Origin of the sequence: Sphingobium naphthae (assembly GCF_043589935.1) — a bacterium.
GTDB classification, from domain to species: domain Bacteria; phylum Pseudomonadota; class Alphaproteobacteria; order Sphingomonadales; family Sphingomonadaceae; genus Sphingobium; species Sphingobium naphthae_A.
In genome coordinates this window covers 2,562,768-2,617,314 of record NZ_CP171454.1, presented here as the reverse complement: position 1 = coordinate 2,617,314, position 54,547 = coordinate 2,562,768, and the positions used below count along the sequence as shown (strand labels likewise).

Sequence of the window (54,547 nt, the reverse complement as noted above, 5' to 3'; positions counted from 1 at the left end):
GGCCTGATGGGGCTGCGGCGGCCGTTCCTGCTGGTCGCCCTCTACGCCTATATCGACATCGTATCGCCCCAGCGCCTGTCCTATTTCCTGCTCAATTCCATCCCGATCTCCGCCATCGCCTTCGCCCTGATGGTGGGCGCATGGCTGCTGGTGGACGACAAGAAGGATTGCCGATTCTCGGCACGGCAGGGATTGATGCTGCTGCTGCTTGCCTGGTGCGGATATACGACCCTGACCGCCGACTTCCCGGCCGAAGCGCTGACCAAATGGAATTGGGTGTGGAAGGCGATCATCGCCGGCGTCTTCCTGCCGCTGGTGCTGCGCACCCGCTTGCGGATCGAGGCGCTGTCGCTGTTCATGGTGCTGTGCGCCAGCACAATCATCATCAATGGCGGCATGAAGACCGCCCTATCGGGCGGCGGCTATGGCGTGCTCAACCTGATGGTCGAGAATAATAGCGGCCTGTACGAAGGCAGCATCATTTCCTGCGTCGCCATCTCGCTGATCCCGATCATCCTGTGGCTATCGCGCCATGGGACCATCTTCCCGCCCGACTGGAAGGTGAAAAGCTTCTGCTATTGCCTCTGCCTGGCCTGCCTGCTGATGCCGGTCGGCACCGAAGCGCGCACCGGCCTCGTCTGCATCGTCGTGCTGGCGGGGCTGATGCTGATGCGATCGAAGCGCAAGTTCGTCTACGGCCCGCTGATGCTGTTCGCCGCTCTGGTGTCGATCCCCTTCCTGCCCGCCAGCTTCACCCAGCGGATGCAGACGATCGAGAACCATCAGGGCGACGAAAGCGCGTCGACTCGCGTCGCGGTGTGGATGTGGACGCTCGACTATGTGAAGGCGCATCCGGGCGGCGGCGGCTTCGACAATTATCTGCAGAACAGCTTCACCTATTTCGCCCAGAGCACCGTCACGGACAGTGGCGGCACGCGCGTGGAACGCCGTCTGGTGACCGACCGGGGCCGCGCCTATCACAGCGCCTATTTCGAACTGCTGGGCGAACAGGGCTATTTCGGCTTCGCGATCTGGGCCCTGCTGCACCTCGTCTGCTTCATCCGGACCGAGGCGATCCGACGCGCCTACCGCAACCGCGACGGCCCCGACGAGGCGTGGATCGCGCCCTTCGCATTGGCGCTGCAACAAGGCCATATCATCTATATGATCGGATCGCTGTTCGTGGGCATCGCCTATCAGCCCTTCATCTTCATGATGCTGGCGCTTCAGATCGGGCTCGACACCTATCTGACGCGCAAGCGCGAGGCGGCGGCCAAGCGACAACTGGATGCCGCGCTGGCGCAAGGCCATGGGGCGCCGGCATGAGGCAGGGCATGACCTTTGTGAACATGGCGATGGGCATCCTGCTGGGGCTGCTGCTTGCGTTTGCCGTGGCTGGGACTGGCGCATTGCGCTGGGGCGTCACCGCCTTGTGCGTGCTGAGCGGGTTCCAACTGCGTCTTGCGGATCGTCGCTGGGACAGGCGCGGTGGAGCGCTGGACTGGATCAGCCATGTTCGCATGGCGCCCGCGCGACTGCTCCCCTGGGGGGCGGCGGTGATCATCGCGATCATAGCGCGCAGCCCGCAGGATGCGCAGGCCCTCGCCTTTGCAGCGTTGCTGTGCGAACTGATGGTCTATCCTGCCAGCGCCGTCCTGCTGGGCCGGATGACGCGGGGAGCGGCGGTCATTTTGCTGATCGCGCTGATCGCGGTCCAGGGCATCACCACCCACGAGGGCCTCCGCTACAGCCTCGCCTTTCTGACGGGCGTCGCGACCTGCATCACATGGCTGCGGGGACCGGACGGCGATGGACGGACGAGCGGCATCGCGCTCGTCGGCTGCGCCCTGTCGATCTTCACGCCGGTCATGGTGCCCCCGTTGCTGATCCTTGCGGTGCCGGCGGCGAGCGCCTGCGCGATGCTGGCGCTCGCGACCATGTCGACGCTGCGCCGCCGCCCGGTGCCCTGGCGCACCGAAGGCGGCGACGGCCCGCGGCTCAGGCGGGGATGGCCGCCGCTTCCGTCACGGCCTGCTTGAACGCATCGACGAAGGCGGGAATATCCTCGGGCTTGCGGCTGGTGATCAGATTGCCGTCGACCACGACCGGTTCGTCCACCACCTGCGCTCCTGCGTTGGCGAGGTCGGTGCGCACCGACGGCCAGGAGGTGACGGTTTTGCCATCGACGCAGTCGGCTTCGACCAGCAGCCAGGGACCATGGCAGATCGCGGCCACCGGCTTGCCCGAGGCGACGAAGTCTCGCACGATCTTGACCGCCTGCTCGTTCATCCGCAGCGTGTCGGGGTTGGCGACGCCGCCGGGCAGCACCAGCCCGTCATAGTCGCCGATCTGGACGGCATCCAGCGTGATGTCGGGGGTGATCGTTTCGCCCTTCTTGTCATGCTCCATGCCCTGAATGGGATCGGTGGCGGGCGACGCCAGAGTGACGGTCGCGCCGGCGTCCATCAGCTTCTGGCGCGGTTCGAACAATTCGGACTGTTCGAACCCGTCGGTGGCGACGATCAGGATGCGGCTCTGCTCAATGGCGGGCATAAATCTCTCCTTCGCTTGGGGGAGCCCTGTGAACGGCCGACCCCCGGACGGAGTTGCGGAACGAAGCGATGAACGGCGGGTTTTGCGGCATGAGAAGGAAAACATGGCCCAATCCGCACTCGTTCACACGAACGACACCCATCCCGGCATCACGCGGCGCGCGCTCAAGCGGGGCTGGGCTTATTATGATGGCGATGGCGCGCGCATCACGGACCGGGACGAGATCGACCGGCTGAACGCCATCGCCCTGCCGCCCGCCTATCGCGACTGCTGGTTCTGCCCCTCGCCCTTCGGCTATATCCAGGCGACCGGTTATGACGATCGGGGGCGCAAGCAATATCGCTACCACCCCGATTTCCGCGCCGCGCGCGAGGCGGAGAAATATGCCGGCTGCCCCGATTTCGGCCGCGCCCTGCCCAAGCTGCGCGCGCGTCTCGACAGCGACCTGTCCAAGCGCGGCCTGCGCAAGGATCGCACCGTCGCCGCCGTCGTCCGCCTGCTCGACCTCGCCAAGCTGCGCGTGGGCAATGAACATTATGCCACCACCAACAAGAGTTTCGGCGCCACCACCCTGCGGCGGCGGCATCTGGATATCGCCGGCCGCAAGCTGATGCTGCGATACCGCGCCAAGTCGGGCAAGGAGCAGCAGCTGGCGGTCACCGACACGCGCCTGCTGCGCTTCGTGCGGCAGGTGCAGGACCTGCCCGGACAGCATCTGTTCCAGTATCTGGACGAAGATGGGGATGCCCGCCCGATCAGCTCGAGCGACGTCAACGCCTATATCGCACAGGCCATGGGCGCGCCCTTCACCGCCAAGCATTTCCGCACCTGGGGGGCGTCCGTCATCGCCTTCGAACAGCTGGCCGCCGGTCCGGTTTCGCTCAAGGCGATGATCGCCCCGGTGGCGGAGGCGCTGGGCAATACCCCTGCGATCAGCCGCAAATCCTACATCCATCCCGCCCTGATCGCCTTATGCAAGGAAGGGCAGGAGGAATGGCGCGCAGGGCTGAAGCTGCCACGCCGCACCCGCTATCTGTCCCGCATGGAGCGCGGGCTGATCGCTTTCCTGGACGATATCGCCGATTGCACACCGTTGGCCGCAGCGGCTTGAACCACCCCGCCCTGATGCTCTACCCCGCGGGCGGAGCCGGCGGGTCCGCGATCCGCTTCGTCATCGAACCAGCAAGACAGGACAGGCATGGCCGACGCAAAAGACCCCGCCCTTCCCACGACAACCGTTCGCGCGCCGGACCTGCAGGCCATGTGGACCGCGACCGCTGACTGGTTTTCCTTCCATTATCTGCAGATATTGATCGCGATCGGCGCCGCCATCGTCATCTATCTGCTGCTCGCCACGCTCAAGGGGCTGGGCCAGCGCTACAGGGGCAGGCGCGGGGACGCGATCGGCTATACCAATGTGCTGGGGCGGACCGTCGCCAAGACCACGCATTTCTTCATGGTCATGGTCGCGGCGCGGCTGGTCGCGGGCTATGCCGATGCGCCACCCATCATCTACCGCACCGTCGTATTCCTGTTCACCATCGCCACCGTGCTGCAAGGCGCGGTCTGGGCGCGCGAAGTGATTTTGGGCCTGATCGAGCGGCGCACGCTGGCCGAGGATGGCCAGGGCGAAACGCTGGCCAACGCCATGGGCCTGATCCGCGTGCTGGTGACGGTGGCGCTGTTCGCGATCGCCGCGGTGGTGGTGCTCGACAATCTGGGCGTGAACGTCACGGGCCTGGTCGCGGGCCTTGGCATCGGCGGCATCGCGATCGGCCTCGCGGCCCAGGGCATATTTTCCGACCTGTTCGCGGCGCTGTCGATCATCTTCGACAAGCCGTTCCGCCGCGGCGAATCCATTTCCTATGACACGACGACGGCAACGGTGGAAAGGATCGGGCTCAAGTCCACGCGGCTGCGCGCGCTCACCGGCGAGAAGAAGGTGATTTCCAACGCCAATCTGCTGCAGAAGGAGATTACCAGCTATCAGACGCTCGACCATCGCCGGCTGAAATTCGCGATCGGCGTCATCTATCAGACGCCCCCGCAGGTCGCCGAGCAGATCCCCGACATCCTGAAGACGATCGTGGAATCGCTGGACGCCGTCTTCATCCGGTCGGGCTTTGTCGGCTTCGGCGCGTCCAGCCTGGACTTCGAACTGGAGTTCGAAGTCTACAAGCCGGGCTGGGACGACATCTACCTGATCCGCCACAATATCGGCCTCGCTATCCTGCGCCAGTTCAACGAGCGCGGCATCGAATTCGCCTACCCCACGCAGACCACCTTCACGGCCGCGCCCGACGGGCGGATGATCATGCCCTATGCCGAAGTGCAGCCGGTCAAGCGCGTCGACCTCGAAGGATGACGGCAGGCCGGCGCGCAGGCGACTCGGCTCGTCGGCGCGCGCTTGCGGGCATGAGGACGCCTGCCTAGCGGGTCGGCCATGAAAATGCTTCGCCTCCTGATCGCCGCCGCCGCCTTCGCCGCGCCCCATGCCGCCTTTGCCGAGGGGCTGGGCGCCGAGATCAATTACGGCCGCGCCGATGGCCATTGGGGCACGGAGATCGGGGCGGGCTACGCGCTGGAAATGGCGGGTTTCAGCCTGACGCCCGGCGGCGGCGTCTATCTGCGCGATGGCGACACCCGCCTTTATGGCCGGGTCGAGGCAGCCTATACCATCCCGCTGTCCGCGACGATCGGGGCAGGCGCGCGCGTGAGTGGCGATGATGTCCGCCCCTATGCCACCGTCGCGATGCCGCTCATCCCCAAGCTGCGCGCCAAGGCCAATATCGGGCCGAAATATTATGCGCTGGGACTGACGCTCGGCTATTGAGTTCACGGATGGAAGATGAACCTTTTCGCCGTGATCGGCGACCGGACTGCCTTCCGCCCTATGCGCGGCGGGCGCGAGCGGGCATAGTCCCCTCCTTTCCGCGTCTAGGAGACGATTTTCTGTGACTTCCCGTGAGCTGACCGGTTTCCTGCCTCTGGATGATAGTCAATCTGTTGATGCCGACTGGCCACGGCGCCTGTCCGACATGGCGTGGCGCATAGGGTTCGGCGCGATCGGATGGCCCTGGCTGCTGGCCAGCCTATCGGGCGGGCGCAAAGCGGACAAGCGGGCGTTGCTCGATGAACTGGGGCTGGCGCATGACGCCCTGCCCCATCTTGGCAGCTGGAAGGCGGATGTTGGTTTCCTGCGGCACATCGTGCGCGAAATCGCCCGGCTGCGCCCCGCCCATGTCGTCGAACTGGGCGCCGGCGCATCCTCGCTGGTGGCGGCGCGCGCGCTGCGCCTGCATGGCGGGGGGCAGTTGCACAGCTTCGACCAGCATGGCGGCTTCGTCGACGCCACGCGCCACTGGTTGGCGGACAACGGCCTGTCGGTGGATATCCGCCATGCGCCGCTGACGCATGAAAGCGCGGATTGGCCGGGCCGCTGGTATGCGATCGACATGGTGCCCGAACAGATCGACCTGCTGATCATCGACGGCCCACCCTGGAGCGTCCATCCGCTGGTGCGCGGCGCGGCGGACAGCCTGTTCGCGCGCCTGTCGCCCGTGGGCGTGGTGCTGCTGGACGATGCCGCGCGGCCGGGCGAGCGGCTGGTGGCGCGGCGCTGGCGGCAGCGCTGGCCCCATATCGACTTCCGCCTTGTCAAGGACGGCACCAAGGGCACGCTGGTCGGGCGGCGGCGCGACGTGTCGGTCCCGGTCGCGAACGACAATGAGCGCGGACGGACCTGGCGCCATGTGCGCCGCGCCGCCGGCATCGCGGCATTGGTCGGCGCAGGATGGATCGCTCGCGGCGAAATGGGCGAATTTCCCCAGCCGGCGCAAGCCAGCAGCTTCCTGGACGAAGCGGCGGCATCGCGCCGCGCGGGCCTGCTGCGCCAGGCAATGGCGTCCCAGGTGGAAAGCGCCACGCTTAACCCGCAGGAGATCGAGACCGCCACCGGCATCGTCCTGCCCGATCTGCCGCAGGATTGGCGCGTCACCGATGTCCAGCTGTTCCCGACGCCCGACAGCCCGGCCATCGCCATGTCGCTGGAAACGCCGCAGGGCGAGCGCCTGTCCTTCTTTGCCGACCGCGCGGAAACGCCGGCCGAGGGCAAGCCGCTGATCGAGCGCCGCGCCGCCGACGTGATCGCCTATTGGGAAGCGGGCAACATGGCCTATGCGCTGACCGGCCAAGCAGCGCCCGCGCGGATCATGGAACTGGCCGGCGCCATCGCGCCGTCGGGTTGACGCGACCATTGAGACGGGCGGAGCCGCCTGCTAAGCGCCGCCCATGGAGGATGTCCCGGTAAAATCCCACGGCGCGCGGCCCGCGCTCGGCAGTCTGGCGATGCTGTGGCGCTTCGCGCGCCGCTACCCCGGCCGGATCGCCGGCGCGCTGCTGGCGCTCATCGTCTCCTCTGCCGCGACGCTGGCCATCCCCAACGGCTTTCGCCTGGTGATCGACAAGGGGTTCATGGGCGGCGGCGACATCAGCCGCTGGTTCGAATATCTGCTGCTGATCGTGCTGGTGCTGGCGATCGCCAGCGCGTTGCGCTTCTATTTCGTCTCCTGGCTCGGCGAACGCGTCGTCGCCGACATTCGCAGCGCGACGCAGGCCAATCTGCTGCGCCAGGCTCCGCGCTTCTTCGAGGAAAATCGCCCGTCCGAAATCGCGTCGCGCCTGACGGCCGACACCGCAATCGTCGAACAGGTGGTCGGCTCCACCGTGTCGGTGGCGCTGCGCAACATGGTGACGGCCATCGGCGGCCTCGTCTATCTGTTCGCGCTCGCGCCCAAGCTGGCCGGCCTGCTGTTGCTGGGCATTCCCGTCATCCTGCTGGTGCTGATCGGGCTGGGGCGGCGCGTGCGGACCTTGTCGCGCGCCAGCCAGGACCGACTGGCCGACATCGGCAGCACCGCGACCGAAGTGCTGGGCGCGATGAAGATCGTCCAGGCCTTCGGACAGGAGCAGCGCGAGGCGGCGCGGTTCACGGCGACGGTCGAGCGTGGGTTCGCCACCGCGCGCCACCGCATCCTGTTGCGCGCGACCATGACCGCGGTCGCCTTCGCCCTGGTCTTCGGCGCGATTACCGGCGTCATGTGGCTGGGCGCCATCGATGTCGCCGCTGGGCGGCTGTCGGGCGGCAGCATCGCCGCCTTCGTCCTGACCGGCGGGCTGGTCGCGGGCGCGTTCGGATCACTGTCGGAAAGCTGGGGCGACCTGCTGCGCGGTGCGGGCGCTGCGAGCCGGCTGGGCGAATTGATGACGGCTGAGCCCGACATTCGTGCCCCTGCCGCGCCGATCGCCCTGCCCCCCGGCGACCAGGGCGCGCGGCTGAGCTTCAGCAACGTCCATTTCCATTATCCCACCAGGCCCGACCAGGCGGCGCTGCACGGCATCGACCTCGACATCGCACCGGGGGAAACGGTGGCGGTCGTCGGCCCTTCCGGCGCCGGCAAATCGACGCTCATTCAGCTGGCGCTGCGCTTCTACGATCCCGATGCGGGGACGATCCGGCTGAACGGCTGCGCGCTGCCGCAGATGGACCCCGCGTCGCTGCGGTCAATGATCGCGATGGTGCCGCAGGACAGCGTGATCTTTGCCGCGTCGGCGCGGGACAATCTGCGTTATGGCCGCTGGGACGCGAGCGACGACCAGATCTGGGCGGCCGCGCGCGCCGCCAACGCCGAAGGCTTCTTGCGGGCGCTGCCCGACGGGCTGGACAGTTTCCTGGGCGAAGGCGGCGCGCGCCTGTCCGGCGGGCAGCGGCAACGGGTGGCGATCTCCCGCGCACTGTTAAGGGACGCGCCGATCCTGTTGCTCGATGAAGCGACATCGGCGCTGGATGCCGAATCCGAACGGCTGGTGCAGGATGCCCTGGCCACGCTGATGCAGGGGCGCACGGTCATCGTCATCGCCCATCGCCTGGCGACGGTGCGCGCGGCGGACCGGATCATCGTGCTGGATGAGGGGCGGATCGTCGAACAGGGCGATCATGCGGCGCTGATCGCGCGGGATGGCCTTTATGCGCGGCTAGCCCGGCTGCAGTTCCAGGATGGTCCCGCCGCCTGAGCGGAACGATCATTGGCCCGCTTCGCGCAGCCCCATTTGCACGACATGATCGAGAATGGCGGGGTGCAGTGGCCGTTCGAACGTGCAGCCCGATTCATGGCCCCGCGTCCACAAAACGCGCGCACGTCGTCCTTCAAAGCCGGGGAGCATCAGCCACAGCTCATCGCCCGGTCGCAATTTCATGAAGCTCTGCAGACGAAAGCCGGTGACCGACAGGTCGGCGATGCGGCTGCTGAACCAGGTTTCGCCGGGCCGGCACACCTTGATGCCGATCTGGACATGACGCCGCTCTGCGTTGCGCCGTTTGCGGTCCTGTTCGAAATGCGATTCAGCGCCCATGGTCAGCCCTCATCGACACCATCGCGCCGCAGGGTAAGGAGATTGTTAATTTCGTCCCGCAATGTCCGAGCACAAAAAAAGGGCCGCCAATGGCGACCCTTGATCAGTCCAGCTTTACTGAAATCCCTTGAGCCTGTCGCGCGAAGGGGAAGTCCTTGGTTGCGCGACAGGTCCGAGGCGGGACCTCAGAAGCTGCCATATTGTTCGTTGCCGACGAAACCCAGCTTGGTCACGCCCGCGCGCTTGATTTCCGCAAGCACCGAGTCGACGACCACATAACGGGTCTGCGCGTCGGGCTGGAACTGCAGTTCCGGCTCGACCGGCAGGCGCAGCGACTGCTGCAGATACTGACGCAGGGTCAGCAGGTCGATCGGCGATCCGTTCCAGGTGATGACGCCACCGGCGTCGATCGCGACCTTGTTCTTGACCGGGTCGATCACGCTGTCCGAAGGCGGCGCATTCTGCGGCAGGTCGATCTTCACCGCATGGGTCTGGATCGGAATGGTGATGATGAACATGATGAGCAGAACGAGCATGACGTCGATCAACGGCGTCGTGTTCATTTCCACCATCGGTTCGCCGTCATCGCGGCCGGCACTCATTGCCATGGCGAATTCTCCTTGTTCGGCCGATCAGAGGCGGGTGGAATTCGAACCGGGTTCCGGTTCGGAGATGAAGCCCACCCGCGGGAAGCCGGCGCGCTGCATCGTGTAGATGGTGCCGCCGATGCAGCGATAGGGGGTGTTGATGTCGCCGCGGATATGCACTTCGGGCAGATCCTCGGGCGTCAGATTTTCAACGCCGCCAGCCTTCTTGATGTCCGATTCGAGCTTCGTGACGGCACGGTCGAGCAACTCGTCCGACGACACCGGCGTCATGCCCCAGAAGACCGCGCAATTGCCATCGGCATTGGTGGTGATCGAAAGGGACACATTTTCCGGCTTCGTCGTCGTCGGCTCGAACGCCACCTTGGGAAGCTGCAGCTCAACCGTCTGGACGACGACCGGGACCGCGATGAGAAAGATGATGAGCAACACCAGCATGACGTCGACGAGCGGCGTCGTGTTGATGTCGGACATCGGCTTGTCGTCACCGCCGTCGGAGCCAACACTCATTGCCATTGATACTATCCTAACCTTGGTGTCGATGGCCCCCCGTCAACCTGGAGGCGAATTGGGAGCCATGGTCGGCGGGGAGCCGGGCGGTCGCAGCCGCCACCCGGTTCCCCGACCGGCGTCTTGAGACCGATCAGGCCTTGGTCGGCGTGGCGGCCGGCTTGGCGACCGGAGCGGCCGGAGCGGCAGCAACGGTCGGCTTCACGGCGCCGTCCGAAACCAGATAGGCCAGCAGGTCGACGGTGAAGCCGTTCAGCTGTTCGGCGATCGCCTTGTTGCGGCGCTGCAGGAAGTTGTAGGCCAGAACCGCGGGAACGGCGACGGCCAGACCCAGAGCGGTCATGATCAGCGCTTCACCGACCGGGCCGGCTACGGCGTCGATCGACGCCTGACCGGCAGCGCCGATCTTGATGAGCGCGCGGTAGATGCCGATAACGGTACCGAACAGACCGATGAACGGCGAGGTCGAACCGACGGTCGCGAGGAAGGCCAGGCCACCGTTCAGCGACGAGTTGATCGCGGCTTCCGAGCGGGCCAGCGAGCCGTGCAGCCAGTCATGCGCTTCGACCGGATCCTTCAGCTTGCCATGCTCTTCCTGCGCCTTGATGCCGTCATCGACGATCTGCTTGTAGGCCGAATTCTTCTCGAGCTTGGCCGACGCTTCGCGCAGCGACGCCGAACGCCAGAAGGTCGCGCGGACCTTCTTGCCCTGGTTGATCACCTTCTGCTGTTCGATCAGCTTGGTGAAGAGGATGTAGAAGGTGCCGACCGACATGGCGCACAGGATGATGAACACGGTCCAGGCAATGGTGCCGCCCTGTTCGAGGGCTTCCATCAGGCCGTACGGGTTTTCGGCCTGGGGAGCCGCAGCTGCGAGATACATCAACATGTTCAAGACTTCCCTCTCAATGAGATCAAGCAAGGGGAAGGCGGCGCCGGGCGCGCGCCTTGCCCGTTTGGATTATTCCGGCAGACGCCAGGTGATGCGCCCGGTGTAGGTGTCGGGCATTTCATTCCCATCCGAACCCTTGGCCGGCGTGAAGCGCGCGCGGCGCGGCAGCAGGCGGCAGGTCGCCTCGTCGAGATCGGGATGCCCGGTCGAAGAGGTGATGGTGCAGTTGGTCACCCGGCCGTCAGCCCCGATGTCCAGGCGGAACCCGGCGGTACCCGAGCGTTCCTCACGCTGGGCGCGGCTCGGATAGTCGGCGTCCGTCAGCCACCCACCGGGGTTGCCGCGCGGCTTGGCGCGCGACGCAGCGACCGGCGGCGGCGGCGGAGCCGGCGGCGGAGGCGGCGGCGCGGCGACCGGCACCGGGTTGAACACCGGCGGCGGCGTCCGAACGGTCTGGATCGGCGGCGCGGGGGCCGGGGTCCGGACGATCGGCGGCGGGGCAACGACCGGCGGCGGCTCGACCGGCTGTTCCGGCGGCGGCGGCGGCGGTTCCTCGTCGGGTGGCGGGGGCTCCTCCTTCACGTCGATCACGTTCAGCTGTTCCGCCGCCTTTTTGACATATTTCATGCCAAGACCGGTGACGAAGGCATAGCCGAGAACAGCGTGAATCAGGGCGACGATGACGATCGATATCGTGCGACTCGATCCTTGCGAGTGGTCAGCATAGGCCATTCGGCAACGACACTCCTTAACTCATCTTACCAGTGGTTTATACAAATCAGCCAAAAAACGACCCAAGCTGCCCGGGTTGGTCCCGACCACCTTTGGCCCCTGTCCGTTCATTTGCTACCGAGCAAACTCCTATCGCGGCGCATCGTGGCACGCAAACGCTTTATCGTTGTCGCCATTTGCGTTTACCATTTCCTATCAGAAGAACTTGCCTGTGACATCCGCGCCACGGGCTGAAATGATAGGACGAACCAGTTGATGAAATCCGCCACCGCCCCGCGCTGCCTTCTCCTAACCTGCCTCATTTCCGCCGCACATCCGGGGTTTTTCCCGGCATTTGCTCAAGGCGTGCCGATGGTAACGCCATCATCCGCCACGGCCGCGCCTACGACCAATGGATTAACCTATGCCGACATTGTCGATCTGGCGCAGGACGCCCCGCTGGTCGCTCATGTGCGGATTCGCAACAGCATCGCCTTGAAGGCGGAACGCGTCGCCAACGTGCCGCAGGGGCATCGCCGCGTCTATATCGAGGCGGATGTTGTCGGACTGATTCGCGGCGAAGGCGGCATCAGCCCCAGCGTGACCTATCTCTATGACGTGCCGCTGGACCGGCGCGGCAAGCTGCCCAAGCTCAAGAAGGACGAAGTCATCGTCTTCGCCCGTCAGGGCGGGCGACCCGGCGAGATCCAGCTGGTCGCTCCCGACGCGCAGGTATCCGCCACGCCCGAGAGCGTCGCGCGCGTACGGTCGATCCTGTCCGCCCTGGTCGCGTCGGACGCGCCGCCGCGCATCCTGGGTCTGGGCGAGGCGTTCCACGTCGCAGGCACGATCGGGGGCGAAGGCGAAACGCAGATCTTCCTGCGGACAGACAATGGCGATCCGGTGTCGCTGTCCATCCTCCGCCGGCCGGGCCAGGCGCCGCGTTGGGCAGTGGCGCTGGGCGAGATCGTGGACGAAGCCGCTCGCCCGCCCGAGGAGGGCAGCCTGCTCTGGTATCGCCTCGCCTGCGGCCTGCCCCCCGCCCTGCCGCCGCAATCGGTCCGCACCCTGTCCGCCCCGGACGCGCAAGCCGCGCGCGCCGATTATCAGCTGGTGATCGCAGCGCTCGGGCCCTGTCGCCGGAGCCGCAGCGGCGGCTGAAGGCCGCTTTTCCTTGGACAGGCGGTCAGACACGGCTATCAGCGCGGCTTTGCGAACCAGGAAGGGAAACCCGCCGCCATGACCAATCTGCACCGCCATGCCCCGCTGCGCGTCGCGCTCGTCGGTCTCGGCACGGTGGGCGGCGGCGTCATTCGGCTGCTGGAGACCAATGGCGACCTGATCGCGCGCCGCGCCGGCTGCCCGATCCAGATCGTCGCCATTTCCGCGCGCGACCGGAACAAGGATCGCGGCGTCGACCTGTCGCCCTATGAATGGGTGGACGACATGACGACGCTGGCGACGCGCGACGATGTCGACGTGGTGGTGGAGCTGATCGGCGGCGCGGACGGCCCTGCCCTCACATTGGCGCGCCAATGCCTGACCGTGGGCAAGCCCTTCGTCACCGCCAACAAGGCGATGCTGGCCCATCATGGTCTGGATCTGGCCCGCCTGGCCGAAACCGGGGGCATCGCGCTCAAATATGAAGCCGCGGTCGCGGGCGGCATCCCGGTCATCAAGGGGATGCGCGAAGGCGCCGCCGCGAACGAGATCGCGCGCGTCTACGGCATCCTCAACGGCACCTGCAACTATATCTTGACCACGATGGAGAAGGAGGGGCGCAGCTTCGCCGACGTGCTCAAGGAAGCGCAGGAACTGGGCTTTGCCGAAGCCGATCCCAGCTTCGACATCGACGGCGTCGACGCCGCGCACAAGCTGACCATCCTGGCGAGCCTGGCCTTCGGCACCGAACTGGATTTCGACAGCATCGCGGTGACCGGCATCCGCCATGTCATCGCCGCCGACATCGCCGAAGCGGCAGCGCTGGGCTATCGCATCCGCCTGGTCGGCATGGCGCAGAACGGACCGGAGGGCCTGTTCCAGCGTGTCCACCCCATGCTGGTTCCGGTCGACCACCCGCTCGCCCATGTCGATGGGTCGCTGAACGCGGTCGTGGCGGAGGGCAATTTCGTCGGCCGCCTCTTCTTCCAGGGGCGCGGCGCGGGGGATGGCCCGACGGCGTCAGCGGTCGTCGCCGACCTGATCGACGTGGCGCGCGACGAATATGGCGATGCCTTCGCCATGCCGGTGGCCGCCCTGACGCCCCAGCAGACGGCCGATGCCGGCGCGCGCATGGGCCGCGCCTATCTGCGCTTCAAGGTCAAGGACCAGCCGGGCGTCCTGGCCGAGATCGCGGCGGCGACGCGGGACGCAGGCGTGTCGATCGAAAGCATGATCCAGCGCGGCGCCAACCAGGAGGATGGCGTGCTGGTCGCCATCGTCACCCATGCGGGCGAGGAGCGCTGCGTGCGCCAGACGCTGGAGCGGCTGGCCGGCTCCGACAGCCTGCTCGACACGCCGATGGTGATGCACATCCTCGACTGATCCGGGCCTCAGCGCGGCGTCGCCCTCTCGAACCGGTCGGGCAGCGGCGGCGGCGGGGCGAGATCCGCGTCGGGATCGACGATCGCGGTGACGCCTTTCGCCAGCACTTCGACCACCTGGAAGACCGACAGCCCGCCGGTGCATCCCGCGCCCTGCCCGCCCACGACGCCGCACGCGCCCTGGCGCACCGGCGCGGCCGAGGCGCGCGGCGCTTCACCCGGGACCATGCGCCCCACGTCGGGCTCGCGCGGCAGCGGCAGCCTCTCCTTCGCGTTGCGCTCGGCCCGATTGCCGCACACGACTATGCCGCCGCCGCTGCGGTCGCAGGGCTTCACCACCTGCGTCCTGGCGCGATAGACGGCCATCGGGTCCTTCGGCTCATCGGCCCGCGCGCCGCTCGGCAGCAGCAGCAGCATCGAAATGAAAGAAAGGCCTGATATCCGCATCGCGCAACAGGAGACCATGGGATGATGGCGCGATGATGGCGATGCTCGACAAGCTTGGACCGAGCGCCTATCGCGCGTCGCAAGAGACAAGGGAAGAGGATATGATGGAGCAGGCAAGCGCCAATCTGGACCGGGTGCTGGTTCTGGAAATGGTCCGCGTGACCGAAGCGGCGGCGATCGCCGCATCCCGGCTGGTCGGGCGCGGCGACGAGAAAGCGGCCGACGCCGCCGCGGTCGAAGCCATGCGTATGGCTTTCAACGATCTCTACATGGACGGCACCGTCGTCATCGGCGAAGGCGAGCGGGACGAAGCGCCCATGCTCTACATCGGCGAGAAGGTCGGCAACGCGATCGGCAAGGGCCCGCGCATCGACATCGCGCTCGACCCGCTGGAAGGCACGACCATCACCGCCAAGGCCGGCCCCAATGCGCTGGCCGTGCTCGCCATAGCGGAGGAAGGCGGGCTGCTGAACGCGCCCGACGTCTATATGGACAAGCTGGCGGTCGGGCCGGGCTATCCCGAGGGGGTCATCGACCTCAACCGGTCGGTGCGCGACAATGTCGCCGCCGTCGCCGCGGCAAAGGGCGTCGATCCGCACGAGATCATGGTCTGCGTGCTCGACCGGCCGCGCCATGAGAAGCTGATCGCCGAACTGCGCGCGATCGGCTGCGGCATCATGCTGATCCCCGACGGCGACGTGGCGGGCGTGATCGCCACGACCGACCCGGAAACCAATATCGACATCTATATGGGATCGGGCGGCGCGCCGGAGGGCGTGCTGGCCTGCGCCGCGCTGCGATGCGTGGGCGGGCAGTTCAAGGGGCGGCTGCTGTTCCGCAACGAGGATGAAAGGCAGCGCGCCCGCAAATGGGGAATCACCGATTTCGACAAGATCTATGACCTGACCGACATGGCGAAGGGCGACTGCATCTTCGCAGCGACCGGCGTGACCGACGGATCGCTGCTCGACGGGGTCAAGCGGCTGCCCGGCGGCAAGCTGACGACCGAAAGCGTGGTGATGCGCGCCAGCACCGGCACCGTGCGCTGGGTGAAGGGGGAGCATCGGATCGATGCCAAGGCGGATTGAGCAACATGCGGCGGGCGTCCCTGCGCTCGCTCAGATCAGATGCTAGCGGCCGGCCCTGTGGTTCAGATCATGACCCAAGGCCAGGATGCCGACGCCGATCAGCGTGTAGACGCTTTCCTGCAAGCCATGGTCCATCGTCAGCGCGCCGGTCATCACGCCGAGGCCAAGCGCGCCGACCGCCGCGGGCATCATGAAGCCATGGACCACCGCGCCATGGCCCAGCGCGACCGCGCCGAGCAGGATGGCAAGCCCCAGGCCCACTTCATGGAAGATCGGGCTTTCGAAAATGCCGCCCGCCGACGCCAGAAGCCCGAGCAGCATGGCGGTGGCGAAACAATGCGCGACGCACAGCCCCGACACGGCGATCGCAAGGCGATCGAGACGTCCGGTGGTAAGGGCTTGGCGAAGGCTCTGCGGCATGGTGGCCGCTACATAGGCCAGTCCTGCGCAAGTTACAATATAACATGAGAATTTTCCTGCGCCTGCCCGCGCAGGCCGTCAGGCCGCCAGGCGCAGGCAGTTCCGACCGCTATGCTTGGCTTCGTACAGCGCCTGATCCGCCGCCTCCAGCATTGCCGATCGGGTGGAGCCGCCATCCAGCGCGACGAGGCCGGCGCTGAAGGTGACGCTGATCGCCTCCCCACGGTCGTTGACGTCGATCGGCGGGACCAGGCGGGCGCGCAGCCGGTCGCAAAGCTGGCTCGCTCTGTGGCTGTCGCAATCGACGAGCAGGATCGCGAATTCCTCCCCACCCAGCCGGCCGATGCTGTCGAGCCCGCGCAGTTCGGGCAGAAGCCGCTGGACGAAGCCGGTCAGCACCCGGTCTCCGCCGCTATGTCCGTAGCGATCATTGACCGCCTTGAAATGATCGAGGTCGATCAGCAGCAGGCAGGAGCGCGCGCCCTGCGCCGCGCGCACCATTGCGGCGTCCAGCTTGTCGAGGAAAGCGCGCCGGCTGTCCGCGCCGGTCAGCGCATCGCGCGCGGCGACCTGCTGCAGCGCGCGTTGCCGCGCCTTGTGCTTCGATATGTCGCGGATCATGCTGACCAGGCCGACGGCCTGCCCGCGATCGTCCACCACGGCGCGGCTGACCATCTCGCAGCAATCGACATCGCCCGCCGCCAGCAGCGGCCGAAACTCCACCTGATGCACGGTGCCCGGCCGCGCCAGCGCCTGCCGGTGCGCCGCCAGCACGGCGTCGCGATCCTGCGGATCGACCAGGTCGGTCGCGCTCTGGCCCACCAGCAGCCCGGGCGCGCAGCCAATCTGTTCCTGGGCGGAAGGCGAGGCATATTCGATCACCCCTTCCATGCCGATGTTCAGCACCACGTCGCCGCTATGCTCCGCGATGGCGCGATAACGCGATTCGCTTTCCTGCAGCATCTGGAACAGGCGCCGACGGCCATTGAGTTCGGCCGCGACCGGCAGCGACAGCAGGAAGCTGAGCGCCAGATAGAATTGGAAGGCCTGCACTCGCTCGCCCAACGAACCGTCGATGATCATCAGCGGCCCAGCGCCCGACATGGTGGCGACGCCGCCGATCAGCGCCAGGATGACGATCGACGCGGCCGCGCCGATATGGCCGACGCGAAAGGCGATCAGGACCAGCGGCAGCAACGGCGCGAACAGCATCGGGTAGCGCGCCCAGTAGAAGACATGAACGGTGGTCAGCGTGAACAGCGCCAGCAATGCCACCGCCTCGATCTTCATCGCCCGGGGCGTTGCGCGCAGCCAGCGGCCGAACTCGCCCTGCAACAGCAGGATGAGGACGGGCGTGCAGATGAGGCCGCCCAGCGCATGGCCGGTATACCATTGCAGCCAGGACGCCCCGTAGGTCGCGGACGTCGTCAACGTGGCGACCGCGGCCGCCGCGAAGCCGGTGACGATGTCGGCGACGCCGCACAGAGCGAGGATGAAGACGATCAGCGGGTGCATCGACCCGGTCACCGTGCGGTTGCTGAGGAAGTGGCGACAAATGATGGCGACGATCAGCGCTTCGCTGACATTGATGAACGCCATTGGCAGGGCCGCCGCCGGGCCGATGCCGAACAACGCCGTGGCGGTCATGCTGGCCAGGAAGCAGGCAAGCATCGCCCGCGGCCAGTAGGACACGCGCGACGTCAGCAATTCCGCCATCAGGAAGGCGTTGGCGCCCCAGATGAAGGCCAGCCCGCCTTCGAACCGCGACACCGAAACCGACAGCGTGGCGGCGGCGAAATAGACGCAGCCGGTGACGATCGGCGCAGCAAGGGATTGAGGGTTTCGAAGGGTGAACCGCGGCATGGCCCGGACATAAGGCCGCATCCTTAATTTTTCCCTTTAATGCGCCCTTACGGAAAAGCGCGTTCCGACGCTGCCAGAAGGTCGCCCCAGGCCTTGAGCCGGTCGCCCCGGATGGAGCCGTCCATGGCCGGCGCGAAACGCTGCCGCCCCGGCAGGCGCGCGGCCGCCGCCTCGATCGAGCCATGGAGCCCGGCCCCGAGCGCGGCGAGCATCGCGGCGCCACGCGCGGTGGTTTCGACATCGGCGGGGCGTTCGACCGCGATGTCGAGCATGTCGGCCATGTCCTGCGCGATCCAGTCATTGGCGCTCATCCCGCCATCCAGGCGCAGGCTGGTCCAGGGCGCGCCGTCGGCGGCGAAGGCGCCGGCCAGATCATGGGCCTGATGCGCGATCGATTCGAGCGCAGCGCGCACGATGTGCGCGCGGGTGGTGCCCTGGGTCAGACCGGCGATGACGCCCCGCGCCTCCGGCCGCCAATGCGGCGCGCCCAGGCCCGAAAGCGCCGGGAGCAGCGACACGCCGCCATTGTCGGCGACCGACCGGGCCAGCGCTTCGGTTTCCTGCGCCGATGCGACCAGGCCCAGCGCATCGCGCAGCCATTTGACGAGGCTGCCGGCGACGAAGATCGACCCTTCCAGCGCGTAGCGGCGGCGGCCGTCCAGTTGGCAGAGGATGGTGCCGAGCAGGCGGTGGTCCGATCGGGGCAGAGCGTCTCCCACGGGCGCCAGGATGAAGGCGCCGGTGCCCAGCGTCGCCTTGGCCTGGCCGGGGACCAGACATCCCTGGCCGATGGTCGCGGCCTGCTGGTCGCCGGCAAGGCCGCAGATCGGTATCGGACCGCCGAGCAGATCGGGACAGGTCGCGCCAAAGTTCCCGGCATTGTCGACGATGGCGGGCAGCACGGCGAGCGGGATGTCGAACAGGGCGCACAAATCGGCGTCCCATCCCGCGCCGTCGAGCGCCACCAACTGCGTGCGGCTGGCGTTGCTGGCGTCGCTGATATGCAGGCCGCCGGTCAGTTTCCACACCAGCCAGCTTTCCACCGTGCCCAGCGCCAGCGCGTCGCCCGCCTGCGCGGCGGCGGGTTCATGGTCGATCAGCCAGCGCATCTTGGTCGCGGAGAAATAGGGATCGATGACGAGGCCGGTGCGCGCCTGGATCAGCGGTTCATGGCCCGCATCGCGCAGCGCCTGGCACTGGTCGGCGGTGCGCCGGTCCTGCCAGACGATGGCGCGGGCGAGCGGCCGGCCGCTGCGCCTGTCCCATGCGACCACGGTTTCGCGCTGGTTGGTGATGCCGATGGCGAGGATGCGGTCGGCGCCGCCTGCCTGCGCCACCATCTCCTGCGCGCAGGCGAGCGTCCGCTCCCAGATTTCGGTCGCGTCCTGTTCGACCCAGCCGGGCCGTGGATAATATTGGGTAAGGTCGCGCTGCGCCATGCCGACCCGCACCCCATCGGGCGTGTAGAGCATCGCGCGGGTCGATGTGGTGCCTTCGTCGAGCACCAGCAGCATGGCTTCGTTCATCCCCGATCCTTCACCCATTGGTCCAGCGCGGCGACGTCTGCGGCGGTGAAGCGCAGGCCCAATTTCGTCCGCCGCCACAGCATGTCGTCGGCGGTGCGCGCCCATTCCCGATCCATCTGCCAGGCCGCCTCCGCCTGGGTGAAGCCGACGGCGAAATGGACACCCAGGTCCGTCATGCTGCGCGCGTCGCCCAGCCACTGGCGCGCGCAGGTGCCATAGGCGCGGCCGATCCGGTCGATGGTCGCGGCGTCGAGAAAGGGATAGTCGCGCGCCAGGCCGTCGAGCAGCGCGGGCAGCCCGGTCATCGGGAAATCGCCGCCCGGCAGGGGCGCGGTCGCGGTCCAGTCGCCGCCGCGCATCATCGGCAGACGGGGCTGGAGCAGAGACACCGCTTCGGCCGCGAGATGGCGATAGGTGGTGATCTTGCCGCCCAGCACATGCAGCGCCGGCGCCTCCCCCTCCCCGCCCGCGTCATAGTCCAGGCGATAGCCGCGCGTCGCGGCCTCGGGCCGGTCGGAGCCGTCGTCGATCAGCGGCCGCACCCCGGCATAGGACCAGAGCACATCCGCCGGCGCAACCGCGCGCGCGAAATAGCGGCTGGCGGCGGCGCACAGATACTCAATCTCGTCGGCGCTCGCCACGATCCGGTCGAGCCCGCCTTCATGGTCGCGATCGGTGGTGCCGATCAGGGTGAAGTCGCGCTCATAGGGATTGGCGAAGATGATGCGGCCGTCGGGCAACTGGAAGAAATAGGCGAAGTCGTGATCGAACAGGCGCGGCACGACGATATGCGAGCCGCGCACCAGCCGCATGCGCCGGCCCGCCAGCCCCTGCCCTGCGCCGGGCAGCGCCAGCACGGACGGCCCGGTGGCGTTGACCAAAGCGCGGGCGTGAAACCGCAGCGGCGTGCCCTGCATGGTCCGGGCGTCGATCGTCCACAGGCCAGCCTCCCGCGCCAGGCCGATAACCTGCGTGCGCGTTCGCACGGTCGCGCCACGATCCGCCGCATCGCGGGCGTTGAGCAGGACCAGCCGGGCGTCGTCGACCCAGCCGTCCGAATAGCAATAGCCGGTGGTGAAGCCGGGGCGCAGCGGCGCGCCCGCGACATGGCGGCGCAGGTCAATGGTCCGCGTCGCCGGCAGCGCATGGCGGCCGCCCAGATGGTCGTAGAGGAAGAGGCCAAGGCGCAGCATCCAGCGCGGCCGCAGCCCCCTGGTCCAGGGCAGGACGAAGCGCATCGGGTGGATGATGTGCGGGGCAATGCCCCAGAGCCGCTCCCGTTCGGCCAGCGCCTCGCGCACCAGGCCGAATTCGCGGTGCTCCAGATAGCGCAGGCCGCCATGAATCAGCTTGGTCGAGGCGGAGGACGTGCCCTGCCCCAGGTCGCCGCGCTCCAGCAGCAGCACCTGCGCGCCCCGCCCGGCCGCGTCGCGGGCGATGCCGCAGCCATTCACGCCACCGCCGATCACGGCCAGGTCATGGATGGCGGCGGGGTTGTCCTGCGTCACGCGCGCCGGTGTAGGAGGGCGCAGCCGTCAAGGAAAGGGGGCAGAGATTTTGGCCGGCGGAGAGTCCCCGCTCCGCCGGCCGCGCCGCCCCGGTCGGAGCGGCGAAGGCGTCGGCGCGTCAGGCGAGGCTGTCGACCACCAATCCGCTGCTGCTGCTGTCGCTGTTGCTGGCGACGCTGCCGTAGAGCGATTGCGAGAGGCTGGTGCGCAGATTTTCGAGGAAGGCGATGATCGAATCGAGCTGCTCGGTGGTGCCGGCCGTGTCGGTTTCGCTCGTCGCGCTGCTGCTTGTGCTGCCCTCCTCCTCGCTTGCGGCGGGCGGCGGACCGGGCAGCGGGCCGCGCATTGGACCCGCGCCGCCGACGCCCGACAGGCCGTCGATCGCGCTATCGGCGCTGGCGCTGTCGGTCGAGGATGGGGCGCCCGGCCCCTGGGCGAAGAAGCCCTGCAACTGCGCCGCCTGTTCCTGGGTCAGGGTGCCGGCCGACAGCTGATCCTCGATCAGCGAATCGATCCGGTCCTGCATCGCGGACGGGTCGAGCCGGCCGGTTTCGGAACCGGCGGAGGCGGAGAGCCCGCTGTCGATGGAATCGAGCGCCGTTTCCATCGCGGCGCTGTCGACTTCGGACACGGAGCCCGCTTCGACCGCCGCGTCGATGCGGCGATCCATCATCGCGCGCGGCGATGGCGGCATGGCCATGGAGTAGTTGGATATCGTCGTCATGCTGGAAGTCCCCACTTCGTTTAGCGGGGCCATGATCGGCGAAATGTCTGAAAAAACCTTATATTTCAACCATGTAATTGTTTGAAATATAAGCGCTACAGGAGGATGGGCGGCTCAGGCCTTTTCGAGCGTGCACTGGAGCGGATGCTGGTTCTGCCGCGCGAAATCCATTACCTGGTTCACCTTCGTCTCGGCGACTTCATAGCTGAAGATGCCGCAGATGCCGACGCCGCGCTGGTGGACGTGGAGCATGACGCGGGTCGCTTCCTCCATGTCCATGCGGAAAAAGCTCTGCAGGACATGCACGACGAATTCCATCGGGGTATAATCGTCGTTGAGCATCAGCACCTTGTAGAGCGAAGGCTTCTTGGTGCGGGTGCGCGTGCGGGTGGCGACGCCGACATTGGGGCCACCCGGGCCTTCGCCCTGATCGTCCTGGTCCCGGCCCGCCATGTTCACGGACCATGATGCGGTGGTGAGACTGTTCATGATGAAAGAGAATATGGCGATTTGCGCCGGCATGGCAAGGGGTCGGCGCGGCCGGTCGCCGCATCACGCCCATCCCGACGCGACGCCCCAAACGGCAAGGGCGCCCTCTCCGCCGGGGAGAGGGCGCCCTTCATCCAGGCGTCAGAACGGCGCGCCGATCAGGCGGCGACCGCCTTCACCTTGTCGGTCACCAGCGTCATGCGCGCGGTCAGCGGCTGAGCGACGTCGCCGGCCAGCTTCATCATCGCTTCGCTATTCTTGGCGGCTTCCTTGGCAAAGTCGTCGAAGCTGGTCGAGATCAGCTGGCTCTGCAGCTGGAAGAATTCGGTCGGCGTCTTGACGGTCGCGAAGGTCTTGAACGTCGCGGTCGCCTTTTCGAAATTCTTGCGGGTGAAGTCGACGGCTTCCTGGCCCATGACTTCCATGCCCTTGGCGGCGATCTTGCCGGATTCGACCAGGGCTTCGATATTGCCCTTGGCGATGTCGCTCATTTCCTCGACAGCCTTGGTCGACTTTTCGACCTGGGCCTTGGCCTTTTCGTTGAAGTCCGCATAGGCGGTCTCAAACTTGGCCTTGGTGTCTTCGGCGAACTTCTTTCCGGTTTCCATAACGTCGTTCATGATCTTGGTTCCTTCTGTGGCGGGCGGCGGCTGGGTCGCAGCGGTTTGGGCCATTGCTGTCAGGCTCTTGATAGTGGCGGAGGGCGCGAGCGGTTCGCCCGAGGTTGGCGCGGGCGCTGGAGTTGGTGTCGGGGCCGGCGTGGGCGTCGGGGCCGGCGGTTCCACCGGATCGGGCGCGGGTTCCGATTGGGGGTTGGTTTCGACCGGCTTCACATTGCCGGCAGGCGCATCGGCTTCGAGCGGCTTGACGCTGGACGCCTTGCGGGGGGCGGGCTTCTTCACCGTCGGCTCTGTCGCGATTGCCGCTTCGGCTGCCATCAAGGCTTCGGCCGCCGACATGGTCGTCGATCCTGCCTTGGCGCGCGGCATGTTCCTCGGGGTCTTCGGGGTTTCGGCCATGACCATCCTCCGTTTGTTGCAGTGCACAATATAGCTTGGATCAGTCGCATGCAAGGCATTTTGTGCAGTGCAACAAAATGCCATCTTCAGCTCGTCGCATTTGCGAGGCGGCCGAACGCATCGCTGGACAATCAGTGGCTTTACCGCGCCTTGACGTAGCGTCCGGGCGCATCCTCCAGCGCCTTGAGCTTGCCTTCACCCGGCACGCGCGCGCCCTTCGCGGGCACGGTGCGCGAATCGATCCCGTCCAGCCAGGCGCGCCAGTCGGGCCACCAGCTGCCCTTGGTCTCCGTCGCCTTGTCGAGGAAGGCGTCGAGCGTCGGCTGCGCTTCGTCGCAGACCCAATATTGATATTTGCGGGCAGCCGGCGGGTTGATGACCCCCGCGATATGGCCAGACCCCGCCAGCAGGAAGCGGACCGGGCCGGCGAAATGCTCGGTCAGTTTCCAGACGCTTTCCAGCGGCGCGATATGATCTTCCTTGCCCGCCTGGACATAAGCGGGGGTGCGCACGCTGCGCAGGTCGATCGGCGTGCCCGCGACGCTGATCGCGCCGGGCAAGACCAGCAGATTGTCGCGATAGAGCTGAGTCAGATAATCCTTGTGCCAGCGCGCCGGCAGGTTGGTGGTGTCGCCATTCCAGTAGAGCAGGTCGAAGGGCGGATAATCCATGCCGAGCAGATAATTGTTGACGACATAGTTCCAGATGAGGTCGCGCCCGCGCAGCAGGTTGAAGGTCGCGGCCATGTAGCGCCCGTCGAGAAAGCCCTGGGACGACAGCTGTTCCACCAGCTTCATCTGATCGTCATCGACGAACAGGCTGAGGTCGCCGGCCTGGCTGAAATCCACCTGGGCGGTGAAGAAAGTGGCGCTCGCCACCTTGTCCGCCTCGCCCCGCGCGGCGAGCAGCGCCAGCGTGGCCGCCAGCGTCGTGCCCGCGACGCAATAGCCGATCGCATGGACGCTCTCCACGCCCAGCAGGTCGCGCACTATGTCGATCGCGTTGATCTGTCCGTCGAGGATATAATCGTCCCAGATCAGGTCCTTCATCGAGGCGTCGGCCGACTTCCAGGACACCAGGAAGACGCTGATCCCCTGGTCCACCGCCCATTTGACGAAGCTTTTTTCCGGCGACAGGTCGAGGATGTAGAAGCGGTTGATCCAGGGCGGGAAGATGATGAGCGGGGTTTCCAGCACCGTCTCGGTAGACGGCGCATAATGGATCAGCTGGTAGAGCGGGGTTTCGTGGATCACCTTGCCCGGCGTCGCCGCGATGTTGCGGCCCAGTTCGAACTGGGTGCCGTCGGTATGGGTGAGCTGCCCCTTCTCCATGTCGGCCAGCATATGCTTGAGCCCGGTGACCAGATTTTCGCCGCCGCTCTCGATCGTCTTCTGCACGACCAGCGGGTTGGTGAGCGGGAAGTTGCTGGGCGCGATCGCGTCGAGCAGGCCCGTGGTGGCGAAGCGCAGCTTGGCCTTCTGCCGGGGATCGACGCCGTCCACAGCGTCGGCAAGCTTCATCAGATAATCGGACAGCAGCAGATAGCTTTGGCGGATAAGGTCGTAGAAGGGATGTTCGGTCCAGGCCGGATCGGCAAAGCGCCGGTCCTTGCGCGCGGCCGGGCTGTTCTCCGGCGCGGGATCGGGCCGGTCGCGCAACAGGCCGCCCGCGTCCAGGAAACGCTGCCACAGGGCCAGTCCTTCATCGGCGAAACTGGTCTGGATGCGCGCGACGATCGCCGGGTCGAACGGCAGGGTCTGGCCGGTCGATCCCGCCGCCTGTTCCAGCATCAGCTGCTGCGCGCGGCCCAGCACCTGCGTCCATTGCTGCATCTCCTCCAGGGTCGGCAGGCGGGGCTCCAAAACGTCGCTTTCTTGCATGGCCACCATCCTCCTCCTGGCATTGCGCGGGCCGCGGCTTTCGCTGGCAAGTCCTCATCCGGCCGGTTATAGCCCGATTATGACACGCCAGCGGCGCGTCACGCACTATTCCCTACAGGAAGCTTTCAGGAAAGCCCCGATAATGTCCGAAGAATTCTACCGCATGAAGCGCCTGCCGCCCTATGTCATCGCCGAAGTGAATGCGATGCGGGCCGCGGCGCGTGCGGCGGGAGAGGATATTATCGACCTGGGCATGGGCAATCCCGACCTGCCCCCGCCCGACCATGTCATCGACAAGCTGGTCGAAGTCGCGCGCAAGCCGAGCGCTCATGGCTATTCCCAGTCGCGCGGCATTCCCGGCCTGCGCAAGGCGCAGGCGAACTATTATGGCCGCCGCTTCGGCGTCGATGTCGATCCGGAGACCGAAGTCGTCGTCACCATGGGATCGAAGGAGGGGCTTGCCAGCCTGGCCACCGCGATCACCGAACCGGGCGACGTCGTGCTGGCGCCCAATCCCAGCTACCCGATCCACACATTCGGCTTCATCATCGCGGGCGCGACCATCCGGTCGGTGCCCACGACGCCGGACGAAACCTATTTCCGCTCGCTCGACCGCGCCATGGCCTTCACCGTGCCGCGCCCGTCGATCCTGGTGGTGAACTACCCGTCCAACCCCACGGCAGAGACGGTGGACCTGGCCTTCTACGAGCGGCTGGTGGCCTGGGCGAAGGAGAACAAGGTGTGGATCCTGTCCGACCTGGCCTATTCCGAATTATATTATGACGGCAATCCGACGCCTTCCATCCTGCAGGTGCCGGGCGCGAAGGACGTTGCGATCGAATTTACCTCGCTCAGCAAGACCTATTCCATGGCCGGGTGGCGCATGGGGTTCGCCGTCGGCAACCGAAAGCTCATCGCGGCGATGACGCGAGTGAAATCCTATCTCGACTATGGCGCCTTCACGCCGATCCAGGCGGCGGCCTGCGCCGCGCTCAACGGCCCGCAGGACATCGTCGAAAAGAACCGCCTGCTCTACCACAAGCGCCGCGACGTGCTGGTGGAAAGCTTCGGCCGGGCGGGATGGGACATTCCCGCGGCGCGCGCGTCGATGTTCTGCTGGGCGCCGCTGCCGCCCGCGCTCAAGGACATGGGGAGCCTGGAATTTTCCAAGCAGCTGCTCACCCATGCCAAGGTCGCGGTCGCGCCGGGCGTCGGCTATGGCGAAGATGGCGAGGGCTATGTCCGCATCGCCATGGTCGAAAATGAACAACGGCTGCGCCAGGCGGCGCGCAACGTGAAGAAATATCTCCAGTCGATGGGCATCAACACGCCCACGTCCAAGGGCGCGGCCTGAGCGGTTCTGGAGGCGGCGCGATGAGCGGCATGATGGTCCTGCCCCAGGTCAGCCAGGTCGCGGCGACCATTCAGCTGGCGGTCGCGCCGGTGTTCATGCTGGCGGGGCTGGGCGCGTTCCTCAATGTCTGCGCCGGGCGGCTGGCGCGCGTGATCGACCGGGCGCGCAAGGTCGAACAGAGCGTGCTGGTGACGCGCGGGCGCGAGCATGACCGGCTGGTCGCGGAAATCCGCGTGCTCGACAAGCGGATGAGCGTCGTCAACGGCGCGATCTTCCTGTCGGTCGCATCGGGCTGCGCCATCTGCCTGGTCGTCATGCTGCTGTTCGCCGCCGAATTGTTCAATGCGCATCTGGGCACGGCGATCGCGCTGATCTTCATCCTGGCGATGCTGCTGCAGACCGCCGCCTTCGCGACCTTCATCCAGGAAATCCGCCTGGCGTCGCGCACCATCCACATCCGCAACGAAGTGCTGTTCCACCAGGCGGAGGAGGAAGAGGATGATGGCGAGGCCAGCACCGGCGCATGACCAGGTTCACCGTCAATGACCGACCGGTGCAATATCGGATGGACCCGGACACGCCCCTGCTGTGGGCGCTGCGCGATGCGTCGAACCTGACCGGCACCAAATATGGGTGCGGCACCGGCGATTGCGGCGCCTGCACGGTGGACATAGATGGCGAGGCGGTGCGATCCTGCCAGGTGACCATCGCCCATGCCGAAGGGCGCTTCGTCACCACGATCGAGGCGCTGTCGCCCGATCGCGGCCACCCGCTGCAACAGGCCTTCGCCGCCGACAATGTGTCGCAATGCGGCTATTGCATTCCCGGCATGATCATGGCGGCATCGGTGCTGCTGCGGCGCAATGCCGATCCGACCGACGAGCAGATCGATGCGGCGATCACCAATATCTGCCGCTGCGGCATCTATCCCCGGCTGCGCGGCGCGATCAAGCGCGCAGGCCGGATCATGCGCGGCGAGGAGCAGATCGCCGCCGCCCCGCCCCCCGGCATCACGCCCGAAGCGGCGGCGCGCACCGTGCCGGCGCTCGGCCGGCCCGGCGTTCAGCCGAAGCGATAGCCCGACACGGTCCAGCCCAGCACCGAGCTGCGATGCGTGCAGGTCGCGGGCGATCGGTCGCCAGCGCCCAGCGCCACCATCAGCGGCAGCAGATGCTCCTCACGCGGATGCGCGAAGCGGGCATGCGGCAGATCCGCCCAGGCGGCGACGCGCGCCGCGCGCTGGTCGGGATCGGCATCCGTCACCGCCGCGGTCAGCGCATAGTCCCAGGCGGTCGACGGCGCGATCGCCTGCGGCCCGCGCACGCGCAGATTGTGGAAGCTCATGCCCGATCCGATGATGAGCACGCCTTCATCGCGCAGCGGGGCGAGCGCGCGCCCGGCGGCGATATGGACGGCGGGATCGAGATCGCGGCGCAGCGACAGCTGCGCGAGCGGAATGTCGGCGTCCGGCAGCGCGACCTTCATCGGGATGAAGACGCCATGATCCCAGCCGCGCGCCGTCTCCTCGCGCGTGGCGAAGCCCGCGCCGCGCAGCAGGTCGGCGGCGCGGCGCGCGACATCCGGCGCGCCGGGCGCATCCCAGCGCAGCTGGTAAGTATGGGGCGGAAAGCCGTGATAGTCGAACAGCAGGGGGGGCCGGTCCCCGACATGGACGGTGAAGTCCGCCGCCTCCCAATGGCCCGACATCAGCAGGATCGCGCGCGGCCGGGCCGGCAGATCGGCGATCAGCCCGCTGAGATAGGCCTGCATCGGATGCCACATCGGATCGCTATGGACGCGATCGGAATCGGCAGGGTCCATGAAAAAACAGGGGCCGCCGCCATGCGGGATGAAAAGGCTGGGCTGGCGCAGGTCGGGGGCGGCGTCGGGTTCGGAAACGGCATTGGTGGACATGGACGCCATATCGGCGCCGCCGGGTCCCCCCGCAACGGCAAGCGGCGAAACCGAGCGTTTCGTCGCCGCCGCCTCAGGCGCCGGGGTTGATCACCGGCTCCAGCGCCTGCGCCAGCGTCGCGCCCGAATAGGGCTTCTTGACCAGCGTCACATGCTGGAACCGGGGCGGCAGCTCCAGCCCGTCGCCATATCCGGTGGCGAAGAGGAAGGGGATACCGCGCTCCGCCAGCAGGTCGGCGACCGGCAGACTGTTTTCATGACCCAGGTTGAAATCCAGCACGGCGACATCGACGCTATTGAGCGCGATCGCTTCGCGCGCTCGGCCGATGCTGGCGGCGGTGAACACGTCCGCGCCCAGGTCGCGCAGCGCATCCTCCCCATCCATGGCGATGATCATATTGTCTTCGACCAGCAGCACGTTGCGGCCCAGCAGCAGGCCGGGCGTCACGACCGCCGCGGGGCGCGCGCGCTCGCGATCCGCGCTATCGGACAGCACCGACACGACATGGCGCGACGGGATGCAGAAATGCGCCTCGATCCCGGCCAGCCGATAGGTAATTTCCGCGTGGCCGCCCAGATCATAGGGAATGGAGCGTTCGATCACGGTCGATCCGAAGCCCCGACGCGTCGGCGCCACGACGGGGGGACCGCCGCTTTCGGTCCAGTCTATCAGCAGGCTGCCATCCTGGTCCACGCGCCAGTCGATCGCGACCGTGCCATGGTCCGACAAAGCGCCATATTTGGCCGCGTTGGTCAGCATTTCATGAATGACCAGCGCCAGCACGGTGAAGCAGGCCGGGGTCAGCATGACATTGGGGCCGCTCAGCCGCACGCGATCGCTGCGCTCGCCCAGATAGGCGCCCGCCTCCACTTCGATGAGGTCGATGAGCCGCGCGGGACTCCAGCGATCGGCGGTGATCTGGTCGTGCGCCCGAGCGAGCGCATGGACGCGGCTTTCCAGCGTGCCGATGAACTGGTCGACCGACTGGGCGCTGTCGCGCGTTTGCGAGATGAGGCCGCGGATGAGCGACAGGATGTTGCGCACGCGGTGGTTGAGCTCGGCGATCAGCAATTCCTGCTTCTCATGCGCCCGCTGCCGCTCCGCATCGGCCGAATCGGACAGGCGCAGGATCACTTCCAGCAACGCCGTGCGCAGCGCTTCGGCGACGCGCAGTTCGGCCGGTGTGAAGGGCAAGGCGGTGCCCTTCACCAGTTCCGACCATTCCTCGAAGCTCTTGCGCGGGGTCAGGCGCGGGCCGTTGGGGCCATATTCGATATGCTTGTCCTGCTTGCCCGCCCAGCGCACCGACCGCAGCTGCTCCGCGCGGAACAGCACGACATAGTCGCGCGGCCGTCGCGAAATCGGAATGGCGAGCAGGCCCGCGGCGCGATCGGCATGGGCGGCGGCATCGGGCAGCAGCCGCGACAGATTGTCGGTGGTGAACACCTGGCTAGCCGCCACGCGGTTGAGCATGGACACGATCGCTGCAAAGGCGGGTTCATCTGGCGTCAGGCCCGAAAAGGTCATCTGCCCGTCGATATAGACGGCCACGCCATCGGCGGGGATGGTGTCGATCACGATGTCGCCCAGCCAACGCGCGTTGGACAGCAGGTCATGATCCTGCGCCACCGCCGACAGCAGCCGGTCTGCCACCTGCCGCGCCTTGCCTTCATAAGCGGCTGTCTCCGCGCGCTCGCGGCTTTCGAGCATCATCGAGAAGATCTGGCCGAACAGTTCGGCGGCGCTGCGCTGCGCGAATGTCGGCAGCCGCGCTGCATAATGGTGGCAGGCGAACAGGCCCCATAGCTTGCCATCGACGATGATCGAGATGGAGAGCGATGCGCCCACACCCATGTTGCGCAGATATTCGATATGGATCGGCGACACCGCGCGAGTCAGGCACAGCGACATGTCGAGCGCCGCGCCGGTCGGGTCGATCGCGGGCACCACTGGGACCGGCTCCGACTGAACGTCGGCGATGATGCGAAAGATGTTGCGCAGGTAGAGGGCGCGCGCCTGGGCCGGAATGTCGGACGCGGGATAGTGCAGCCCGAAGAAGCTTTCGATCCCCGGCCGCAGCGCTTCGGCCACGACTTCGCCATCGCCGCCATCGGCGAAGCGATAGACCATGACGCGATCAAAGCCGGTCAGCGCCCGCACCTGGCGCGCGCCGTCCCGCAGGAAGGCGGACATGCCCTCTGCCTGGGCGAGGCGCGACACCATGGAGCGGACCGTGCTGCTGGCTTCCATTTCGTCATGGCTGGCGGGTTCCGCCTCCACCACCACCATGGGCCCGGAAAAATGCACCGCCACGTCGAAGGCGGGGCCGCCTTCGATCAGCGGCACCGAAAAGAGGCGCTCGACCGAATCCGGGCCGCGCAGCAAGGTGATGCGGTTGCGTAGCGCATGGATGGCATCGCTGGCCAGCATGTCGCTGATCGGGCGACCGAGCATGTCGTCGGGCGACAAGCCGATAAAGTCCGCGCTGTTCGCCGACACGCGCGCCACCAGCCAGTCGGCGGTCAGCGCGATCAGGAAGCCGAAGGGCTGGACCTTGCCCAGCACATGGATCGGCTCCCGATCGCAATTGCTGAGGTCGACCGCATAGTCGGGGCCGTTCGCGCCGCCATCAGCCATGGGCCACCGCCTTCTGCTGCGTCGCGGCGGTCGCGAAAAGGGCGAAGGCGGCAAGAGCGCCCTGCACGGCGTCCTCCAGCCAGCCTTCGCCGCCTTCCGCAGCAGCGCCGTCGAGCGCGCGCTGGAAGGCCAACCATTCGCCCTTGCCATGAGCGGCCGACAGATAAGCGTGGGGCAGCCCGGCGCCGACCCGCCGCGCCAGGAAAGCGCCGCCCAGGCGCGATCCTTCCAGCGCATAGAGCAACCCCCAGCGAAAGCCGTCGCTGTCCCGCGCGTCGAACGGGAGCGGCGGCGGCAAGGGCGCGTCGAGCGCCGCGAGATCCTGCGCCAGCAGGGGCATACGGGTCTGATCGGGGCGCGCGGCAGGCTCCAGCGCCGGCAGAGCACGGCCATGTGCGCTCAAAAAGGCGATATAATCCCGCGGCGTGTCGAGCCCGAAGTCCGCAAAGAGAGCGTCCACCCGCTCGTGACTCGTCATGGTTGCTTCGCGCAGGGCCTGACGAGTGCGGCCGGCATCAGGGGATTTCGTCACTCGGCAGTCCTAAAGGGGATGACAGGGAGATACTTTGATCTGCATTAGTTTTGCCGTGCGACAAGACGTGCCGCCCCGCAGATACGTTGAACGTAATAAGAACTCCTATCCCCAATAGCCATATGGACCCCCGGGATTCTTTCATAAAGCTGACATGTGGGTTCAGCGATCCGACACGCGCGCCTTTGTAGAAGAGGCGTATCAAGGGGCGACCTGCCCCTTCCTGTAGAAAGTCTGGACGCATGTTCAAGAAGATGATGCTGGCGGGACTGATGGGCGCGACGGTGTTGAGCGGGATCGCGCCGGCCTATGCGCAGGAACGCCCCGCGCGCAGCGAGCGCGCGACGCGCGGCGGCGGCGATATGGCCGTGTCGCGCGGCAACCGCATGACCCAGCCCCGCTATGACGGCGCTCGCGCGCAGCGGCCGGCCGAACGGCCGCGCCAGATGACGCCGGCGCGTCCGGACAATCGCTTGCGCGGCGAACCGGCGCGCGCGCTGGAGCAGGCGCGCAACCGTCGCGACCAGGCGCAGGCGCGGCGCGACGACCCGCGCGCTGATCGTCCGCAAACGCGCAACGACTGGCGCGAGGCGCGGCCGGACGCACGCGATGATCGCCGCGACTGGCGCACCGACCGCCGGGATGATCGGCAGGATCGGCTAGATGACCGACGGGACGATCGCGGCGATTGGCGGACTGACCGGCGCGATGATCGCCGGGAGTGGCGCGATGACCGCCGCGACGCGCGCCGGGACAACGGACGCGACTGGGCGGATGGTCATCGCTATGACGACCGCACCCGCTGGAGCAGCCAGCGACGCTGGGACAATGGCTGGCGTCAGGACCGGCGCTATGACTGGCGCAGCTACCGCAGCCGCTATGGCGATCGCTACCGGATCGGCCGCTATTATGCGCCGCGCGGCTGGAGCTATGGCTATCGGTCCTTCTCGGCCGGGATCTTCCTCAGCAACATTCTCTACGCGAATAATTACTGGATCAGCGATCCCTATGCCTACCGCTTGCCGCCGGCCTACGGCACGCTGCGCTGGGTCCGCTATTATGACGACGCGCTGCTGGTCGACATTCGCGACGGCTATGTGGTCGATGTGATCCACGATTTCTTCTGGTGATCCGTTTCGCTTCCTGAACTGGCCTTCAGGAGTCCTTGGCCCCGGCGCGGCGACGTGTCGGGGCCTTTTCATCAGGCCCGGCGCTGTGGCAGGAAGGGCGCCATGAGCCCTGTTCCTGAAGATGGCTGCCTGGACGATGGCGGCGTTGCTTCGCCTGCTCGCGCCAGCATTGGCGACGCCGTGCGCGCACGCCTGGACCGCAACCCGATGGTGAGCCGCATCGACGCGCCCAACCTCGACATCTATGGGCGCCAGGCATTTTTGAGCGCGGAGGAATGCGCCGGGCTGCGCACGCTGATCGATGCGAGCGCGCGACCCTCCACGCTGTTTTCCGGCAGCGCCAATGCCGAATATCGCACCAGCCACAGCGGCAATCTGTCGCCCTGGGACCCGCTGGTCGAAAGCATCACCACCCGCATCTGCGCGCTGACGGGCCTGCCCGCCAGCCATGGCGAAACGCTGCAGGGCCAGCGCTACACGCAGGGCCAGGAATATCGCGTCCATTGCGACTATTTCCCGGTGACGGCCGATTACTGGCAGCAGATGCGGGGCACCGGCGGGCAGCGCACCTGGACCGCGATGATCTATCTGTCGGCAGTCGAAGCCGGGGGCGAAACCCATTTTCCGCAATGCGAATTCATGGTTCCGCCGGTCGAAGGCATGATCCTGATCTGGAACAACATGACGCGCGACGGAGCGCCGAACCGCTTCAGCCTTCACGCCGCACGGCCGGTCGAGCGCGGCACAAAATATGTCGTCACCAAATGGTTTCGCGAGCGCCCCTGGGGCTGACCGGCCGATACAATTTGCGACATAAATGACCGGATTCTGACTGAAGCATTCGCCGGCCGTTCAGTTGCCGGGGCCCATATCTCTCCTCACTGGCGCAGGAACCCGACCAGATATCGGTCCCACGCCACGCTGAAGGAGACCAAAGATGCGTAAACTGATCATTTTGGGCCTGCTGGCCGCCACCGTCGCGCCGAGCGTCGCATCGGCGCAATCCTATGGCGAAGCGCGCCGCAGCGAGCGGCAGCTGCGCGAAGAGAAGCGCGACCTGAGGCAGGCGCAGCGTTATGGCGACCGCGGCGACGTGCGCGACGAACGGCGCGACGTGCGTGATGCGCGGCGCGAAGTGCGCGAGGACTGGCGCGACTATCGCCGCAGTCACCGCGACGTCTATCGCGGCGGCAACTGGCGCGCCCCGTTCCGCTACACCGCCTGGAATTCGGGCGCGCAGCTGCGGCCGGTCTATTACAGCTCACGCTATTATATCGCCGATCCCTATCGCTATCGCCTGCCCCGTCCGGGCGCCAATCTGCGCTGGGTCCGCCACTATAATGACGTGCTGCTGGTGAATGTGCGCACCGGCCGAGTGGTGCAGGTGCATCGCGGCTTCTTCTGGTAAGCCGCCCGGCGCTTGAAACAGGCGCTTGAAACAACAGCGGCCCCGATCCGGATGGTTCGGGGCCGTTCGCCTGGTTCGGCTCGCAATTCGGTTGAAGCGGGTAAGCGCTACCGCCCTTGGCCGCGCCGCCCGTTTCCGGGCGCACGCGGCCGATGACGCGCGCGAAGCGCATCACCAGTCCGAAAGGGGGGGTGGACCATAGAGGCAAACGCCCCTTTACCCGCTTTGTTCCCCCATTTCGTCGGATCAGGCGGCAAGCGCCTCAGCGATTAATTTCCGGCTGTTTTCAATGCCATAGAGCGCGATAAAACTGCCCATGCGCGGGCCTTGATCGGCGCCCAGCAGCGTCTGGTACAGCGCCTTGAACCAGTCGCGCAGTTCCGCAAAGCCAAAGGCCGCATCCTTGCCGATGGCGTAGACGATATTCTGGATGTCTTCGGCCGTGGCGTCCGCGGGCAGTGCGGCCAATTCCTGGTCCAGACGGCGCAGCGCCGCGGCTTCCTGAGCATCGGGCGCGCGGCGCTGCAGCGTCGGCGCGACGAAATCGCGATGATAGGCCAGCGCATGGCCGATCAGCGCGTCAAGCTCCGGATAGGTCTCGGCGCTGGCGCCCGGCACATAATTTTGCAGATAACCCCAGACCTGATCCCGGCTGGCGTCGCCCATCACCCCGACCAGGTTCAGCAGCAGGCCGAAGGTCACCGGCATTTCGCCCTGCGGCAGCTGGCCGTCATGGATGTGATGGACCGGATTGCCGAGCTGCTGCTCGATCGCCTGGCGCGGATAGTTGGCGCGGAACTGCCAATATTCGTCCACCGCGCGGGGAATGACGCCCATGTGCAGCTGCTTGGCCTTTTTCGGTTCGCGATAGGCGTAGAAGGCCAGGCTTTCCTGCGGGCCATAGGTCAGCCACTGCTCCAGGCTGAGGCCATTGCCCTTGGACTTGGAGATTTTCTCGCCCTTTTCGTCGAGGAACATCTCATAGTTGAAGCCCTCGGGCGGGCGGCCGCCCAGCGCGCGGCAGATCTTGGACGATTGGGTGACGGAATCGATCAGGTCCTTGCCCGCCATTTCATAGTCGACGCCCAGCGCATACCAGCGCATCGCCCAGTCGACCTTCCACTGCAGCTTGGCGCCGCCCGACAGGATCGACTGTTCGATCGTCTCGCCTTCATCCTCGAAGCGGACAAGGCCCGCTTCGGCGTCGATCACTTCGACCGGCACCTGCAGCACGATGCCGCTGCGCGGGCTGATCGGCAGGACCGGCGAATAGGTCGCCTGCCGTTCCTTGCGCAAGGTCGGCAGCATGATGTCCATGATCGCAGAGTAGCGCCGCAGCACCTGGCGCAGCGCGTCGTCGAAGGCGCCGGCGCGATATTGTTCGGTGGCGGACACGAATTCATAGTCGAAGCCGAAGCGGTCGAGAAATTCGCGCAGCATCGCGTTATTGTGATGCGCGAAACTCTCATATTTGCCGAACGGATCGGGCACCTGCGTCAGCGGCTTGCCCAGATGGTCCGCCAGCATCGCCTGGTTGGGCACATTGTCGGGCACCTTGCGAAGCCCGTCCATGTCGTCGCTGAACGCCACCAGGCGGGTGGGGACGTCGGACAGGGCGTGAAACGCGTTGCGCACCATGGTCGTGCGCAACACTTCGTTGAACGTGCCGATATGCGGCAGGCCCGACGGGCCATAGCCGGTTTCGAACAGGATATGCCCCTTGTCGGGCGCGGCGCCGCCTTCGGTCAGCCCATAGCGCTTGAGCAGCTTGCGGGCTTCTTCATAGGGCCAGGCCTTGGACGCCTGTGCGGCGGAGCGGAGAAGATCGGACACGGTCATGATGCCACAGCCCCTAGCCCCGCCGGTGTCGAAAGGAAACGCCCTTTCATGACAAAGATCGACAGGAACCGCGGGCGGCTTTACTTTCTCCTAGTGGTGCATGCTATACTGGATGAGACGGGAGGCGAAATGCACGTACAGCGCAGCCATGAACGCATCTCTGTCGAGATCCCCATTGTCGTGACAACGGTGCTCGACAGTCTGGACGGCAAGATCATCGATCTGAGCCAGGGTGGTGCGCAGGTCGTGGGGTGCAGCCTGCCCGCGGGGACCAGCTGTCAACTCGACCTGGACGGACATATCACTTTCGGCACGGTGCGCTGGTCTGAGGAAGACCGGATGGGCATCCGCTTTCCCTATCCGCTGACCGACGGACCGCTGTGGGAGCAACTGGACCGCGCGCGCTCGACGCTGCGCGGCCACCCGCCCTTTCAACCACGGACGCACGCCGGCGGCGGGTTCGGCCGACGTCTGGGCTGAAGCCGCGCGGAAACAGGTTTTCCTTTTGTTCCCGTTCCTCTAAGCCGGACGGGTGATCGATCCCGCATCCCTGCCCGCGCTTCACGCCAGCCATGGCGGCATATGGCTGCGCGAACATGGCCGCACCCTGGGCCTGGCCAAGGGGCAGGCGATCGCGCGCGCGGCCGAAACGCCGGTGCTGCTGCTCAATGCGCCGCTGACCGGGCAGCGGCTGGGCTACCATGAACTCAACGGCCTGGACCTGCTCGAACTCTGGGCCTTCCTGCATCCCGCGCGCTTCCTGGTGCCCACGCCCAAGGGGCTGGCGGCAGCGCTGGACCTGCCCGCCCCGGCGCAGGAGGGCGATATTCCCGCGCTGCTGCAACAGGCCGCGGCGCTGCTGCTCGATCGGCTGGATTCGCCCGACTGGCTGGAGCGCGAGGGCGGCTGGACCGCTGCGCAGGCGCTGCACCGGCTGCGCTGGCCCTGGTCCCCGCTGGTCGCGCCGCGCATCGCCCGCCCCAAAGAGGCGGAGCGCTGGCTCTTTTCCAAGCTGCCCGAATGGGAGGAGGCGCAGCCCCGCCCCGCCCCGCGCACGATCAGCCTGAACGAGGATCAGGTGCTGGCCCGGCTCGACGCCCTGACCGGCGCCGGCGCCGAGCCGCGACCGGGGCAGCGCGCCTATGCCGCCGCCGCCAGCGCCGCCTTCATGGCCCGGCGCCATCGCGACCAGCCCAACATGCTGCTGGCCGAAGCGGGCACCGGCATCGGCAAGACGCTGGGCTATCTCGCCCCGGCCTCGATCTGGGCGGCCGAAGCGCAGGGCACGGTCTGGGTGTCGACCTATACCAAGGCGCTGCAGCGCCAGCTCGACCGCGAATCCCTGCGCCTCTTTCCCGATCCGGCGCTGGCGGCCAGGCGCGTGGTGGTGCGCAAGGGGCGGGAAAATTATCTGTGCCTGCTCAATCTGGAGGATGCGCTGCAGGGGGGCTTTTCCGGCCGCGCCGCCATATTGGCGCAGCTGGTCGCGCGCTGGGCCGCCTTCACCAAGGATGGCGACATGGTGGGCGGCGACCTGCCCGGCTGGCTGCCCACGCTCTTCCGTCGCAATGGATCGACCGCGCTGACCGACCGGCGCGGCGAGTGCATCTATGCGGGCTGCCCCCATTATCGCAAATGCTTCATCGAGCGATCGGCCCGCGCCAGCGCCGACGCCGACATCGTCATCGCCAACCATGCGCTGGTGATGATCAACGCCGCGCGCGGACGCGAAACCGGCCAACGGCCGCAGCGTATCATCTTCGACGAAGGCCATCATCTGTTCGATGCGGCGGATTCGACCTTCTCGGTCGTGCTGTCGGGGCAGGAAGCGATCGAGCTGCGCCGCTGGATCATGGGGCCGGAGGGCGGTTCGCGCGGGCGCAGACGGGGCCTGGCCGCGCGCCTGTCCGACCTGGCCAGCTATGACGAGGAAGGCGGCCAGGCGATCCGCGCGGCGATCGATGCGGCGCAGGCGCTTCCCGCCGACGAATGGCTGAAGCGCGTGGTGGCGGGCGAGCCGTTCGGGCCGCTGGAGGCGCTGCTCGCCGCGGTGCGCGGCACCGTCTACACCCGCGCCGCCGACGCGGGCGAGGCTGATGCCGGCTATGGGCTGGAAACCGAACTGGCCGAACCTGACGGCGCGCTCGTCGAGGCGGCGCAGGAAGCGGCGCTCGCGCTCGACGCGCTCATCAAGCCGCTGGTGCGGCTCGCCCGCCGGCTGGAGGCGGTGATCGAGGATGCGCCCGACTGGCTCGATGGCGCGGCGCGCGCGCGGATCGAAGGGGCGGTGGCGTCGCTGGGCTGGCGGCGCGACCTGATCGCCGCCTGGCTGGCGCTGCTGGCGCGGATCGGCGGCCCGGCCGATCCCGATTTCGTCGACTGGATGACGGTAGACCGGGTCGAGGGGCGCGAATATGATATCGGCATTCACCGCCACTGGCTCGACCCTACCCGCCCGCTCGCCGAAACGGTGCTGAAGCCGGCGCAGGGCGTGCTCGTCACGTCCGCCACGCTGAAGGGTGGCGGCGAATGGGACAATGCCGAAGCCCGCGCCGGCGCCATCCACCTGCCCCATGGCGCGCAGCGGTTCGAAGCGAGCAGCCCGTTCGATTATCCCGACCGCGCCGAAGTGCTGATCGTCACCGACATCAAGCGCGGCGACATCGCCGCCCTGTCGGGCGCCTATGGCCGGCTGATCGAAGCGGCGGGCGGCGGCACGCTGGGCCTGTTCACCGCGATCCGGCGGCTGCGCGCGGTGCACGCCCGCATCGCCGACCGGTTGGCGCGCGCCGGCCTGCCGCTCTATGCCCAGCATGTCGATCCAATGGATACCGGCACGCTGGTCGACATCTTCCGCGACGATCCGCGCGCATCGCTGCTGGGCACGGACGCGCTGCGCGACGGCGTCGACGTGCCGGGCCATTCGCTGCGGCTGGTGGTGATGGAGGGCGTGCCCTGGTCCAAGCCCACGGTGCTGCACGCGGCGCGGCGGCTGGCCGGAGGAGGCAGCGCCTATGACGACCGGCTGATCCGCGCGCGGCTGGCGCAGGCCTTCGGCCGGCTCATCCGCCGCGCCGAGGACCGGGGCAGTTTCGTCATCCTGTCCGCCGCCATGCCCAGCCGCCTGCTGTCCGCCTTTCCCCCCGGAACCCCGGTGCGCCGGCTGACCCTGGATGAGGCGATCATCGCCGTCAGCCGCTCCGCACGCAGCGAAATGCTTGGCGAACGCGCCGCCATCGGGCATCAGGGGCACGAATCCGGCTTGCCCCGACAGGAGTGACAATGAAGCGGCTGACCCTGTTGCGCCACGCCAAATCGGACTGGAACGATCCGGTGGCGCGCGACTTCGACCGTCCCCTCAACCGCCGCGGCGACAAGGCGGCGCGGCTGATGGGTCAGTTCGCCGCCCGCCAGGCCATGCGCTTCGACCAACTGGTGGCATCGCCTGCCGAACGCGTGGTCCAGACGCTGGACGCCTTTTTCGCGGGCTATGGCGAAACGCTGGAGGCACACTGGGACCGGCGCATCTATCTCGCCTCGTCCGCGACCCTGTTCGACGTCGTGCGCGACTTGCCGGAAACGGCGGAGGCGGTGCTGATGTCGGGCCATAATCCGGGGTTCGAGGAACTGATCCTGGACCTGGTCCCCGATGATGGCGACAATGGGCTGCGTGACGATGTGGAGGTCAAGTTCCCGACCGCCAGCCTGGCGGTGATGGATCTGGACGTCGCGCGCTGGGCCGATGCGCGTCCGGGCGTCGCCACGCTCAAGAGCTTCACGCGCCCGCGCGATCTGGACCCGGCACTGGGCCCGGAAGCCCGCTGAGGGGAGCCGGCCGGCGGCTCAGGCGCCGAGCGCGCGCGCCAGCGTCGCGCGCACATCCTCCAGCCGCGCCAGCAGCGTGTCGACGGCCGGGGTCGCCGCGGCGGCTGGCGGCGCTGCTGGCTCGGGCGGCCGCAGGACCACCCCGCCTTCGCTCAGCGCCTTCTGCGCGCCTTTGACGGTGAAGCCTTCGACATTGAGCAGATGGTGGATGCGCCGCGCCAGCAGCACGTCGTCGGGCCGGTAATAGCGGCGATTGCCCGCGCGCTGGAGCGGCCGCAGCTTTGGAAAGCGCGTTTCCCAATAGCGCAGTATATGTTGGGGCACGTCCAGTTCAGCGGCCAGTTCGCTGATGGTGAGAAATGCCCCCTCCGCCTTTTTCATGACGGGAATGTTGCACCGATCCGCGCGGCGGCGTCAACTGTCCCCGGCGACTCTTGGCACGGAAAAGCGGCGGATAATCCTGCGCTTTTCAGGCGACGCGTTCGCGCATCGTCTGGCTGGCGCGAAAGGTCAGCACCCGGCGCGGCTCGATCGGCACTTCCACCCCGGTCTTGGGGTTGCGCCCCATGCGCTGCGTCTTGTCGCGCAGGACGAAGGTGCCGAAGCTGGAGATCTTCACATTCTCGCCGCGCTCCAGCGCGTCGGACATATGATCCAGGATCGATTCGACCAGCGCCGCCGCTTCGGCGCGCGACAGGCCGACGTGCCGGTTCAGCGTTTCGGCAAGGTCCGCGCGCGTCAATGTGCCACTATCGCCCATGATGGTCCCCTCTCGACCAATTGTGTCGGTCACCCCCCGATGACCAGCCGCAAATCTGACCGATTCGCGCTGATTCGGCAAGCAGCACAAGGATCAGAGGCGAAGGACGCAGGCGCCCCAGGTGAAACCGCCGCCCATTGCTTCCAGAACGACCAGATCGCCGGCCTTGATCCGCCCGTCGCGCATGGCAAGGTCGAGCGCCAGCGGCACAGAGGCGGCCGACGTGTTGGCGTGACGATCCACCGTCATGATGACGCGCTCGGCCGGCAGCTTGAGCTTGCGCGCGGTCGCGTCGAGGATGCGGGCATTGGCCTGGTGCGGCACCAGCCAGTCGATGTCGGTCGCGGACAGGCCGGCGATCCCCATGACTTCGGTCAGCACCGCCGCAAGGTTGACGACCGCGTGGCGGAAGACTTCCTGCCCCTTCATGCGCAGCTTGCCCACGGTCTGGGTGGTCGACGGCCCGCCATCGACATAGAGAAGCTGGTTGTGGCGGCCATCGGCGTGCAGCTTCGACGCCAGGATGCCGCGCGCGGTAGCGGGGTCGGTCGTCGCGCTGTCCTCCGCGCCCAGCACGATGGCGCCGGCGCCGTCGCCGAACAGGACGCAGGTGGTGCGATCCTCCCAGTCGAGGATGCGGCTGAAGGTTTCCGATCCGATCACCAGCGCGCGATTCGCCGCGCCCGACCGAATCATGCTGTCCGCCACCGTCACGGCGTAGAGAAAGCCCGAACACACCGCCGCCACGTCGAAGGCGACGCAATCGTCGATGCCGAGCGCCGCCTGCACCTTGGTCGCGGCGGCGGGGAAGGTCTGGTCGGGCGTCGCCGTCGCCAGGATGATGAGGTCGATGTCCTGCGCGGCGAGGCCGGCCGCCTCCAGCGCAGCGCGCGCGGCGTCGGTCGCCAGCGTCGCGGTGGTTTCGCCCTCGCCCGCTATGTGGCGCGCGCGAATGCCGGTCCGCTCCACGATCCATTCGTCGCTGGTGTCGACCGTCTCCGCCAGTTCGGCATTGGTGACGACGCGCTTGGGAAGGGCAGAGCCCGTCCCCAGGAGAATAGAACGGCGGATCACTTGACGGGCTGCTCCAGCTTCGATGCGACAGCGCCCAGCCCTTCGACCCCCGCCATGTCGGCGGCGATGCGGCGAGTGATATCCTCTTCCAGCAGGCGCGCGGCGACATGGACGGCGTTGGCCACGCCTTTCTCGTCGGCGCCGCCATGGCTCTTCACCACGACGCCGTTGAGGCCCAGGAACACCGCGCCATTATGATTATTGGGGTCGAGGTGGTGCTTGAGCATATACATGGCCGGCTTCGAGATCAGGAAGCCGATTTTCGAGCGGATCGAGCTGGTAAAGGCCTTGCGCAGCACGTCGGTGACGAAGCGCGCGGTGCCCTCCGCCGTCTTGAGCGCGACATTGCCGGAAAAGCCGTCGCACACGATGACGTCGGTGTCGCCGCGAGCGATCTTGTCGCCTTCGGTGAAGCCGTCAAACTGGAAGGACAGGTCGCTGGCGGCGCGCAGCACGGCGGCGGCGTCGCGAATCTCGTCGGTGCCCTTCAGCTCCTCGGTGCCGATGTTGAGCAGGCGGACGCGCGGGCGATCAAGGTCGAGCGCGATGCGGGCATAGGCCGCGCCCATCACCGCGAACTGAACGAGGTTGCGGGCGTCGCATTCGGTGTTGGCGCCCAGGTCCAGCATGATGGCGTCATTGTCGCCCAGCGTCGGCAGCATCGCGGCGAGCGCGGGCCGATCGACCCCCGGCATGGTGCGCAGCGCCAGCTTCGCCATCGCCATCAGCGCGCCGGTATTGCCAGCCGACACGGCGGCGCCGGCCTGGCCCGCCTTCACCGCGGCGATCGCCATCGCCATGGAGCTGCTCTTTTTGCGGATCGCGACGCTCGGCTTGTCCGACCCGTCGACGACGCTGTCGGAATGCACGACGTCCGACGCCGCCCGCAAATTGGGATGACGGTCGAGCGCCGCTTTGATCCGCGTTTCGTCGCCGAACAGGGTGAAGCGCAGGCCTTCATGGCGGCGACGGGCCAAGGCGGCCCCCGCCATCATCACGCGCACGCCTTCGTCCCCGCCCATCGCGTCGATTGCGATTCGCGGCTGGCTGGACACTGTCAGGTCACCCCTTTGCGGAGTAAAGAATGGGCTCAGGCCCCGACGGCGACGATTTCGCGGCCGTTATAGTGACCGCAGGCGTCGCACAGATTGTGCGGACGCTTCAGTTCACCGCAGTTCGAGCATTCCTGAAAAGCCTCGACGCGCAGTGCGTCGTGGCTGCGGCGCATGCCGCGACGGGAGGGGGAAGTTTTCCGCTTGGGGACAGCCATGTCGGCACCTTGTTCCGTATATTGATCTGGTTGTGCGACTGGCCGGTTTCCGAAGAGACGCAGACGCCAACGGCGCCGCAGACCCATGCGGCCCGGGTGATCGCGAAGCCCTGCGCCTATAGCGGTTTTTGCCGGGCGCGCAAGCCCTTCCTTCCTTTGCGCTTGCCCGCGCCGCCCCGCGCTCTAGGCTGCGGACGGCCTTAAAGGGGGGAACGCCGCATGCTGCTACCGATCACATTGACCTTCGCCGCGGCCTGCGCGCTGCTGAACCTGTGGCTGGCGATTCGATGCGCCCGGTTCCGCATCCGGGACAAGATCCTGCATGGCGATGCCGGCCATGGCCTGCTGGCGCGGCGGATGCGCGCGCACGCCAATTTCATCGAATATACGCCGATCGTCCTGATCCTGTTCGCGCTGGTCGAACTGGCGGCCGGCGCGTCGCTGTGGCTGTGGATCGGCGCACTCGCCTATGTGCTTGCGCGGGTCGTCCATGCGTTCGGCATGGATGCGGACCGGCCGACCGCATGGCGCGCGGGCGGCGCGATCGTCACCTGGGCGATCATGGTCGTGCTGGCGGGCGCCGCGCTCGCCATCGCCTATGGCCAGACGCGAGAAATGCCGGTGCCGCCGGCGCTGGCGGCGCAAGTATAGCCGCGCGCGCGGCGCGGCGTCAGCGCGCCAGCACCGAATCGGCGACGAACGGGTTGGTGCGCCGTTCATGCGCGAAATTGCTCATCGGGCCATGGCCGGGGACGAAGGCGGTCTCGCCGCCCAAGGGCCAGAGCTTTCCGGTGATCGCGTCGATCAATTGCTGATGATTGCCGCGCGGAAAATCGGTGCGGCCGATCGCCCCCTGGAACAGCACGTCGCCCACGATCGCCAGCTTGCTGGGCGCATGGTGGAAGACGACATGGCCCGGCGTATGGCCGGGGCAATGATAGACGTCCAGGGTGAGCTTGCCCACCGTCACCTGATCGCCGTCATGCAGCCAGCGATCGGGCTCGAAGCTTTGCCCCGGCACGTTCCAGCGCTGGCCATCCTGCGCCAGCCGGTCGATCCAGAACCGGTCATCCTCGTGCGGCCCCTCGATCGGCACGCCCAGGTCCTGGGCCAGCACGCCCGCCTGGCCGCAATGGTCGATATGGCCATGGGTGACGAGCAGCTTTTCGATCGTGACGCCATGCTGCTGCGCCGCCCTCCTGAGCATCGGCAGGTCGCCGCCGGGATCGACGAAGGTGCCGCGCATCGTGTCCGTGCACCAGAGCAGCGTGCAATTCTGCTGCAACGGCGTCACGGGGATCAGGGCGGCTTTGAGCGGCGGGTTGGTCATGCCCCCGATGTGGCGAAGCCGACCGAGCAACGCAAGGGTCAGTCCTCCGCCGCCAGCGGGATGGGCTCGGCCAGGCTGATGCCGTCCAGCACCTTGGCGGTCTCGTCGCGCACGCGCAGCATGATGCGGTGCAGGCGGCATTCGCTTTCGGGCAGGCAGTTGGTGCAGCTTTCATGCGCGAAGCGGCTGGCGCAGGGCGTGAGCGCCAGCGATCCGCGCGTCAGCCGGACGATGTCGCCATAGCTGATGTCGATCGGCGCCAGCGCCAGCCAATAGCCCCCGTCCCGGCCGCGCTGCGTCGCCACCAGCCCTTCGCGCGACAATTCGGACAGGATCACCGTCAGGAACTTGGCCGGGATATTCTGGCGGGTCGCGATTTCGCCCAGCGGCACCGGCCCCTGGCGGTAACGATCGGCAAGATGCTGAAGCGCGCGAATGGCGTAACGGGTCTTCTGGGACAGCATGGCCCCGTTATTCGCGCCCGCCCGCCGTTTGACAAGCGCTTAGGGCGCGGGCGTCATCGCCGCGCGGGCCTGGGCGGGAAAGTCGCTGAACAGGCCGTCGACCCCGGTGCGCACCATGGCGCGGACATAGCCGGCGAAATCGCCGCGCCCTTCGGGATCGTCGCCGCGCTGATATTGCGCAGGCAGAAACGGATTTTCCATCCGCAGCGTCCAGACATGCACCTGCAGCCCCGCATCATGCGCGCGTCCGACCAGCGCGGTCGCGCCTTCGGGCGCGATCACCAGCGCAGCGGACGGTCCGATGCCGTCGGCATAGGTCGCGATGTCGGCCAGGCCCTGCACGGTCAGCAGGTCGTCGTAGCGCGTGCCGGGCAAGTCCGCCGGGCCGCCTTCCGCATCGACCAGCTGGATGAGGCGCAGGCGCGTCGCGGCGCGCAGCGCCTTGAGGTTCCCGACCTCGAAGGACTGGATGAAGACCGGATCGGCCTCCGTCATATAGCCATAGCGGTTCAGCAGGTCGAGCAGCGGCGCCTGATGGGCCAGGCCGATGCCCGCGAAATAGCTGGGATGCTTGGTTTCGGGATAGAGGCCGATGCGGCGCCCGCTCTCCGCCTCCTTGGCGCGCACCAGCTTCAAAATCTCTTCGAAGGTCGGGATCTGGTAGAGCGTATCGAAGCGCTTGTTGGCCGGGCGCAGGTCGGGCAGCCGCTCGCGGGCGCGCAGCGTACGCAGTTCCGCCAGCGTGAAATCCTCGGTGAACCAGCCGGCCATTTCGACGCCGTCGATGACCTTGGTGGTCTTGCGGTCGGCAAATTCGGGGTGATCGGCGACATCGGTGGTGCCGCCAATCTCATTTTCATGCCGGGCGACCAGCACGCCATCCTTGGTCAGCACCAGGTCGGGCTCGATGAAGTCCGCGCCCTGGTCGATCGCCCGTTCATAGGCCGCCAGCGTATGTTCGGGCCGTTCGCCGCTGGCGCCGCGATGGGCGATCAGCAGCGGCTCGGCCCGAACGACGGAGAGAGGGAGGAGGCTCATCAGCAGGAACAGCCCAATGCGCGCCAGCTCCCGCCCGATCACGCCGTCACGCCCTGCAGCGCGATTTCATAGGTGGTCGCCTTGAACCCGACGATCGTGCCCTTGCCCGTATCCAGGATCGGGCGCTTGATCATCGACGGGTTGGCCATCATCAGCAGGATCGCCTTGTCGGCGTCGATATGCGCCTTGTCGCCCGCATCCAGCGCCTTGAAGGTGGTGCCGGAGCGGTTGAGGATGGTTTCCCAGCCATGCTCCATCACCCATTCCTCCAGCTTGTCCTTGTCCACGCCCGAAACCTTATAGTCGTGGAAGCTGTAGGGAACACGCTCATTGTCCAGCCAGTTGCGGGCCTTCTTGATGGTGTCGCAATTCTTGATGCCATACATGGTGATCATCTGCGGGGCTCCTGTTACCCTTTGAAGGCGGTGACTTCGATCTCGATCTTCATCGCCGGCTTGATCAGGCCAGCGACGACGCAGCTTGCCGCCGGGCGGATGTCGCCGAAGACGGGCCCCGTAATGTCGCCCAACACGTCCCAATAGGCCGCGTCGGTGATATAATAAGTGACGCGCACCACATCGGCGAAGGAAAAGCCGGCATCCTCCAGCGCCTTGCCGATCACGACCAGCGCATTGCGCCCCTGCGCCACGACATCGTCGGGCATGACCTTCGTGTCCGGGTCGGCCCCGGTGGTGCCGGCGACGAAGCACCAGTCGCCCTGGACGACGGCGCGCGAATAGCCGACCTGCGCCTCGAAGGGCGAGCCGGACGAAATGAGCTGGCGCGGCATGAGGATTCCTGTTGCAGTGCGAAAGGATCGGGAGCGCCTTTGCCCCCTCCTCCGCGCGCTGTCCAGCGCTTTTCCCGGAACAGCCGCCCCGCCCGGCCGTTCACAAGAGCCACAGCCAAAGCAGGAGACTTGAGGATGGACCGCCCCACCCCCGACCGCGAGATGGAAGAGAATAGCGAGCAGGCCGATGCCGGCGCCCAGGCGCAGGACGTCGCGGACGACGCCGTCACGCGCAGCATCGACCTCAGCGAAGACAGCGAGCGCGGCGGCCGCACCAATCCCGCCCAGCTGGTGCCCGACGACACCGAGGATCTGGTCGAGAAGATGAACGCGATGAACCGGTCCGGCCGGATCGACATGGACGCTTATGCCGGCGAGCCGCAGATGGACGATGAGGAAGAGATCCTCGGCGATACCGAGGATCCGGACGACGAGGACGGCCTGTCCTGATCCGGCGCTGAGCCATCGCGCGCGAGCATGATTCATGCCGCGCGCCATGGGCCCATGTTTGCGCCGTCGCGCGCTGACATCGCGCCGGCGATGGCTCGGACGAAGGTTGTTGGCCGTCGATTCGATCGAGCCGCAGTCACCGCGAAGGCGCGATGCGGGCTGACTCAATCATGGCTTGCCGAGGCGCGGCGTCGATTTATCCGGCGGGGGCGCTCCCCCGTTGCCTGTTATCAGGGGGGCGTTGTTGCCCGTCGCGTCCCGATCGAGCAATCCGTAGAACCAGGATTGCCTAAAGGGATATGTGCTGGAGCCCCGCCATATGCGGCACGGCGGCAGCGATCAGCGCCTCACACCGACAATGTCGGGGCCGGCGGCTTTGGCGCGGCGAATGTGATAGCGCTGCTCAGCACCACCTGTTCCGCGCGCGTCGGGCCGAGGCAATGATGACAATGCGCATGATCGAACAGCGTCTCGATCACCCAATCCTGCGCCGCCACATCCCAGGTCGCCCAGGCGTCCCGCGTGACATGGTCGCTGCCGCAAATGTGGCAGATATGGGCGTAGCGGGTCTGGACGGGATTGGTCATGTGCGCACCATAGCGCTTTTACCGCCATAGTGGCGGCAGATCGGTCCATTATGGACATGTCTTGCTCAGGCGGCCAGGTTGCTCCGACATAAATCCTTGCCTGGCCCCATGAGCCGTTTGAGCCGGCCCATCGCCGCCGGCGCCGTTGCGATGCAGGTCCCGGACGGCCCCAGCGCGGGCTCGCGCTCGTCGAACAAAATCAAGCGCGCAGTCCAGCAATGGCAAGGAACGGGCCGCGCGACGCGCATGACCCTCGGACCACAAAGGGACAGGCGATCACCACTTGCCCCCTTGCGACCTTGATATCACTCCGCCGCGATGCCCGCGGCCTTGAACATGTCCGGGCCTTCCTCGTCGGCGTTGGCGGCGGCGCTGCCCTTGATCTTCTGGCGGCGGTCGAACGCGTCCCACACGTCGTTCCACTGTCCCCGGGTCGCGGCCTTGGAATATTCGGTCGCGCGGGTTTCGAAGAAGTTTGCATGCTCCACGCCGTTCAGCAGCGGGGTGAGCCAGGGCAGCGGATGCTCGTCGATCATGTAGATCGGCTTCAAGCCCAGCTGCCCCAGCCGCCAGTCGGCGATGTAGCGGACATATTTCTTGATGTCCTTGGGCGTCATTCCGGGCACCGGCCCCATTTCGAAGACCAGATCGACAAAGGCGTCCTCGATCCTGACGGTCTTCTGGCACATGTCCATGATGTCGTCCTTGACGCGCGTGGTCAGGCAGTCGCGCTCCTTCACAAAGGCGTGGAACAGGCGGATGATGCCTTCGCAATGCAGCGTTTCGTCGCGCACCGACCAGCTGACGATCTGGCCCATGCCCTTCATCTTGTTGAAGCGCGGGAAGTTCATCAGCATGGCGAAGCTGGCGAAGAGCTGCAGCCCTTCGGTAAAGCCGCCGAACATCGCCAGCGTCTTGGCGATATCCTCGTCGGTGTCGACGCCGAACTGCTGCAGATAGTCATGCTTGTCCTTCATCTCCTTATATTGGAGGAAGGCCGAATATTCGCTTTCGGGCATGCCGATGGTGTCGAGCAGATGGCTGTAGGCGGCGATATGGACCGTTTCCATGTTGCTGAACGCGGTCAGCATCATCTTGATTTCGGTCGGCTTGAACACGCGGCCATATTTTTCGTGGTAGCAATCCTGCACTTCCACGTCGGCCTGGGTGAAGAAGCGGAAAATCTGCGTCAGCAGGTTGCGCTCATGGTCGCTCAATTTCTGCGCCCAGTCGCGGCAATCCTCGCCCAGCGGCACTTCCTCGGGCAACCAGTGCAGCTGCTGCTGGCGCTTCCAGAACTCATAGGCCCAGGGATATTCGAAGGGCTTGTAGACCTTGCTGGCTTGAAGAAGGGGCATGTGGGTTACTCCGCGAAATCTGTACCGATCCCTCTCCCCTTGTGGGAGAGGGAGGGGCCCGTCGCGCGAGCGACGGGAGGGTGAGGGGGGAAGGCCGCTGCGATCGCCGCCAGCACGCCTTCGACATTCTGCATCACATCATGGTTCCAGAAGCGGATCACCTGATAGCCTTCCCCCTGGAGGAAGGCGGTGCGGGCCGCATCCGTCGCTTCTTCATGCTGGCCGCCATCGATCTCCACGATCAGACGGCCGGCATGCGACGCGAAATCAGCAAAATAGGGGCCGATCGGCACCTGGCGACGGAATTTTGCAGCGGGCAAACCGGCGCGGAGCTGCGCCCATAGGCGCTTTTCAACATCGGTTGCGTTGCGGCGCAATTCACGGGCGCGGGCAATCGTCGGGTTCGGGGCCTTTCCCCTCACCTTCCCACGCCGCTGCGCGGCGCGGGCCCCTTCCTCTCCCACAAGGGGAGAGGAGAAGCTTTCGTCACTGACAGGCGAGGCACTCGTCATAGTCGGTCGTCTCGCCAATTTCGAACCTGGGTGCGTCGATCGTGTTGTCGGCTTCCACCCCGCCGGCAAAGCCCGCGCGCTGGACCGACTTGGACCGCAGATAGTAAAGCGACTTGATACCCAGTTCCCAGGCGCGGAAATGGAGCATCAGCAGGTCCCATTTCTCGACGTCCGCCGGGATGAACAGGTTCAGCGACTGGGCCTGGTCGATATAGGGGGTGCGGTCGGCGGCGAGTTCGAGCAGCCAGCGCTGGTCGATCTCGAAGCTGGTCTTAAACACGTCCTTTTCTTCCTGCGTCAGGAAGTCGAGATGCTGGACCGACCCGCCCTTTTCCAGGATCGAGTTCCACACCGCGCTCGAATCCTTCGACTTTTCGACCAGCAGCTTTTCCAGATAGGGGTTCTTGACGGCGAAGCTGCCCGACAATGTCTTGTGGGTGTAGATATTGGCCGGAATGGGTTCGATACAGGCCGACGCGCCGCCGCAGATGATGGAAATGGACGCGGTCGGCGCGATCGCCATCTTGCACGAAAAACGCTCCATCACGCCCTGGTCGGCGGCGTCGGGGCAAGGGCCCCGCTCCTGCGCCAGCAGCATCGACGCCTCGTTCACCTTGGCGTTGATATGCTTGAAGATGCGCAGGTTCCAGCTCTTGGCCATCGCGCCTTCGAACGGGATGCCGCGCGCCTGCAGGAAGCTGTGGAAGCCCATGACGCCCAGGCCCACCGATCGTTCGCGCATCGCGCTATATTTGGCGCGCGCCATTTCGGGCGGGGCGCGGTCGATATAATCCTGCAGCACATTGTCGAGGAAGCGCATGATGTCTTCCGCGAAGGTCGGATGATCCTTCCACTGGTCCCAGGTTTCCAGGTTCATCGACGACAGGCAGCAGACCGCCGTGCGATCATTGCCGAGATGGTCGCGACCCGTCGGCAGGGTGATTTCGGAGCAGAGGTTCGACGTCGATACCTTGAGCCCCAGTTCGCGGTGATGCTTGGGCATCATCCGGTTCACGGTGTCGTTGAAGACGATATAGGGCTCGCCGGTGGCGAGGCGCACCTCGACCAGCTTCTGGAACAAAGCGCGGGCGTTCACCGTGCCGCGCACCGACTGGTCCTTGGGACTGCGCAGGTTGAATTCGGCGCCGTCGCGCACCGCTTCCATGAACTCGTCGGTCAGCAGCACGCCATGATGCAGGTTGAGCGCCTTGCGGTTGAAGTCGCCGCTCGTCTTGCGGATTTCCAGGAATTCCTCGATCTCCGGGTGGGAGATGTCGAGATAGCAGGCGGCAGAGCCCCGCCGCAGCGACCCCTGGCTGATCGCCAGCGTCAGGCTGTCCATCACTCGGACGAAGGGGATGATGCCGCTGGTCTTGCCGTTGAGGCCGACGGGCTCGCCGATGCCGCGGACATTGCCCCAATAGGTGCCGATGCCGCCGCCGCGCGAGGCCAGCCAGACATTCTCGTTCCAGGTGTTGACGATGCCTTCCAGGCTGTCGTCGACGCTGTTCAGATAGCAGCTGATCGGCAGGCCGCGCCCGGTGCCGCCGTTCGACAGGACCGGGGTCGCGGGCATGAACCAGAGGCGCGAGATATAGTCATAGACGCGCTGGGCATGATCGGCATCGTCGGCATAGGCCGCGGCGACGCGCGCGAACAGGTCCTGATAGCTTTCGCCGGGCAGCAGATAGCGGTCGTTCAGCGTCTCCTTGCCGAACTCCGTCAGCAACGCGTCGCGCGACGCGTCCGTCACGACCGAAAAGCGGCGCGCCTGCACGGACGACGAGGAAAGCGGCTCGACCGCCGTCTCGGGCGCCGCTGTCACTGCTTCGCTCATCGTCTCCAACACTTCGTCCATCACCGTCGCCACGTCTGCCGTCCCTGCCTGTCCGCTGTCCCGAAAATCCATTCTGCGAGTCCCCGATGTTCCTGTTCCGTTCGATTCGGTCAAGCCCGGTCGCAGCAAAGCGCGCATTCTAGCATCAACCGATCCGCACGGGCACGGAAATGGGCCCAACCGAGCGGATTGCAGGGCTGAAACCGCCCGTCCAGGAGATAGGCTCTCGCTGGAGCAATCACAATCTATTGGGGAACCCCCGTTAACCCGATACAAGGGATAGTGCCACAGCTGCCCGGAGGCGCAAGAGGGTAAATGACGGTTCGGGGACTCCGCGCGCCAAGCGCGCGGGGCGATCCGCCACTCTCTCCGTCCGGCCCCGCCATGCGACGCGCGCTCCTTCCTTGCCCCCAAAAAAGGCAAGGGGGTGATTGCGGAAAAGAAAATAAATTTGGCTTGCCACGCAAAGCCGTGCGTCGCCGCCCACACGACTTTTTCATGACTCGCACATGACCGTCGCCACCCCTTCGCGCCCTCCTTGCCGCCACGATGCCGACCCGCGGCGTGGCCCGCCTGCCCATGCGCCTTCTGGACTCGCTCCTCCCAATGCGTATAGCCGCGCCTGGCAAGGACCTGCCGTGCAGAGGCGGTCCACACACTATGGGACCAGGGTAGATGACGCTCATCAAGACCGCCGACCTCATCGAGAGCGTCGCCGACGCGCTCCAGTTCATCAGCTATTATCATCCGATGGATTATATCCGCGCACTGGGCGCGGCCTATGAGGCGGAGGTCAATCCGGCGGCCAAGGACGCCATTGCCCAGATCCTGACCAACAGCCGCATGTGCGCCGAAGGGCACCGCCCGATCTGCCAGGACACCGGCATCGTCAACGTGTTCGTCAAATGGGGCATGGACTGCCGCCTGGACGACAATAGCCGCTCGATGCAGGAGCTGATCGACGAGGGCGTGCGCCGCGCCTATCTCAATCCCGAAAACCGGCTGCGCGCCTCGATCCTGCGCGACCCGGCGTTCAGCCGCCAGAACACCAGGGACAACACGCCCTGCGTGCTCAATGTCGAAATGGTGCCCGGTAACAAGGTGATCGTGGACGTCGCGGCCAAGGGCGGCGGCAGCGAGAACAAGACCAAGTTCAAGATGATGAACCCCAGCGATTCGATCGTCGACTGGGTGCTGGACATGGTGCCGCAGATGGGCGCTGGGTGGTGTCCGCCCGGCATGCTGGGAATCGGCATCGGCGGCACCGCGGAAAAGGCGGTGGCGCTCGCCAAGGAAAGTCTGATGGACCCGATCGACATGGGCGAGCTGAAGGCGCGCGGCCCCCAGAACAAGATCGAGGAGTTGCGCATCGAGCTGTATGACAAGGTCAATGCGCTGGGCATCGGCGCGCAGGGGCTGGGCGGCCTTGCCACCGTGCTCGACATCAAGATCCACGACTATCCCTGCCATGCGGCCGGCAAGCCCGTGGCGATGATCCCCAATTGCGCCGCGACCCGCCACGCCCATTTCACGCTCGACGGCTCGGGCCCCGCCTATCTGGAAGCGCCCAAGCTCAGCGAATGGCCGCAGGTCGACTGGAAGCCGAGCAAGGAAGCGATCCGCGTCGATCTCGACACACTGACGCCGGACATCGTGCAAAGCTGGAAGCATGGCGACCGGCTGCTGCTCAATGGCAGGATGCTGACCGGCCGCGACGCCGCGCACAAGCGGATCGCCGACATGCTGGAGCGCGGCGAGCCCCTGCCCGTCGATTTCAAGGGTCGCGTCATCTATTATGTCGGCCCCGTCGATCCGGTGCGCAACGAAGTGGTCGGCCCGGCCGGCCCCACCACCGCGACGCGCATGGACAAGTTCATGGACATGATGCTGGAACAGGGGCTGGCCGCCTGCGTCGGCAAGGCTGAACGCGGCCCCGCCGCCACGACGAGCATCGCCAATCACAAGAGCGCCTATCTGATGGCGGTCGGCGGCGCGGCCTATCTGGTCGCCCGCGCGATCAAGGAGGCGAAGGTCGTCGGGTTCGAGGACCTCGGCATGGAGGCGATCTACGAATTCACGGTCGAGGACATGCCCGTCACCGTCGCGGTCGACAGCGAAGGCCAGAATGTCCACCGCCTCGCCCCGCTGGTGTGGCAGGAAAAGATCAAGCGGGAAGGTCTGCTGGAAAAGGCCTGACGCGCATCCTCCCCGCGTGGGGCGCGGGGAGGATGAAGTGACTGATCCTTGTTAAGCGCAGGAACCAGCGCACGTCCGCGGCATTGTTCCCGGCACCCATAGCCGGAGCCCGCCATGTCCTTCACCCAGCTCGATCCGCCCCTTCCCGTCGATGTCCAGGGCAAGGGGAAGGGATTCGCCTTCGCCGTGATCGATTATGGGCAGGAACATAATCTCATCTGGGTGACGGGCCTCAGCGAAACCGGCGAGATCTGGTGCGCGCCCAATCCGATGGTGCGGTTGCAGGCCAACTGGACCATGGGGCGCGAAGGCCATGCGGGCGCCGACTGGCAGGGCGTGACCCTGGCGCCGCTCAAGCCCAGTTGAACCAAAAGGCGCGCCGCCCGCAAGGATGAGCGGCGCGCTGGAGGAAGCCAGCGATCGGGGCCGTGTGGGCGGCCCCGATCGCTGTATCTTACAGCTTGCCGCTCAGCGACACGCCGATGATGCGCGGCTCGTTGAACACGGCCGCCATGTAGTTTTCGATCACGCCCTTCAGGTTCTTCTCATTGGTGATGTTGCGCGCGAAGGCCGCGATTTCCCACCGATTGTCGGGCGCGGTGTAGCCGATCTTCAAGCCGCCCTCGAAGTCGCCCTTCGAATAGAATTCGTCGGTGCGGTAGAGGACGAAATTGGTATAGCCCTGCACGAACCAGTCGGTCGCGGCGAAGATCTTGCCGCCATTGCCGAGCGGCACGTCGTAGCGAGCCGCGACATTGGCGGTATATTTGGGCGCGTTGGGCAGCGGGTTGCCGTCGATCTGCGCGAACAATGCAGGCCCAGCAAAGGTGTTGGCGGTGATCGTGGGGTCGTTGACGGTACATACGACCACGCCGTTCAGCGTGCAGACCTGGGCATAGACATCCTTGTCCTTGATCTCGCTGTGCAGCAGGCTGAGCCCGGCGGAGAGGGTGAAATTCTGGAACGGCCGCGCCTCCAGTTCGGCTTCCAGGCCATAGGCTTCCGCCTTGTCGGCGTTGAACAGCACGCCATTGCCGTTGACGTCATTGCCG

At 66.5% G+C, this 54,547-nt stretch carries 57 protein-coding genes (2 of these 57 only partly in view); 23 read left to right on the top strand and 34 right to left on the bottom strand.

The window, feature by feature from the left end; translation table 11 throughout:
* On the top strand, window positions 1-1,326 hold the 3' portion of the coding sequence (locus ACGGKE_RS12990; protein WP_394438540.1) for a putative O-glycosylation ligase, exosortase A system-associated. Its footprint begins 39 nt before the window's first position; 1,326 of the gene's 1,365 nt are visible here — the last part of the coding sequence; its start codon lies off the left edge, out of view; its stop codon occupies window positions 1,324-1,326.
* Between the two features lie 8 nt (window positions 1,327-1,334).
* Window positions 1,335-2,039: a hypothetical protein gene (locus ACGGKE_RS12985; protein ID WP_394438537.1), complete on the top strand. Its 705-nt coding sequence runs from the start codon at window positions 1,335-1,337 to the stop codon at window positions 2,037-2,039.
* Here ACGGKE_RS12985 and ACGGKE_RS12980 read toward each other — a convergent pair.
* Window positions 1,999-2,553 carry a type 1 glutamine amidotransferase domain-containing protein gene (locus ACGGKE_RS12980; RefSeq protein WP_317516839.1) on the bottom strand — a complete coding sequence of 185 codons (555 nt, stop codon included), beginning with the start codon at window positions 2,551-2,553 and terminating at the stop codon, window positions 1,999-2,001. The two genes, ACGGKE_RS12985 and ACGGKE_RS12980, sit on opposite strands and share 41 nt — an antisense overlap.
* Before the next feature lie 103 nt (window positions 2,554-2,656).
* Between ACGGKE_RS12980 and ACGGKE_RS12975 the strand changes: the two genes are divergently transcribed.
* The 5 genes from ACGGKE_RS12975 (at window position 2,657) to ACGGKE_RS12955 (ending at window position 8,625) form a co-directional block, all read left to right on the top strand.
* Window positions 2,657-3,664 (top strand): DNA topoisomerase IB, encoded by a 1,008-nt coding sequence (locus tag ACGGKE_RS12975; protein WP_394438533.1) that lies wholly within the window; start codon window positions 2,657-2,659, stop codon window positions 3,662-3,664.
* A gap of 87 nt (window positions 3,665-3,751) precedes the next feature.
* Window positions 3,752-4,918, top strand: a complete 1,167-nt coding sequence (locus ACGGKE_RS12970; protein ID WP_394438530.1) for a mechanosensitive ion channel family protein — start codon at window positions 3,752-3,754, stop codon at window positions 4,916-4,918.
* 78 nt (window positions 4,919-4,996) lie between these two features.
* Entirely contained in the window at window positions 4,997-5,386 is a 390-nt protein-coding gene (locus tag ACGGKE_RS12965; protein ID WP_394438527.1) for a hypothetical protein, read from the top strand.
* A gap of 121 nt (window positions 5,387-5,507) precedes the next feature.
* Window positions 5,508-6,800, top strand: coding sequence for a class I SAM-dependent methyltransferase (locus ACGGKE_RS12960; protein ID WP_394438524.1), 1,293 nt, complete (start codon window positions 5,508-5,510; stop codon window positions 6,798-6,800).
* 43 nt (window positions 6,801-6,843) lie between these two features.
* Entirely contained in the window at window positions 6,844-8,625 is a 1,782-nt protein-coding gene (locus ACGGKE_RS12955) for an ABC transporter transmembrane domain-containing protein (RefSeq protein ID WP_394438521.1), read from the top strand.
* A 9-nt stretch (window positions 8,626-8,634) separates the two neighbouring features.
* Here ACGGKE_RS12955 and ACGGKE_RS12950 read toward each other — a convergent pair whose 3' ends face one another.
* The 5 genes from ACGGKE_RS12950 to ACGGKE_RS12930 form a co-directional block, all read right to left on the bottom strand.
* Window positions 8,635-8,964, bottom strand: coding sequence for a PilZ domain-containing protein (locus tag ACGGKE_RS12950; RefSeq protein WP_394438518.1), 330 nt, complete (start codon window positions 8,962-8,964; stop codon window positions 8,635-8,637).
* Between the two features lie 185 nt (window positions 8,965-9,149).
* Complete coding sequence (locus ACGGKE_RS12945; RefSeq protein WP_228167887.1) at window positions 9,150-9,572, bottom strand: biopolymer transporter ExbD; 423 nt, start codon at window positions 9,570-9,572, stop codon at window positions 9,150-9,152.
* Between the two features lie 24 nt (window positions 9,573-9,596).
* Window positions 9,597-10,085, bottom strand: a complete 489-nt coding sequence (locus tag ACGGKE_RS12940) for an ExbD/TolR family protein (RefSeq protein ID WP_394438514.1) — start codon at window positions 10,083-10,085, stop codon at window positions 9,597-9,599.
* 127 nt (window positions 10,086-10,212) lie between these two features.
* The gene (locus ACGGKE_RS12935; protein ID WP_394438511.1) at window positions 10,213-10,968 is read right to left on the bottom strand and encodes a MotA/TolQ/ExbB proton channel family protein; all 756 of its coding nucleotides are present in this window, start codon (window positions 10,966-10,968) and stop codon (window positions 10,213-10,215) included.
* A gap of 72 nt (window positions 10,969-11,040) precedes the next feature.
* The gene (locus ACGGKE_RS12930) at window positions 11,041-11,703 is read right to left on the bottom strand and encodes an energy transducer TonB (RefSeq protein ID WP_394438508.1); all 663 of its coding nucleotides are present in this window, start codon (window positions 11,701-11,703) and stop codon (window positions 11,041-11,043) included.
* Between the two features lie 351 nt (window positions 11,704-12,054).
* Between ACGGKE_RS12930 and ACGGKE_RS12925 the strand changes: the two genes are divergently transcribed.
* Together ACGGKE_RS12925 and ACGGKE_RS12920 are read left to right on the top strand one after the other, a co-directional pair.
* Entirely contained in the window at window positions 12,055-12,843 is a 789-nt protein-coding gene (locus ACGGKE_RS12925) for a hypothetical protein (RefSeq protein WP_394438505.1), read from the top strand.
* A gap of 78 nt (window positions 12,844-12,921) precedes the next feature.
* Entirely contained in the window at window positions 12,922-14,226 is a 1,305-nt protein-coding gene (locus tag ACGGKE_RS12920) for a homoserine dehydrogenase (RefSeq protein WP_394438502.1), read from the top strand.
* 8 nt (window positions 14,227-14,234) lie between these two features.
* Here ACGGKE_RS12920 and ACGGKE_RS12915 read toward each other — a convergent pair whose 3' ends face one another.
* Window positions 14,235-14,642: a hypothetical protein gene (locus ACGGKE_RS12915; RefSeq protein ID WP_394438499.1), complete on the bottom strand. Its 408-nt coding sequence runs from the start codon at window positions 14,640-14,642 to the stop codon at window positions 14,235-14,237.
* 134 nt (window positions 14,643-14,776) lie between these two features.
* Here ACGGKE_RS12915 and glpX point away from each other — a divergent pair, with 134 nt between their 5' ends.
* Window positions 14,777-15,760: a class II fructose-bisphosphatase gene (glpX, locus tag ACGGKE_RS12910; protein WP_394442008.1), complete on the top strand. Its 984-nt coding sequence runs from the start codon at window positions 14,777-14,779 to the stop codon at window positions 15,758-15,760.
* 42 nt (window positions 15,761-15,802) lie between these two features.
* Here glpX and ACGGKE_RS12905 read toward each other — a convergent pair whose 3' ends face one another.
* The 8 genes from ACGGKE_RS12905 to ACGGKE_RS12870 form a co-directional block, all read right to left on the bottom strand.
* Window positions 15,803-16,180, bottom strand: a complete 378-nt coding sequence (locus tag ACGGKE_RS12905; protein WP_394438496.1) for a MerC domain-containing protein — start codon at window positions 16,178-16,180, stop codon at window positions 15,803-15,805.
* 78 nt (window positions 16,181-16,258) lie between these two features.
* Complete coding sequence (locus ACGGKE_RS12900; RefSeq protein ID WP_394438493.1) at window positions 16,259-18,043, bottom strand: diguanylate cyclase; 1,785 nt, start codon at window positions 18,041-18,043, stop codon at window positions 16,259-16,261.
* A 47-nt stretch (window positions 18,044-18,090) separates the two neighbouring features.
* Entirely contained in the window at window positions 18,091-19,569 is a 1,479-nt protein-coding gene (locus tag ACGGKE_RS12895; protein WP_394438490.1) for a glycerol kinase, read from the bottom strand.
* A complete protein-coding gene (locus ACGGKE_RS12890; protein WP_394438487.1) occupies window positions 19,566-21,077 on the bottom strand; it encodes a glycerol-3-phosphate dehydrogenase in 1,512 nt (503 codons plus the stop codon). Before ACGGKE_RS12890 ends, ACGGKE_RS12895 begins: the two co-directional genes overlap by 4 nt.
* 118 nt (window positions 21,078-21,195) lie before the next feature.
* Window positions 21,196-21,801, bottom strand: a complete 606-nt coding sequence (locus ACGGKE_RS12885; RefSeq protein ID WP_394438484.1) for a hypothetical protein — start codon at window positions 21,799-21,801, stop codon at window positions 21,196-21,198.
* Between the two features lie 114 nt (window positions 21,802-21,915).
* The gene (clpS, locus tag ACGGKE_RS12880) at window positions 21,916-22,290 is read right to left on the bottom strand and encodes an ATP-dependent Clp protease adapter ClpS (protein WP_394438481.1); all 375 of its coding nucleotides are present in this window, start codon (window positions 22,288-22,290) and stop codon (window positions 21,916-21,918) included.
* A gap of 158 nt (window positions 22,291-22,448) precedes the next feature.
* On the bottom strand, window positions 22,449-23,309 hold the full coding sequence (locus ACGGKE_RS12875) for a phasin family protein (protein ID WP_394438478.1): 861 nt from the start codon (window positions 23,307-23,309) through the stop codon (window positions 22,449-22,451).
* Between the two features lie 140 nt (window positions 23,310-23,449).
* The gene (locus tag ACGGKE_RS12870; protein ID WP_394442005.1) at window positions 23,450-25,189 is read right to left on the bottom strand and encodes a PHA/PHB synthase family protein; all 1,740 of its coding nucleotides are present in this window, start codon (window positions 25,187-25,189) and stop codon (window positions 23,450-23,452) included.
* A gap of 142 nt (window positions 25,190-25,331) precedes the next feature.
* On the opposite strand from ACGGKE_RS12870, the gene ACGGKE_RS12865 reads away from it, so the two are divergent.
* Genes ACGGKE_RS12865 through ACGGKE_RS12855 form a run of 3 tightly spaced genes read left to right on the top strand, consistent with a single transcriptional unit; the run spans window position 25,332 to window position 27,621 of the window.
* Window positions 25,332-26,543: an LL-diaminopimelate aminotransferase gene (locus tag ACGGKE_RS12865; protein ID WP_394438476.1), complete on the top strand. Its 1,212-nt coding sequence runs from the start codon at window positions 25,332-25,334 to the stop codon at window positions 26,541-26,543.
* A 29-nt stretch (window positions 26,544-26,572) separates the two neighbouring features.
* The gene (locus ACGGKE_RS12860) at window positions 26,573-27,070 is read left to right on the top strand and encodes a DUF2721 domain-containing protein (protein WP_394442002.1); all 498 of its coding nucleotides are present in this window, start codon (window positions 26,573-26,575) and stop codon (window positions 27,068-27,070) included.
* A complete protein-coding gene (locus ACGGKE_RS12855) occupies window positions 27,067-27,621 on the top strand; it encodes a (2Fe-2S)-binding protein (RefSeq protein ID WP_228167902.1) in 555 nt (184 codons plus the stop codon). Before ACGGKE_RS12860 ends, ACGGKE_RS12855 begins: the two co-directional genes overlap by 4 nt.
* Here ACGGKE_RS12855 and ACGGKE_RS12850 read toward each other — a convergent pair.
* The 3 genes from ACGGKE_RS12850 to ACGGKE_RS12840 all read right to left on the bottom strand — a co-directional run bounded on the left by ACGGKE_RS12850 (window position 27,606) and on the right by ACGGKE_RS12840 (window position 31,627).
* The gene (locus ACGGKE_RS12850) at window positions 27,606-28,415 is read right to left on the bottom strand and encodes a DODA-type extradiol aromatic ring-opening family dioxygenase (RefSeq protein ID WP_394441999.1); all 810 of its coding nucleotides are present in this window, start codon (window positions 28,413-28,415) and stop codon (window positions 27,606-27,608) included. The two genes, ACGGKE_RS12855 and ACGGKE_RS12850, sit on opposite strands and share 16 nt — an antisense overlap.
* Window positions 28,416-28,530: 115 nt before the next feature.
* Window positions 28,531-31,095, bottom strand: coding sequence for an HWE histidine kinase domain-containing protein (locus ACGGKE_RS12845; RefSeq protein ID WP_394438473.1), 2,565 nt, complete (start codon window positions 31,093-31,095; stop codon window positions 28,531-28,533).
* Entirely contained in the window at window positions 31,088-31,627 is a 540-nt protein-coding gene (locus ACGGKE_RS12840; RefSeq protein ID WP_394438471.1) for a biliverdin-producing heme oxygenase, read from the bottom strand. Before ACGGKE_RS12840 ends, ACGGKE_RS12845 begins: the two co-directional genes overlap by 8 nt.
* A gap of 242 nt (window positions 31,628-31,869) precedes the next feature.
* Here ACGGKE_RS12840 and ACGGKE_RS12835 point away from each other — a divergent pair, with 242 nt between their 5' ends.
* From ACGGKE_RS12835 to ACGGKE_RS12825, 3 genes are all read left to right on the top strand, one after another.
* Window positions 31,870-32,757, top strand: a complete 888-nt coding sequence (locus ACGGKE_RS12835) for an RcnB family protein (RefSeq protein ID WP_394438469.1) — start codon at window positions 31,870-31,872, stop codon at window positions 32,755-32,757.
* A gap of 102 nt (window positions 32,758-32,859) precedes the next feature.
* On the top strand, window positions 32,860-33,549 hold the full coding sequence (locus ACGGKE_RS12830; RefSeq protein ID WP_394438467.1) for a prolyl hydroxylase family protein: 690 nt from the start codon (window positions 32,860-32,862) through the stop codon (window positions 33,547-33,549).
* A 145-nt stretch (window positions 33,550-33,694) separates the two neighbouring features.
* Window positions 33,695-34,165 (top strand): RcnB family protein, encoded by a 471-nt coding sequence (locus tag ACGGKE_RS12825; RefSeq protein ID WP_394438465.1) that lies wholly within the window; start codon window positions 33,695-33,697, stop codon window positions 34,163-34,165.
* A 246-nt stretch (window positions 34,166-34,411) separates the two neighbouring features.
* On the opposite strand, the gene ACGGKE_RS12820 is transcribed toward ACGGKE_RS12825, so the two are convergent.
* A complete protein-coding gene (locus tag ACGGKE_RS12820; RefSeq protein WP_394438463.1) occupies window positions 34,412-36,004 on the bottom strand; it encodes a lysine--tRNA ligase in 1,593 nt (530 codons plus the stop codon).
* Window positions 36,005-36,133: 129 nt separating this feature from the next.
* Between ACGGKE_RS12820 and ACGGKE_RS12815 the strand changes: the two genes are divergently transcribed.
* The 3 genes from ACGGKE_RS12815 to ACGGKE_RS12805 are packed head-to-tail and all read left to right on the top strand — an operon-like array spanning window position 36,134 to window position 39,829.
* A complete protein-coding gene (locus ACGGKE_RS12815; RefSeq protein WP_394441995.1) occupies window positions 36,134-36,484 on the top strand; it encodes a PilZ domain-containing protein in 351 nt (116 codons plus the stop codon).
* Between the two features lie 52 nt (window positions 36,485-36,536).
* Window positions 36,537-39,284 carry an ATP-dependent DNA helicase gene (locus ACGGKE_RS12810; protein ID WP_394438461.1) on the top strand — a complete coding sequence of 916 codons (2,748 nt, stop codon included), beginning with the start codon at window positions 36,537-36,539 and terminating at the stop codon, window positions 39,282-39,284.
* 2 nt (window positions 39,285-39,286) lie between these two features.
* Window positions 39,287-39,829: a SixA phosphatase family protein gene (locus ACGGKE_RS12805; RefSeq protein ID WP_394438459.1), complete on the top strand. Its 543-nt coding sequence runs from the start codon at window positions 39,287-39,289 to the stop codon at window positions 39,827-39,829.
* Window positions 39,830-39,847: 18 nt separating this feature from the next.
* On the opposite strand, the gene ACGGKE_RS12800 is transcribed toward ACGGKE_RS12805, so the two are convergent.
* The 5 genes from ACGGKE_RS12800 to rpmF all read right to left on the bottom strand — a co-directional run bounded on the left by ACGGKE_RS12800 (window position 39,848) and on the right by rpmF (window position 42,933).
* A complete protein-coding gene (locus tag ACGGKE_RS12800) occupies window positions 39,848-40,210 on the bottom strand; it encodes a MerR family transcriptional regulator (protein WP_394438457.1) in 363 nt (120 codons plus the stop codon).
* Window positions 40,211-40,298: 88 nt separating this feature from the next.
* On the bottom strand, window positions 40,299-40,589 hold the full coding sequence (locus ACGGKE_RS12795; protein ID WP_228167912.1) for an integration host factor subunit alpha: 291 nt from the start codon (window positions 40,587-40,589) through the stop codon (window positions 40,299-40,301).
* Between the two features lie 93 nt (window positions 40,590-40,682).
* Window positions 40,683-41,663 carry a beta-ketoacyl-ACP synthase III gene (locus tag ACGGKE_RS12790; protein WP_394438454.1) on the bottom strand — a complete coding sequence of 327 codons (981 nt, stop codon included), beginning with the start codon at window positions 41,661-41,663 and terminating at the stop codon, window positions 40,683-40,685.
* Window positions 41,660-42,685 carry a phosphate acyltransferase PlsX gene (plsX, locus tag ACGGKE_RS12785; protein WP_394441990.1) on the bottom strand — a complete coding sequence of 342 codons (1,026 nt, stop codon included), beginning with the start codon at window positions 42,683-42,685 and terminating at the stop codon, window positions 41,660-41,662. Before plsX ends, ACGGKE_RS12790 begins: the two co-directional genes overlap by 4 nt.
* Window positions 42,686-42,753: 68 nt before the next feature.
* On the bottom strand, window positions 42,754-42,933 hold the full coding sequence (gene rpmF, locus ACGGKE_RS12780) for a 50S ribosomal protein L32 (protein ID WP_066864328.1): 180 nt from the start codon (window positions 42,931-42,933) through the stop codon (window positions 42,754-42,756).
* 219 nt (window positions 42,934-43,152) lie between these two features.
* Between rpmF and ACGGKE_RS12775 the strand changes: the two genes are divergently transcribed.
* Window positions 43,153-43,584: an MAPEG family protein gene (locus tag ACGGKE_RS12775; protein ID WP_394438452.1), complete on the top strand. Its 432-nt coding sequence runs from the start codon at window positions 43,153-43,155 to the stop codon at window positions 43,582-43,584.
* 19 nt (window positions 43,585-43,603) lie between these two features.
* Here the strand turns inward: ACGGKE_RS12775 and ACGGKE_RS12770 are convergent, their stop codons facing one another.
* Genes ACGGKE_RS12770 through ACGGKE_RS12750 form a run of 5 tightly spaced genes read right to left on the bottom strand, consistent with a single transcriptional unit; the run spans window position 43,604 to window position 46,555 of the window.
* Complete coding sequence (locus tag ACGGKE_RS12770) at window positions 43,604-44,263, bottom strand: MBL fold metallo-hydrolase (RefSeq protein ID WP_394438450.1); 660 nt, start codon at window positions 44,261-44,263, stop codon at window positions 43,604-43,606.
* Window positions 44,264-44,301: 38 nt separating this feature from the next.
* On the bottom strand, window positions 44,302-44,727 hold the full coding sequence (locus ACGGKE_RS12765; RefSeq protein ID WP_228167917.1) for an Rrf2 family transcriptional regulator: 426 nt from the start codon (window positions 44,725-44,727) through the stop codon (window positions 44,302-44,304).
* A gap of 39 nt (window positions 44,728-44,766) precedes the next feature.
* On the bottom strand, window positions 44,767-45,807 hold the full coding sequence (locus ACGGKE_RS12760) for a glycerophosphodiester phosphodiesterase (RefSeq protein WP_394438446.1): 1,041 nt from the start codon (window positions 45,805-45,807) through the stop codon (window positions 44,767-44,769).
* Window positions 45,804-46,160: an ArsC family reductase gene (locus ACGGKE_RS12755; RefSeq protein WP_394438444.1), complete on the bottom strand. Its 357-nt coding sequence runs from the start codon at window positions 46,158-46,160 to the stop codon at window positions 45,804-45,806. The genes ACGGKE_RS12760 and ACGGKE_RS12755 overlap by 4 nt, the downstream gene beginning before the upstream one ends.
* Before the next feature lie 14 nt (window positions 46,161-46,174).
* Window positions 46,175-46,555 (bottom strand): RidA family protein, encoded by a 381-nt coding sequence (locus ACGGKE_RS12750; protein WP_317516867.1) that lies wholly within the window; start codon window positions 46,553-46,555, stop codon window positions 46,175-46,177.
* A gap of 135 nt (window positions 46,556-46,690) precedes the next feature.
* Here ACGGKE_RS12750 and ACGGKE_RS12745 point away from each other — a divergent pair, with 135 nt between their 5' ends.
* Window positions 46,691-47,005 carry a hypothetical protein gene (locus tag ACGGKE_RS12745; protein WP_394438440.1) on the top strand — a complete coding sequence of 105 codons (315 nt, stop codon included), beginning with the start codon at window positions 46,691-46,693 and terminating at the stop codon, window positions 47,003-47,005.
* A gap of 347 nt (window positions 47,006-47,352) precedes the next feature.
* On the opposite strand, the gene ACGGKE_RS12740 is transcribed toward ACGGKE_RS12745, so the two are convergent.
* The 4 genes from ACGGKE_RS12740 to ACGGKE_RS12725 form a co-directional block, all read right to left on the bottom strand.
* Window positions 47,353-47,592 (bottom strand): hypothetical protein, encoded by a 240-nt coding sequence (locus ACGGKE_RS12740; RefSeq protein ID WP_394438438.1) that lies wholly within the window; start codon window positions 47,590-47,592, stop codon window positions 47,353-47,355.
* Between the two features lie 305 nt (window positions 47,593-47,897).
* Window positions 47,898-48,950: a ribonucleotide-diphosphate reductase subunit beta gene (locus ACGGKE_RS12735; RefSeq protein WP_394438436.1), complete on the bottom strand. Its 1,053-nt coding sequence runs from the start codon at window positions 48,948-48,950 to the stop codon at window positions 47,898-47,900.
* A 5-nt stretch (window positions 48,951-48,955) separates the two neighbouring features.
* Window positions 48,956-49,462, bottom strand: a complete 507-nt coding sequence (locus tag ACGGKE_RS12730) for an endonuclease domain-containing protein (protein WP_394441987.1) — start codon at window positions 49,460-49,462, stop codon at window positions 48,956-48,958.
* On the bottom strand, window positions 49,437-51,371 hold the full coding sequence (locus ACGGKE_RS12725) for a ribonucleoside-diphosphate reductase subunit alpha (RefSeq protein ID WP_394438434.1): 1,935 nt from the start codon (window positions 51,369-51,371) through the stop codon (window positions 49,437-49,439). The genes ACGGKE_RS12730 and ACGGKE_RS12725 overlap by 26 nt, the downstream gene beginning before the upstream one ends.
* Window positions 51,372-51,974: 603 nt before the next feature.
* Between ACGGKE_RS12725 and ACGGKE_RS12720 the strand changes: the two genes are divergently transcribed.
* Window positions 51,975-53,495 (top strand): fumarate hydratase, encoded by a 1,521-nt coding sequence (locus ACGGKE_RS12720; RefSeq protein ID WP_394438432.1) that lies wholly within the window; start codon window positions 51,975-51,977, stop codon window positions 53,493-53,495.
* Window positions 53,496-53,609: 114 nt separating this feature from the next.
* A complete protein-coding gene (locus tag ACGGKE_RS12715; protein WP_228167928.1) occupies window positions 53,610-53,861 on the top strand; it encodes a hypothetical protein in 252 nt (83 codons plus the stop codon).
* Between the two features lie 88 nt (window positions 53,862-53,949).
* Here the strand turns inward: ACGGKE_RS12715 and ACGGKE_RS12710 are convergent, their stop codons facing one another.
* Window positions 53,950-54,547: the 3' portion of a TonB-dependent receptor gene (locus ACGGKE_RS12710; RefSeq protein ID WP_394441984.1), read on the bottom strand. It continues 1,697 nt past the right edge of the window; the window shows 598 of its 2,295 coding nt (coding positions 1,698-2,295); its start codon lies off the right edge, out of view; the stop codon is at window positions 53,950-53,952.

Coding starts and splice junctions, on each gene's coding strand:
- ACGGKE_RS12730 (WP_394441987.1), bottom strand. CDS start 49,462: ATGACGAGTGCCTCGCCTGTCAGTGACGAAAGCTTCTCCTCTCCCCTT.
- ACGGKE_RS12905 (WP_394438496.1), bottom strand. CDS start 16,180: ATGCCGCAGAGCCTTCGCCAAGCCCTTACCACCGGACGTCTCGATCGC.
- ACGGKE_RS12745 (WP_394438440.1), top strand. CDS start 46,691: ATGGACCGCCCCACCCCCGACCGCGAGATGGAAGAGAATAGCGAGCAG.
- ACGGKE_RS12720 (WP_394438432.1), top strand. CDS start 51,975: ATGACGCTCATCAAGACCGCCGACCTCATCGAGAGCGTCGCCGACGCG.
- ACGGKE_RS12825 (WP_394438465.1), top strand. CDS start 33,695: ATGCGTAAACTGATCATTTTGGGCCTGCTGGCCGCCACCGTCGCGCCG.
- ACGGKE_RS12970 (WP_394438530.1), top strand. CDS start 3,752: ATGGCCGACGCAAAAGACCCCGCCCTTCCCACGACAACCGTTCGCGCG.
- ACGGKE_RS12940 (WP_394438514.1), bottom strand. CDS start 10,085: ATGGCAATGAGTGTTGGCTCCGACGGCGGTGACGACAAGCCGATGTCC.
- ACGGKE_RS12975 (WP_394438533.1), top strand. CDS start 2,657: ATGGCCCAATCCGCACTCGTTCACACGAACGACACCCATCCCGGCATC.
- ACGGKE_RS12845 (WP_394438473.1), bottom strand. CDS start 31,095: ATGGCTGATGGCGGCGCGAACGGCCCCGACTATGCGGTCGACCTCAGC.
- ACGGKE_RS12925 (WP_394438505.1), top strand. CDS start 12,055: ATGGTAACGCCATCATCCGCCACGGCCGCGCCTACGACCAATGGATTA.
- ACGGKE_RS12875 (WP_394438478.1), bottom strand. CDS start 23,309: ATGGCCGAAACCCCGAAGACCCCGAGGAACATGCCGCGCGCCAAGGCA.
- plsX (WP_394441990.1), bottom strand. CDS start 42,685: ATGGGCGGGGACGAAGGCGTGCGCGTGATGATGGCGGGGGCCGCCTTG.
- ACGGKE_RS12945 (WP_228167887.1), bottom strand. CDS start 9,572: ATGGCAATGAGTGCCGGCCGCGATGACGGCGAACCGATGGTGGAAATG.
- ACGGKE_RS12935 (WP_394438511.1), bottom strand. CDS start 10,968: ATGTTGATGTATCTCGCAGCTGCGGCTCCCCAGGCCGAAAACCCGTAC.
- ACGGKE_RS12950 (WP_394438518.1), bottom strand. CDS start 8,964: ATGGGCGCTGAATCGCATTTCGAACAGGACCGCAAACGGCGCAACGCA.
- ACGGKE_RS12865 (WP_394438476.1), top strand. CDS start 25,332: ATGTCCGAAGAATTCTACCGCATGAAGCGCCTGCCGCCCTATGTCATC.
- ACGGKE_RS12820 (WP_394438463.1), bottom strand. CDS start 36,004: ATGACCGTGTCCGATCTTCTCCGCTCCGCCGCACAGGCGTCCAAGGCC.
- ACGGKE_RS12740 (WP_394438438.1), bottom strand. CDS start 47,592: ATGACCAATCCCGTCCAGACCCGCTACGCCCATATCTGCCACATTTGC.
- ACGGKE_RS12800 (WP_394438457.1), bottom strand. CDS start 40,210: ATGAAAAAGGCGGAGGGGGCATTTCTCACCATCAGCGAACTGGCCGCT.
- ACGGKE_RS12895 (WP_394438490.1), bottom strand. CDS start 19,569: ATGAACGAAGCCATGCTGCTGGTGCTCGACGAAGGCACCACATCGACC.
- ACGGKE_RS12770 (WP_394438450.1), bottom strand. CDS start 44,263: ATGACCAACCCGCCGCTCAAAGCCGCCCTGATCCCCGTGACGCCGTTG.
- ACGGKE_RS12815 (WP_394441995.1), top strand. CDS start 36,134: ATGCACGTACAGCGCAGCCATGAACGCATCTCTGTCGAGATCCCCATT.
- glpX (WP_394442008.1), top strand. CDS start 14,777: ATGGAGCAGGCAAGCGCCAATCTGGACCGGGTGCTGGTTCTGGAAATG.
- rpmF (WP_066864328.1), bottom strand. CDS start 42,933: ATGGCTGTCCCCAAGCGGAAAACTTCCCCCTCCCGTCGCGGCATGCGC.
- ACGGKE_RS12870 (WP_394442005.1), bottom strand. CDS start 25,189: ATGCAAGAAAGCGACGTTTTGGAGCCCCGCCTGCCGACCCTGGAGGAG.
- ACGGKE_RS12885 (WP_394438484.1), bottom strand. CDS start 21,801: ATGACGACGATATCCAACTACTCCATGGCCATGCCGCCATCGCCGCGC.
- ACGGKE_RS12835 (WP_394438469.1), top strand. CDS start 31,870: ATGTTCAAGAAGATGATGCTGGCGGGACTGATGGGCGCGACGGTGTTG.
- ACGGKE_RS12855 (WP_228167902.1), top strand. CDS start 27,067: ATGACCAGGTTCACCGTCAATGACCGACCGGTGCAATATCGGATGGAC.
- clpS (WP_394438481.1), bottom strand. CDS start 22,290: ATGAACAGTCTCACCACCGCATCATGGTCCGTGAACATGGCGGGCCGG.
- ACGGKE_RS12915 (WP_394438499.1), bottom strand. CDS start 14,642: ATGCTGCTGCTGCTGCCGAGCGGCGCGCGGGCCGATGAGCCGAAGGAC.
- ACGGKE_RS12805 (WP_394438459.1), top strand. CDS start 39,287: ATGAAGCGGCTGACCCTGTTGCGCCACGCCAAATCGGACTGGAACGAT.
- ACGGKE_RS12775 (WP_394438452.1), top strand. CDS start 43,153: ATGCTGCTACCGATCACATTGACCTTCGCCGCGGCCTGCGCGCTGCTG.
- ACGGKE_RS12900 (WP_394438493.1), bottom strand. CDS start 18,043: ATGCCGCGGTTCACCCTTCGAAACCCTCAATCCCTTGCTGCGCCGATC.
- ACGGKE_RS12715 (WP_228167928.1), top strand. CDS start 53,610: ATGTCCTTCACCCAGCTCGATCCGCCCCTTCCCGTCGATGTCCAGGGC.
- ACGGKE_RS12955 (WP_394438521.1), top strand. CDS start 6,844: ATGGAGGATGTCCCGGTAAAATCCCACGGCGCGCGGCCCGCGCTCGGC.
- ACGGKE_RS12985 (WP_394438537.1), top strand. CDS start 1,335: ATGACCTTTGTGAACATGGCGATGGGCATCCTGCTGGGGCTGCTGCTT.
- ACGGKE_RS12980 (WP_317516839.1), bottom strand. CDS start 2,553: ATGCCCGCCATTGAGCAGAGCCGCATCCTGATCGTCGCCACCGACGGG.
- ACGGKE_RS12830 (WP_394438467.1), top strand. CDS start 32,860: ATGAGCCCTGTTCCTGAAGATGGCTGCCTGGACGATGGCGGCGTTGCT.
- ACGGKE_RS12965 (WP_394438527.1), top strand. CDS start 4,997: ATGAAAATGCTTCGCCTCCTGATCGCCGCCGCCGCCTTCGCCGCGCCC.
- ACGGKE_RS12860 (WP_394442002.1), top strand. CDS start 26,573: ATGATGGTCCTGCCCCAGGTCAGCCAGGTCGCGGCGACCATTCAGCTG.
- ACGGKE_RS12750 (WP_317516867.1), bottom strand. CDS start 46,555: ATGCCGCGCCAGCTCATTTCGTCCGGCTCGCCCTTCGAGGCGCAGGTC.
- ACGGKE_RS12765 (WP_228167917.1), bottom strand. CDS start 44,727: ATGCTGTCCCAGAAGACCCGTTACGCCATTCGCGCGCTTCAGCATCTT.
- ACGGKE_RS12920 (WP_394438502.1), top strand. CDS start 12,922: ATGACCAATCTGCACCGCCATGCCCCGCTGCGCGTCGCGCTCGTCGGT.
- ACGGKE_RS12930 (WP_394438508.1), bottom strand. CDS start 11,703: ATGGCCTATGCTGACCACTCGCAAGGATCGAGTCGCACGATATCGATC.
- ACGGKE_RS12755 (WP_394438444.1), bottom strand. CDS start 46,160: ATGATCACCATGTATGGCATCAAGAATTGCGACACCATCAAGAAGGCC.
- ACGGKE_RS12795 (WP_228167912.1), bottom strand. CDS start 40,589: ATGGGCGATAGTGGCACATTGACGCGCGCGGACCTTGCCGAAACGCTG.
- ACGGKE_RS12735 (WP_394438436.1), bottom strand. CDS start 48,950: ATGCCCCTTCTTCAAGCCAGCAAGGTCTACAAGCCCTTCGAATATCCC.
- ACGGKE_RS12725 (WP_394438434.1), bottom strand. CDS start 51,371: ATGGATTTTCGGGACAGCGGACAGGCAGGGACGGCAGACGTGGCGACG.